Source organism: Proteus sp. G4380 (assembly GCF_963885725.1).
GTDB lineage: Bacteria > Pseudomonadota > Gammaproteobacteria > Enterobacterales > Enterobacteriaceae > Proteus > Proteus mirabilis.
The window spans coordinates 1-57,671 of sequence record NZ_CAWPAV010000089.1 but is presented as its reverse complement, the minus strand read 5'-3'; the positions used below and the strand labels follow the sequence as shown (position 1 = coordinate 57,671).

Sequence of the window (57,671 nt, the reverse complement as noted above, 5' to 3'; positions counted from 1 at the left end):
CATAAATTCAGTGATATATATCACACGATAGAGATATCTCTCTTTAAAATGCTGCCATTTTTATTGTCAAAATCATTTTGCTCGGTAGAAAATCACTTTATCTATCGCTTATTCTGTCAACAGTGCAATCGGTTGTATTGCCTCAAAATCTATTTTTGTTATGTTGGTGAAACAGGATTTCGTTTTTATTCATGTAACACAAATAGGGCAGGGTAAATGGTCAAGGTATCTTTGGAAAAAGAAAAGATAAAGTTCCTACTATTGGAAGGTGTACACCAAAGTGCGGTAGAGAATTTAAGAGCAGCAGGTTATACCAACATCGAATATCATAAAGGTGCATTATCGGGAGAAGAATTAAAACAAGCTATCCGTGATGCACGCTTTGTGGGGATCCGTTCCCGCACTCACTTAACAGAAGAAATTTTTGCAGCCGCTGAAAAATTAGTTGCTGTAGGCTGCTTCTGCATTGGTACTAACCAAGTTGACTTAGATGCGGCTGCCCGTCGTGGGATCCCTGTTTTTAATGCACCTTTTTCAAACACTCGTTCCGTGGCTGAAATGGTGTTAGGGGAATTACTGTTATTACTGCGTCGTATTCCAGAAGCTAATGCTAAAGCCCATCGTGGTATTTGGGATAAACAAGCTAAAGGCTGTTTTGAAGCGCGAGGTAAAAAACTGGGGATTATTGGCTATGGTCATATAGGCACCCAGTTAGGGATATTGGCGGAAAGTGTTGGTTTAGATGTCTATTTTTATGATATTGAAAACAAACTTCCTTTGGGAAATGCAACCCAAGTTCGCCACTTATCCGAACTGCTGAATATGTGTGACATTGTTAGCTTACACGTGCCAGAAACGCCATCAACAAAAAATATGATTGGTCACGAAGAGCTATTACGAATGAAGCCAGGCGCTATTCTTATTAATGCCTCTCGTGGAACTGTGGTTGATATTCCGGCATTAGCACAAGCGCTAGAGAGTAAACATTTATCAGGTGCAGCGGTGGACGTTTTCCCAACGGAGCCGGGGGCAAATAACGATCCGAACGATCCTTTTGTATCAGAATTAATTAAATTTGATAATGTGATCTTAACGCCACATATTGGTGGTTCAACCCAAGAAGCCCAAGAAAATATTGGTTATGAAGTTGCTGGTAAGTTAGCTAAATATTCTGATAATGGTTCTACATTATCTGCGGTTAATTTCCCTGAAGTATCATTGCCTAGTCATGGTGATGATGTAAACCGTTTACTGCATATTCATGAAAACCGTCCGGGTATTATGAATAGTATCAATAACGTATTTACAGAAGAAAATATTAACGTTGCTGCACAATATCTACGTACAGCTGGTAATGTGGGTTATGTAGTGATTGACGTTACTACACAAACGAAAGCACAAGCTGAGTTAGTATTGCAGAAACTAAAAGGACTACCGGGTACCATTCGTGCTCGTATGTTGTACTAATATCGCTATTTTTATATTAAGTATAAAGGCTCAATAATTAGAGCCTTTATTTTTATGGTTCATTAGTTATCACGGTTTATTGCTGTGTCTGTTGTTGCCACAATTGCTGATAAAGTGTTTTCTTATTTAATAAATCGCTATGTGTACCTTCTTCTAATATACGACCTTTATCAATAACATAAATATAATCTGAAATAGAAATAGCATTAAGTCGGTGAGCAATACAAATTACCGTTCTATTTTTACAAATAGCCGGAAGATTGGCTAAAATTTCCGCTTCTGAGGCATAATCTAACGCCGATGTTGCCTCATCTAAAATAAGAATTCGTGGATCAGGTAAAAGTGCTCTTGCTAGCGCAATACGCTGACGCTGTCCTCCTGACAAATTACTACCTCTTTCACCTACTTGTGTATTAAATCCCTCAGGGAGTTGAGTAATAAAATGAAAAGCGCCGGCTAATTTACTCGCTTCAATAATATCTTCTTCACTACAATCGGGTTTTGATAACCGAATATTTTCCATAATAGTGCCACTAAATAAAAAATTATCTTGTAAAACAACACTAATTGATTGGCGTAAAGTAAGGGGATTGGCAATGGCGAGATCCATACCATCAATATAAATCTGGCCTTGTTGAGGAGTATAAAAACGTTGAATTAAACGTGTGATAGTACTTTTTCCTGAACCAGAGGGGCCTGTAATACCAATAAATTTGCCCGCGGGGATCGAAAAAGAGAGTTGCTCAATCACATCTGGAGTATTGGCTGTATAACGAAAGCGTACATGAGAAAATACTATACTTCCTGCAATATTAGGTACAGTAGCAAGTCCTTGATGTTGATGCTCTGTGGGAGTATTAACGATCTCGCCAATACGACGTATAGAGATGCCTGTTTGTTGAACATCTTGCCAAAGTTGGGCTAAACGTAAAATAGGTTGTGTAATATGGGTGGCAAACATATTAAAAGCCACTAATTCTCCCACACTTAATTGCGCTTTCATAATCAGATTAACACCATGCCACAAGATAATTGCCATAGTAATTTTATGAATAGCCCCAATTAATTGCTGAGCAAATAACGCTTTTTGGGCCGCTGAAAAACGCTTAAGGATATAATTAGTGAGTTTATATTGCCACTTTTCAATAAATTGATGTTCTGTTGCTGTTATTTTTATGGTTTCTATACCATTAATAGCCTCTGTTAATAAGCTCGTATTATCAGCATTTGCTTGATACTCTTGTTCAACCCAATAACGGATCATGGGGCCAAGTATCAGCCAAAATAAAAAGTAAACGACTAATGCTGCTATGGTTATCCAAGTTAATAATACGGAATAAGCAAACATTACTGAAAGAAATACGATAATAAAAATAAAATCCAGTACCATCATCAACGCAGAGCCAGTAATAAACTGGCGAATATGAGCAAGCTCTTGAATACGAGCAATAATTTGGCCAGATTGACGTTGATTAAAAAACTGACTGGGTAGCCGAATGAGGTGTTGATAAATTTTCCCTGAGAATTCGGCACCTAGGGTACAAGAAACAAAAGCATAAAGTTTATCTCGTAATAAAAGATAGATAGGCTCTATAATAGCAAGCAGCACGAGGAGTACCCCTAAAACTTGCAAATTAGAGAGGCTTCTCCCTGTTAATACTTTATCAATAATTTTTTCAAAAATAATTGGATTAACTAAAGCAAATAATTGAATAAAACAAGATAAAATAAAAATTAAATATAATGATTTTTTTTGTTTTAATAGTGATGGAATGCACCACATTAAGCTAAACTTGCTCTGTTTAGGGGTAAATATCTTATTAATAATTAGCAGTGTGGTATAAGTAATTTTTTTATCAATATGATAATGACTCTCTGTGTTAGTGCTTGGGTCAATAATAATTAATTTATCACTTGTTCTATTTTTTATAATATACCAATAACCATTAATTTCGATAAGTGTATCAATAATTATTTTATCTTTATACTCACTTTCACTATTAAAAAATGAAAATTCGCATTTTAAATTGAGTTGTTGAGCGGCTTCTATGATATTTAATTCAGAGAGATTGTCGTCATTACCTAAAAAATGAATAAGCTGCTCTTTTTTTAATGTTCCTTTATTCTTTTTTGAAAAATAAATAAGCCCATCAATAATTGAAGGATGAAGAGATGGCGTATTTTCAGTTATATAGTTCATAGATATCTCGCTATTATTTTTCTCTTAATGCTTCATGTTGATAAACTTCTATTGGACTGAGTAAATAATCAATCACTCGACGTTTTTCAATTTTTATATCGGCAACTAAAGACATACCTGTAGCCAGTTTATATTGTGCTTCATCTTCACCCATCACTTGCTTATCAAGTTCAATCAGGACAGGATAAACTAAGCCTAATTGTTCATGTTGTATGGAATCTTTTGCTATATTGACAATGGTACCTTCAATGGTGCCATAACGGGTATAAGGAAAAGCATCAATTTTAATCACCGCTTTTTGACCCGGATAGATAAAACCAATATCTTTATTGAGAATATTCACCTCAGCAACATTATGCTGAGTATCGGGCACTATCACCATCACCGCTTGTGAAGGTTGCAATACGGCTCCTAGGGTATGAACAGCGAGTTGTTGTACTGTACCTGTAACAGGAGAACGAACAATTTTTAATTGTTGACGTTTCTGAACATGATAAAGATTTTGTTGATAAATAAAAACTTCGCTTTCATATTGTTTAAATTTGTCATGCCACTCTAGGTGTTTTTGTTTTTCTAATCTATCGCGATTTTTTATATATTGTTGCTCTTGACTGGATAAAATAACCAGTTCTGATGATTTTCTTTTAATGATTTGATTAATTTCTAATAACTCCTTTTTATTTTCTAAAAACTCCATGGTACTAATGATTTTTTTATCATAGAGTTTTTTCTTTATATTAAAACGTTTTTCAATATTGTTTTTTAATTCATTTAATGAATTGATTTCTTGGTGAGTAAGAAGCTTGTTTTTATTGTTGGTTTCTATTTCAGAGTTAATGTGATTAATACTAGCATCAAATTCATCCTTTTCTTTTTGATAACTTAATAGAATCGCTTCTTTTTTTTCTTTATTTAGTAAATTAAAATCATCAATTGCATCAGGTCGGGTGTTTTGACCTAATGCTTGATAACGAATTTTTAGTAATAATAGATTTTCTATCTTATTTTTTAGATTATTAATCTCCTCATCAACACCTAAAATATCAAGTGTTAATAACGCTTCTCCTTTGGTAACTTGTTGGCCATTTTTTACATGAATGGCGCTTAAGCGACTATGTTCATAAATTTGAATTTGTTGCGAATAACCTGAAACCACTAATTTTCCTATAGCTGAAGAAAGCACATCTAATTTACCTATATATGCCCAGAGTAAAAATATAATCACACTTAATGAAATTATTATTGCAATAATACGACTATAAGGTGTCGGCGGTTTCTCAAGTACGGCGATATGATTAGGGTAAAAATCATAGTTTTTAGGCTCTTTTTTAGTTTTAAAGTAGTGAGCAATCATTTGTTTTATTTTTGATTTCATCATTGTTATCCTTGTTGATGTTGCCAAAGTTTCTTATAAGCGCCATCTTTTCTAATCAATTCATTATGTTTGCCTTCTTCAATTATCTGGCCTTTTTCTAATACAATAATGCGGTCACAGTTTTTTATTGTGGAAAGGCGATGAGCAATCATAATGACGGTCTTATCTTGGGTAATAAGGGGAAGATTTTTTTCGATGATGGCTTGAGACTCACCATCCAATGCGCTGGTAGCTTCATCAAAAATTAAAATTTTAGGAGATGAGAGTAAGGCTCTAGCAATTGCAATACGTTGGCATTGTCCCCCAGATAAAGATCTGCCATTTTCAGCAATGAGTGTGTCGTACCCTAAAGGAAGTTTTAAAATAAACTCATGAGCACCTGCTAATTTAGCTACATGAATAACCTCATCTAATGAGGCTGATGGCTGCGTTAAACGGATATTGTCGAGCACGGTTAAATGAAATAAAAAATTCTCTTGTAAGACAAAACCTATTTGTTGACGTAATACTGCGGGGGGAATTTCACAAACCGGAATGCCATCAAGCTTAACTTGACCTAATTGTGGGATATAAAGCCCTGCGATGATGCGCGCTAATGTACTTTTCCCTGATCCAGACGTCCCGACGATACCAATAGTTTCATATTTATTTATTCTAAATGAAATTTGCCTTACAACAGGGGGGGCATCATGTTGATAACTAAAACTGACATTCTCAAAACTCACTTCACCTTGTAAGGTCATTTTCTTATTGGCTTTTTCTTGCTCTATTGGGAGATTAAGAATGTCTTGTAAATTATAAATAGCCGTTTTGGCTCGGATATACTTTCCCCAAACTTCTATAGCAGAACTTAAAGGTTGTAGACAGTGGTTTAATAGCATATTAAAAGCAATGAGTTGACCTATTGTCATTGCAAGTGAAATGACTTCAAAAGCACCTAGACATAAAAGTATCGCTGTCGTTATTTTTTGTAAAAATGAAACAATGTATTGCGATAAGTTATCAATATTTTGTAATTTTAAATTTTCATTAGTCAGTTGATGGATTTGCGTATGCCACTGTTGTGTAAAACGTGGTTCTAATGAAAGGCTTTTTATTGTTTCTATACCTCCTAGGGTTTCTGTTAAAAAAGCACTATTTGTTGCTGAATATTGATAAAGCTGTTGTACGGTTTTTTCTATTTTAGGGGCAATTAATTTAGCTAAGATAAAATAGAGTGGGATGGTGGCAAGAAAGATTAATGTTAACTTTAATGACAAATAAGCCATAACAAATAGGAAAATAAAGATAAATGAGAAATCAACCAATAACATTAATAAGGTTTTTGTTATAAACTCTCGAATGATATCAAGCTCTTTTACTCGTGTAACAATAATACCTGTTTGGCGAGATTTAAAATAACTGATAGGAAGTTTGAATAAATGGTTAGTTAATTTCAAACTTAGCAACATATCAATTTTATTTGCTGTATGATGATAAATATACTCTCTTATCCCCTTTAATACAGATTCTGAAACGGCGACAAAAATAAGACCTATTATTAACACATCAAGCGTGGATAGGGCTTGATGGATAATTACCTTATCCTTAATTATTTGCGTAATAATCGGGGAGGCAAGTGCTAGCAGTTGAAGAATTAACGAGTAAAATAATACACTTTGAAATAATATACGATATTTCATAAAGGTTGGGACAAACCAAGTGATATCAAAAAAATGCTTTTCTGCAAAGTCCAGATAGTAATAGTGATTTATACTGTTATTTATTAATCTCTCTTTATTCCATGTCTCCATATTGTCAGTTTGTAGATTATAAATTAGAAATTCATTATTGTTATATTTTAAAAGAATAAATATATTTTTAGAACGATCTAAAAAAATCATAGGGTAGTGTAATTGTTTTTTAAAAATATAATGAATGTTTTTTTTCTTTAGTTTAAAAGCATGTTTTTTTTCTAATGATGCGATAGTATCATCGTATTTATTAATGTTTGGTTTTGTATTATCTAATTGTTTTCCCGAAAGATTAAGAATGATAGTAATGCTTTTTATAAATTTCGTACTTTCTCTATTTTTCATATTAAATACAATGTGGTTAAAAATAGAGATTTAACCTTATAAAATAAGATAATAATATAAAAAAACAAAGATAGCGTTAAAAGCTCGTCTTAATTTCTCTGTATCAGTTGTTCATTAAAACGCCATACTTTATCAGGTGTAATAATTTCAGGTAACGGTATATCCCAATCTGCGCTCGGTAACGAATGAACTTGTTGGCATGTATGAGCAAGTCCCATAGGATAAAATGACTGCCGTTGCCAATTTTCTAATGTTCTATCATAAAAACCTCCGCCCATACCGAGTCGTTGACCGCTTTCATCGAAGGCAACCAGTGGCGTAAAGATAATATCAATATCAGATATTGGAATAATGTTATTCACATTGAGTGGAGGTTCAAAAATATTAAAACGATTTTTCACTAACTGCGTGGTGGGAGCGTAACGTAAAAAAAGTAAATGATGGCGACGAAAAGGGTGTAATACGGGCAGACAAACCTGTTTATTTAAATCCCATAAATGAGTGATTAGGGGAGTAGTATCAATCTCGCCGTCAAAAGAGAGAAATAAGGCAATTGTTTTAGCTTGCTTGACTTTGGGATGATGGAGTACCCGTGCAGAGAGTTTATGTGCAGCATCTTGCTGCTGTGCCACAGTAAGTTGACGGCGTTTTTGGCGGATAGCTTTACGTATCTGATCTCTTTGCTGGAAAACAGGGGGTTGTGTCATGATTAATCCATCAGCAAGGAATTAGTATGAATAAAAATATATCACTTCTATGAATTTATTACACTTTAGAGGTAAAAAAGAGAAAAGCTAAGAAAGCTAGGGGAAAAAGAAATAAAAAAAGCTCTAAACATTAAATACTTAATCAGTACTCAGTGTTTAGAACTTGAATTGGGGTCTCCAAGATGCCGTTGTAGGCTGTAACCCTTGAACCCGTGGTTCAAGGTGAACATAGTGCTATCACCATTAGGCTGCCTGAACGAATCAGGTATGCTCACAAGTAATAGATCACCACATTCTATTTTTTTTGAAATATCGGCTCAGGGGACTTACCCACTGACGAACATCTCAGAGAAATTAGGTGGGTGCTGTTAAGCACCTTATCTATGAACTATTGTATTATTTTAATTGTAGAAAGCAACCTATTATCTGTTAATTTCGTGGTGTGCGCATGCTTTCTGAACAAATCTACTTTGATGTTGAAAAAGTGCGATCATGGTGCTTGCCTTGATCGTGTAAAGCTTGTTCAATAGATTGTTGTAGCATTTTTATTTTCTCTTCCATATTGTAGGCATAGTCTCTCGTTTTTAACTTTTCTTCTGCCAACTCATGACTCATATTTAATGCCACGATAAAAATTAAGTGCTCAGTATTGGAAACACCACTGCGTTCTTTGAGATCTTGTAATCGTTGTTCAAGTTCAGCAGCAGAAGCCAGTAAAGCATCTTTTTGTTCTGGTGGGCAATTGACACGTAATGAGCGCCCAAAAATTTGAAGATCAACGGGTTGTGCGGACATGATTCCTTCCTGACATAAAATCTGTGCTACGTGTTTAGTAGTGTATACGGTTATAAGGCAGTATTAAACGCTATTACTGCAAAAATTCCAATGTTTAACATAGCTTAACTGGTACAGTGCGTTCTATTGATGGTAGCATATCTTGAACTATTCCCCTAAATGCGACGTTTATTCTTATGTCAATACAAAACACATTACCAGATTACTCAGCAATTGATTCATTATTACAACAACATGCCGTGCCTTTAACTGCCGCAGAGATGCATGGCTTAATTACTGGGTTTATTTGTGGAGCAGTACATGACAATAGTTGGAAAACTTTGTTACATGAACTGACTAATGAGGGCTTAGCGTTCCCTAAATCGTTATCAGAACCCCTTGAATCACTTTATCACGTCACTCATGAGCAACTTGATGACAGCGTATTTAATTTTTCTATGCTGTTACCTGACGATACAGAATCTGTTTTTCCTCGAGCTGATGCCCTTGCAGGGTGGGTTAATCATTTTCTATTAGGATTAGGTGTTGCACAATCTAAGTTATCTGAGCATAAAGAGTTGACGGAAGTTATCACTGATTTGCGTAATATTGGTGCATTAGGCTATGAAGAAGATGAAAATCAACAAGAGCTTGAAGATGCACTCGAAGAAGTTACAGAATATGTCAAAGTCTCTGTTCAGCTGTGCTATATCACTTTTGTCGCCTCAAAAGAGACAACAACAGAAAATGATAAACAAGATGAACAACGGACATTACATTAATAATTGCCTTATTAATTAGATAACCAAAAGATCAATAAAGGATAGGAGTGGGTATGAATAAGCAAGAATTTTTATCCCGTCGTCAGGCATTATTAGCTCAGATGAAACCAGCAAGTGCAGCTATCTTTTTTGCTGCGCCAGAAGCACAACGCAATGCTGATAGTGAATATCCCTATCGCCAACATAGTGACTTCTTGTATCTCACCGGATTTAGTGAGCCAGAAGCTATCCTTGTGTTGATTAAAAGTGATGAAACACATAATCATAGCGTACTGTTTAATCGGGTTAGAGATTTAACCGCGGAAATCTGGTTTGGTCGTCGTCTTGGGCAAGAAGCTGCCCCTGAAAAATTAGGTGTTGATAAAGCGCTACCTTACGAAGATGTAGGTGAGCAACTTTATCAATTACTCAATGGATTGGATATTGTTTATCATGCCCAAGGTGAATATGCGTTTGCCGATGAAATCGTCTTTAATGCTCTGGATACCTTAAGAAAAGGCTCTCGCCGTAATTTAAAAGCGCCACAAACGCTTATTGATTGGCGCCCAATAGTGCACGAACTGCGGTTATTTAAATCTGATGCTGAAATTGAATTACTGCGCAAAGCCGGAAAAATTTCTGCGTTAGCCCATACTCGTGCAATGCAAAAATGTCAGCCAGGTATGTATGAGTATCAATTACAAGGGGAAATTGAACATGAGTTTATCTCTCATGGTGCGCGTTTCCCTTCCTATAACAGTATTGTCGGTAGTGGTGAGAACGGTTGTATCTTACATTATACTGAAAATGAAACTAAAATGCGTGATGGGGATTTAGTCCTTATTGATGCAGGCTGTGAATATGAAGGTTATGCGGGTGATATTACGCGAACTTTCCCTGTTAATGGTAAATTTAGCCGTCAACAACGTGAAATTTACGAGATTGTTTTAAAATCACTCAATGTATCCCTCGAATTGTATAAACCGGGTACAAGCATCAAAGAAGTCACTAAACATGTCGTGTATATCATGGTGGAAGGCTTAGTTAAGCTCGGCATTATGCACGGTGATATCGAACACCTCATTGAGACAAAAGCCTATCAGCGCTTCTTTATGCATAGCTTAAGTCACTGGTTAGGTCTTGATGTTCATGATGTTGGACACTATGGCACCGATCGTGATCGTATCTTAGAGCCGGGTATGGTATTGACTATTGAACCAGGACTTTACATTGCGCCAGATGCGGATGTACCACAAGAGTATCGTGGTATTGGTATTCGCATTGAAGATGACATTGTTATTACTGAAACAGGTAATGAAAATTTAACGGCTATGGTTGTTAAAGATCCTGATGAAATTGAAGCTCTGATGGCAGGAAAAATTTAAGGCTAAAATCAGCATGAATGTGATTATTGTGGGTGGTGGAATGGCGGGTGCAACGTTAGCACTAGCACTTTCTGCATTAAATAAGGGTAATATTTCCATTTCGCTTATTGAAGCGCGAGAGCCAGATAATGGGCATCCCGGATTCGATGCTAGAGCGATCGCTTTAGCGCATGGCACAGCAAAGCGATTAGCACAAATCGGATTATGGTCGGTCTTAAAACCCTTTGTGACACCTATTAATCACGTTCATGTTTCTGATAGAGGCCATTGCGGTTTTGTGAACATAAATGCACAGGACTACGATATTGACGCACTCGGTTATGTTATTGAATTACATGATGCGGGGCGTCAACTGTTTGCACAGTTGAAAAAACAACCCAATATTACGCTATATTGTCCCGCTAAAGTGGAGCATGTTCAGCGCCATCTCGATAACGTTGAAGTGACACTTGATGATGGTACGCAACTTAGCGGTGATTTACTGGTTGCCGCAGATGGTACACATTCACCCATTGGTCATCAATGTCATATTCAATGGCAGAAAACGCCTTATCATCAAGTTGCGGTGATCGCCAATGTAAAAACAGAGATTGATCCCAAAGGTTGTGCATTTGAGCGATTTACACAATTTGGTCCATTAGCAATGTTACCCATGAGCGAAGGGCGTAGTTCATTGGTGTGGTGCCATCCTATTGAAAAATTAGAGCAAGTTTCACAATGGGATGATCAAACAACCATTGCACAGTTACAACGGGATTTTGGCTGGCGTTTGGGTAAGATTGAACAAGTAGGGCAGCGTCATTGCTATCCATTAGTTTTGCAAAAAGCACAGCAAATGATCAGCCATCGTTTAGCATTGATAGGTAATGCATCTCAAACCTTGCACCCTATTGCAGGGCAAGGTTTTAATCTTGGTTTACGCGATGTAATGACATTAGCCAATACATTAACCTCGGCCATACAATCAGGTCTTGATATCGGCAGTTATCGCGTATTATCACAATATCAACAGCTTCGCGAACAGGATAGAGAAAGTACTATCACGATCACTGATGGCTTAGTGAAAGTGTTTGCGAATCGTTGTATGCCGTTAATTATCTCCCGTAATCTAGGCTTAATGACGATGGAATTAGTGCCTGCACTTCGTAACAAATTAGCACACCAAACATTAGGTTGGACAAACTGAGCATAATTGCTTTTTAGGATACTTTTATTATGAAATCATTTGATGTTGTTATTGCTGGTGGTGGAATGGTCGGGCTTGCATTAGCCTGCGGATTACATGGCTGTGGATTACGTATAGCGATAATAGAAAATCACCCAGTAACCACGCATTTCCATCCGCAAGATGATTTTGCATTACGGGTATCTGCGATTAATACTGCCAGTGAGTTATTACTCAAGAAATTGGGGGTATGGGAAAACTTAACGGCATTACGTACAGCCCCTTATCAAGGTATGGAAGTATGGGATCAAGATAGTTTTGGACGTATTGCGTTTTCAGCGCAACAAGAAGGGTTATCTCATCTTGGCACTATTATTGAAAATCATCTTATTCGTGAAGTGCTGTGGCAAAAGGTCACCAGTCATAGTGATATTACCTGTTATTCCCCTGCTCAAATTGAACGCATTGTGTGGGGAGAAAATGAAGCCTTTATCAGTTTAAATGACGGCGAAATGTTAACCGCTAGGCTGGTTGTTGGCGCCGATGGTGCGAATTCTTGGTTGCGTAAAAATGCTGATATTCCACTGACTTTTTGGGATTATGAACATCACGCTTTAGTCGCAACCATACGCACAGAACAACCCCATGATAATGTGGCGCGCCAAGTGTTTCATGGTGAGGGGATTTTAGCCTTTTTACCTCTTGCAGATCCTCATACTTGTTCTATTGTGTGGTCGCTACCTAGCTCATTGGCTGAAGATTATAAGAGTGCAGATAAAACGCGATTTGAACGTACGCTAGGTGTTACTTTTGATATGTGCTTAGGCCAGTGTGAATTAGTCAGTGAACGTATGACAATTCCATTAACGGGGCGCTATGCACGTCAATTTGCCGCTCCACGGTTAGCGCTATTAGGTGATGCCGCGCATACCATCCACCCTTTAGCTGGACAAGGGGTTAATCTTGGCTTTATGGATGTTGCTGAATTAATTGGTGAAATCCGTCGTTTAAAAGCAGAAGGTAAAGATTTTGGTGAGTATCTCTATTTAAGACGTTTTGAGCGCCGCCGTAAACATGCCGCTGCGGTCATGTTAGCGACTATGCAAGGGTTCCGCGAATTATTTGAAGGTAATAACCCTATTAAAAAGTGGGTGCGTGATATCGGTCTTTCGTTAGCAGATAGTTTACCAGGAGTAAAACCAAAGTTACTTGAACAGGCGATGGGACTTTCTGATTTACCAGAATGGCTAAAGCATAAAAATTCTGTTTCAGCTGAAAAAATCTAATTCAACAGCCATTTCACATTACTTTTCTTTATAACAGACTGGAAAAATAACACTAAAAATAGCTATTTTTTCAGTCTATTCTTTGTATTGCTCCCCTTTTTTTAGTCATTATTCACTAAAAATGAGGGCTGATACGCATAATTACAATCATTCATTCTGCATACTTATTTCTCTACATTATGATTGGTAGAGGTAATACCCTATTTTAACTTATGGTTTATTTTTTCTCTTAGTGATAAGTTCAAAGTAAAGGTATCGTTTGCGTTGTACGTTAATTGCTCACATTTGTTAAAATAATGTTTAAAAATAAACTTAAGCTTGTAATTAACACGCTGATTTTTAATCAAGTTTAATTTTATATTTAACAAATTGCGTTCTCTGGATCATCTAAACTAAAAATAGAAAGAGGGAAGAATGGCAAAACAGACTCCGTTATATGATGAGCACGTCGCCTGTGGTGCTCGTATGGTTGATTTTCATGGTTGGATGATGCCACTGCATTATGGCTCTCAAATTGATGAACACCATAATGTGCGTCAAGATGCAGGTATGTTTGATGTATCTCACATGACGATTGTTGATTTACATGGCCCGCAAGTTAAAGACTTTCTACGTTATCTATTAGCGAATGATGTCGCTAAACTCACCGAAAAAGGCAAAGCACTTTATACTGGTATGCTAAATGCGTCTGGTGGTGTGATTGACGATCTGATTGTTTACTACTTTGATGAGACTTTCTATCGTCTGGTGGTTAACTCCGCAACCCGCGAAAAAGATTTAGCGTGGATCACTGAGCATGCCAAAGATTATGTCGTCGATATTCAAGTACGTGATGATTTAGCATTAATTGCAGTACAAGGCCCTCACGCACAAGAAAAAGTACAGCGTTTATTAAGTGAATCGCATCGCCAAATAGTGGCAGCGATGAAGCCTTTCTATGGCGTACAACTTGATGATCTCTTCGTCGCGACGACAGGTTATACCGGTGAAGCAGGTTATGAAATCGCCATGCCAAAAGAGCAAGCTGTTGATTATTGGCAAAAGTTATTAGCAGTGGGGGTTAAGCCCGCGGGGTTAGGTGCTCGAGACACTTTACGTTTAGAAGCGGGTATGGATCTTTATGGTCAAGAGATGGATGAAACTATTAATCCTCTTGAGGCTAATATGGGATGGACGATTGCCTGGTTACCCGAAGATCGTCAATTTATTGGTAGAGAAGCATTAGAAAAATTACGCGCAACAGGCACAGATAAACTGGTTGGTCTGGTGATGCGAGAAAAAGGGGTGTTACGTGCAGGTAGTGCCGTGCACTTTACCGATGATTTAGGTGAATTAAGAGAAGGCGTTATTACTAGTGGCACATTTTCACCGACATTGGGCTTTAGTATTGCATTAGCCAGAGTACCCGCAGGTATTAAAGATAGCGCAATTGTTTTATTGCGTAATCGTGAAATACCGGTAGAGGTGGTAAAACCTGGTTTTGTTCGTTCAGGTAAAGCATTGGTATAAAGCATTATTATTTTAAATGGAGAGTACGGTCAATGAGTCAAATACCTAGTGAATTAAAATATGCGCAATCTCATGAGTGGATCCGTTCTGAAGGCAATGGCGAATACACTATCGGCATCACTGAACATGCTCAAGAGTTGTTAGGTGATATGGTGTTTGTTGATCTTCCTGATGTAGGCAGTGAAGTTGATCTTGGGGATGATTGTGCTGTGGCTGAATCAGTAAAAGCTGCATCAGATATTTATGCCCCATTATCTGGCGAAATTATTGCAGTAAATGAGGAGTTGGATGGTTCACCAGAGCTGGTTAATAGTGATCCTTATGGGGATGGATGGTTATTTCGCATAAAAGCAAAAGATGAAAGCGAATTAAACGATCTCCTTGATGCGGCTGGCTACCAAGAGTTAGTTGAAAACGAAGAGTAAAAATAAACGCCTCGTCATTAAAAAGTCGGGGCGTTTTTATTTATCAGCCTATTTTCAAATCAGTAAAAACAGCTTATCCATTTATTGTGAATTCAGGAATTACCCGCAATGACACAAACTTTAACTCAATTAGAATATCGTGATGAATTTATTCGTCGCCATATTGGCTCATCGCCAGAACAGATTAAAGAGATGCTTGATGTTGTTGGCATCTCCTCATTAAATGAATTAACACAAAAGATTGTTCCCGATAATATCCAATTAGCAACGCCGCCTAATGTCGGAGGGGGGGCTACTGAACAAGAAGCATTAGCAGAACTAAAAGCGATAGCCCGTAAAAATAAACGTTTTACCTCTTATATCGGTATGGGATATGCGCCTTCTGTATTGCCTCCTGTTATTTTACGTAATTTGCTAGAAAATCCAGGTTGGTATACCGCTTATACTCCTTATCAGCCAGAAGTTTCTCAAGGGCGTCTTGAATCATTACTTAACTTTCAACAAGTAACCATTGATTATACCGGCATGGATTTAGCCTCTGCTTCGCTATTAGATGAAGCTACTGCTGCCGCTGAAGCTATGGCAATGGCAAAACGTGTTAGTAAACTAAAAAATGCGGAGCGTTTTTTTGTCGCTGATGATATTCATCCCCAAACACTAGATGTAGTAAAAACCCGAGCTAACACCTTTGGTTTTGAAGTGATTGTCGATAAAGCTGAAAAAGTGTTAGAGCTAGAAGGTGTCTTTGGTGTGCTATTACAGCAAGTCGGCACAACCGGTGAAATTCATGATTATAGTCAGCTCATTAGTGAACTAAAAACGCGAAAAATTATTACCAGTGTAGCGGCTGATCTAATGGCACTGGTGTTATTAACGGCTCCAGGGCAACAAGGAGCGGATATTGTATTAGGCTCAGCCCAACGCTTTGGGGTGCCAATGGGATATGGTGGTCCACATGCTGCTTTCTTTGCCTGTCGAGATGAATATAAACGAGCCATGCCAGGACGTATTATCGGTGTCTCGCGTGATGCTGCAGGTAACAGAGCGTTACGTATGGCAATGCAAACTCGTGAACAGCATATTCGCCGTGAAAAAGCTAACTCGAATATTTGTACTTCACAGGTATTACTGGCCAATATTGCTGCCATGTATGCGGTATATCATGGGCCTGAAGGTCTAAAAAATATTGCTCAGCGTATTCATCGCTTAACGGATATTTTAGCCGCGGGTTTAATTCAAAATGGCATGACATTACGCCATCAGACATGGTTTGATACTTTAACCGTTGAAACAGCGGATAAAGCGGGTGTATTACAACGTGCTAAAGATGCTGAAATTAACTTACGAACCGATATTGTTGGCGCAGTAGGTGTCACTTTAAGTGAAGTGACGACTCGCGAAGATGTTGTCAGATTGATTGAGATTATCAGTGGTAAAGCTTTCTCTGATGACATTGATACATTAGATGCATTGGTAGCTTCTTCATCGACCTCAATTCCAACGGCAATGTTGCGTAAAGATGCGGTGTTAACCCATGAAAACTTCCATCTTTATCACAGTGAAACTGAAATGATGCGCTATATGCATCGTTTAGAAAATAAAGATTTAGCGCTTAACCAAGCAATGATCCCGTTAGGCTCATGTACTATGAAGCTTAATGCTGCGGCTGAAATGCTGCCGATCACATGGCCTGAATTTACCGAAATGCACCCATTCTGCCCACCTTATCAAGCGCAAGGCTACCAGATAATGATTGAGCAGCTATCTAATTGGTTGGCTGCCATAACGGGTTATGATGCGATGTGTATGCAACCTAACTCAGGGGCGCAAGGGGAGTATGCTGGATTGTTAGCTATTCGTCGTTACCATCAAAGCCGAGGAGAAGGAAATCGCCATATCTGTTTAATTCCAAGCTCAGCCCATGGTACAAACCCTGCATCAGCCCATATGGCGGGTATGACGGTGGTTGTCGTGGGGTGTGATGAAAATGGTAATATCGACATTGCAGACTTAAAAGCGAAAGCAGAGAAGCACCAAGCTGAGCTTTCTTGTGTGATGGTGACTTATCCTTCAACTCACGGTGTTTATGAAGAGGGTATACGTGAAGTTTGTGAGATCATTCATCAATATGGCGGACAGGTTTATCTTGATGGCGCCAATATGAATGCGCAAGTGGGGATCACGACCCCAGGCTTTATCGGCTCTGATGTATCACACTTAAACTTACATAAAACTTTCTGTATCCCCCATGGCGGTGGTGGCCCAGGTATGGGACCTATTGGCGTAAAAGCACATTTAGCGCCATTTGTACCTGGACATAGTGTCGTGGAAATGGACGGTGTTACGACCCAAGGTGCCGTGTCAGCAGCACAATTTGGTAGTGCCTCAATATTACCTATTAGCTGGATGTACATCCGTATGATGGGCTCAGAAGGGCTTAAACAAGCGAGCCAAGTAGCGATTTTAAATGCTAACTATATTGCTCAACGCTTAAAAGATGACTATGACATCCTCTATTCTGGGGCGGAAGGTTATGTTGCCCATGAATGTATTATTGATATTCGTCCACTCAAAGCTAACTATGGTATCAGTGAAATGGATGTGGCGAAGCGTCTAATTGATTACGGCTTCCATGCGCCAACCATGTCATTCCCTGTTGCGGGGACATTAATGATTGAGCCAACAGAATCTGAAAGCAAAGTTGAAATTGACCGCTTTATTGATGCGTTACTCTCGATTCGTGCTGAAATTGCACAAGTCGATGACGGGGTATGGCCGATTGATGATAATCCGCTAGTGAATGCACCACATACACAGTATGAATTAGTGCAAGAATGGTCACATAGCTATAGCCGTGAATGTGCGGTATTCCCAAGTGAAGCAACGAAACGCAATAAATATTGGCCGGCAGTAAAACGCCTTGATGATGTTTATGGTGATCGTCATTTGCATTGTTCTTGTGCGCCAATAAGTGATTATGAGTAAAGGTTAATTTAGCGCTATTACTAAATAAAATACCGAGGGTAAATTCAAAATCTACCTTCGGTATTTTTTTGGTCAGTATCAAATGAACAGCAAAAAATTATTTTAACCAGCCTTTTTTCTGAGCCTCTAGTAATTGAGGATAGAGGTATTGCCAAAATTCTGGCCACTGTTTTTCGATAAATAGATTTCGTGCAATCACTTGTTCTAAACGGATATTATTTTCAACCCAGCTTTGCCCTTCGTTATGTAGATTCATTAACATTGGCATTGCGCGATCTAAAATATTGGCAAATTGTGACTCAGGGGTTTGTGCTGCATCATATTCAAGCCAGAGATTAAGAAAATATTCACTTTGTGGTGCAGGTAACAACGAAAAAATACGTCTGGCTGCTTTTTGCTCTTGCTCTTTAATCGCTTCACGAGCGGCAACATCATAAACCATCACATCACCAGCATCGATTTCGACAATATCATGCACTAAAGCCAGCTGGATCGCTCTACCTATATCAATATCACCGGCATAAGGTTGAAAACTCATTGCTGCAACAGCAAAGTGCCAACTATGCTCAGCGGTATTTTCAGCACGGCTATTGTCTAATACATTATTTTTGCGGTAAACGCGTTTGAGTTTATCGAGTTCAATAATAAAATTGATGGTATCTGAAAAGGGGCCAAAAGCCCCATTAGTTTGTTGTGTCATAAAAATCCGTTCATATGGAAGTGCTATCACTCATCTTCTAAAGAGTAAGGCAAAGGTTTAATCGTTAAGCGGCTGGTGGTATCACCTTGGACACGAAATACGCTGTCAGCATCCATATCATTATTCATCACCACTTCGGCGATAATCGTGTTATCGGCCATACGAACCGCACTTAATACCGTGCCTGTTTTGCGCCATTTATCTTCACCTAATTGCCACTCAACGCTACCGCCAATGTCGGGCAATTGTGCTGCGCCACCTGATAACAGATACATAGCACGTTTATTTGCGCCTCTGAATTTGGCACGAGACACCATTTCTTGACCTGTATAGCAACCTTTTTTAAAGCAAATACTTAATGGTAATGCTTGTAAGTTAGTCGCTTGTGGTAAGAATTGTTCGATATTAGGGGTATCAATAATGGGATAACCCGCCTCGATATCAAGGGCTAACCACTGGTCACTATCACTGGTTTCTGCGGGCAATGTCGTGGCTAGTTTTTTGGCAGTCTCTTCATCTGTAACAATTAAAAAGCGCTCTGTAGGTAACGGGAGTTGCAGTAAGTAGCTATTTTGGTGATTAACCACTTCATTGGCTTTACGGGGGATCTCAGGGAAGAATTCCGCTAAGGCTTGTGCCGCGCCTTGCCCCGCAAGTCCTAATAACACCGCATCTGTATTTTCAGTAAAAGTCACTTTTGAAAATACGGCGTATTTTTTAAGCTCAGTAAGTTGTTTTTCAGCAACATTTTTCCGCAATATATAAGCAAATCCTGCTTGTTGATGGAAAATGCGCAATGTACTCCACATTTTCCCTTTAGCTTCACAATGAGCGGCTAAAGTGTGCTCTGTAGTCGGTAATGCGGCAATATCCGCTGTTAGTTGGCCTTGTAAGTATTTTTCACTATCAGCCCCTGTTGCAGTTATCAATGACCAATCATCTAAAGAGATCAAGGTGAGTGGTAAATTGATTGCGGCATGAGGGCGTTTTGTCTGAGTAGAATTTTGAGTCATGACATCACCCGCTATGTAGTTAATCCGATACACTGTTTATGGTAAAAGAGTCACAAGACAATGCAAGTCATTATTATTTTCAGCGCACAGAAAGAATTTTGTGCATAACAATTTATTGATGCTTCAAAGCGTTGCTATTGGACGAAAGCGACAAATTGTGATCATTTTGATGTTAAAAAGAGTGCGATAAGACTATCATCAAGGCAGGAAGAAATAGTGGTATTTCTTGAAGTGAACATATTAAAGAGCAGAATATGACTATCGATATAGAAAATAAAGCACGAATAAATTGGGCATGTCGCCGTGGAATGCGTGAACTAGATATTTCTATCATGCCTTTTTTCGAAAACGAGTACGACACACTCTCTGATGACGACAAAAGGCTCTTTGTTCGTTTACTTGAATGTGCTGATCCTGATTTATTTAATTGGTTGATGAACCACGGCCGCCCTGATGATGAAGATCTTTATTACATGGTAAAGTTAATTCAAGAGCGTAATAGAATTCGTATGGCTGAAATTGTTAATAAGTATTAGTACTAATAAAAATAGAATATAAAACCAAGTGCATTAAATAAAGCCTGAAGTACTAAGTATCACGCCCTTATTCATTAAATGAATAAGGGCGTTTTAGTAAGTAAAAAACGAAGAATAGAAAATTTTAATGAGGTAATATTAAATCTTAGTGACAATAATTTTGCGTAGCATTTCAAAGAAAAAATAGAGGATCGTCATTTTATTTTTTATATTCTCCTTTTTTTACAAAAATCAGTTATGCTATTAAAAAACGACGACGATATCTTGTTGTAATAATAAGATATTAAAGCAGGAGCTAATATCACTCGTGACTTTATGGAAATCACATTTAACAGTTTCTTGGTTTACACAGTTATTTTCAACTAGTGTTTACGTTATTTTTGAAATAGCATTGCTGTTATATCCTTGGCCACCTGGCTTTATTTATATCTGGGTTCCTTTGTTACTTTTACTTATATTAGGTTGGTATTTTAGCCAAAAAAATATCAATAAAAGGAAAGGGGATTTAGTGCTGCTTAATGGCAATCGTATTCAATGGAAATATCATGAATGGCAGATTGCAAAACAACCGTGGATCAGCCGATTTGGTGCAAAAATAACGTTAGATTCTATCTTAAATAATAAGCAAATCACGCTATGGGTTGCTTTTGATAGTATGCCGGAAAATGAGTGGCGAAATTTTTCACAACTGCTGATGCAATACCCAGATATTTAATTCTGGGTATGTATATAAACCGTTAGAATGCTTACTGATTGACTAAGGTTAAAAGTGTTACCTTGCGGTAGATAACCTGAAGCAATAGATTGATTGCGATTTACAAGTTTTCTTCTATTTCTCGTAAAATTTGCATACACCACTGTGATAAACGTTCATCACTTTCTTCAAATTGATTCACCTCATCTAATGCGAGCCCGACAAAATGTTTACCATCATCAGTAAGTGGTTTAGGACTGGTAAATTCATACCCTTCAATAGGCCAAAAACCGATAAATTTAACACCACTTGGCAGTAAATGGTGGTAGAGCATACCTAATGCATCTAAAAACCATTCACCATAATCAATTTGATCCCCCATTCCATACATAGCAACGAGTTTATCTTTGAGATCTAATGTTGGTAGCGTTTCCCAAATTGCGAGCCAATCTTCTTGGATCTCACCAAAGTCCCAGGTTGGAATACCTAAAATAAGAATGTCATACTCTTGCATCAGAGTAATATCGCACTCTTGAACATTATGAAGATCAATAAACTCTTCACCGAGAATGTCACGAATTTTCTCTGCCGCCATTTCGGTATAACAGGTGCTGGAACCGTAAAATAGACCAATTTTCATAAAGATTTTTAGGATATTTTTGCTAATAAAGGTCACTATTGTACCAGAAAACTTTTTCTATGAGGCATAATGTACAAGTAACAACGTAAAGAAGAGAGAGTAAACCCGTGACCCAGACCAAGTTATCGACACAAACGACAACAGATAATAACCAAGAAGATAATGACGTTATCATAGAACAATTTCTCGATAGTATTTGGCTAGAGCAAGGGTTATCTGCGAATACACTCAGCGCTTATCGTTTAGATTTGCAGGCGTTAAGCCAGTGGCTGGTCACACAAAAACTCAATTGGTTATCGGTGACGACGTTAGATTTACACGCTTTTCTTGCCACTCGTTTGGATGAGGGCTATAAAGCAACCAGTGCGGCACGACTGTTAAGTACCTTACGTCGGTTTTTCCAATATCTTTATCGTGAGAAATTACGCCAAGATGATCCCAGCGCTTTGCTTTCTACACCTAAATTACCCAAACGTTTACCCAAAGACTTAAGTGAACAGCAAGTAGAAAATTTACTTAGTGCTCCTTGTATTGATGAGCCAATAGAATTACGCGACAAAGCGATGCTTGAGGTTCTTTATGCCTGTGGATTACGGGTTTCTGAGCTAGTAGGATTGTCTTTATCTGATATTAGCTTACGGCAAGGGGTGTTACGTGTGATAGGTAAGGGCGATAAAGAACGATTAGTTCCTTTAGGTGAAGAAGCTATTTACTGGTTAGAACAATATCTGCAATATGGTAGACCAGCCCTTATGCAAGGGAAAACCGATGATATTGTGTTTCCAAGCTTAAGAGGCCAAAAAATGACGCGACAAACATTTTGGCATCGTATAAAACATTACGCGGTGATCGCCGGAATTGATTCAGAGAAATTATCACCCCATGTGTTACGCCACGCCTTTGCAACACATCTATTAAATCATGGAGCAGACTTGCGTGTTGTACAGATGTTATTGGGGCACAGTGACCTCTCTACAACACAGATTTATACCCATGTTGCTACAGAGCGCTTAAAAGTGCTTCATCAGCAACATCACCCAAGGGGATAACCGCCGAATGGCTGGTGTTAAATAGGAATTCAAATGAAAAAGAAATTACTCTGGTTACCCATTTTATTCAGTATGGTGTCAATGCCAGTGTTTGCAGATAACGCTGCTATTAAAGCGCAACTGGCAAAAATGCAGATAAAAGCAGAGAGCATTCAACCGACACCGATAGTGGGTTTAAATGCAGTGCTTTCTGATAAAGGCATTTTTTATATTACTGATGATGGGAAATACCTTACAGCAGGGCCGATTTATAATATTAATGGTGAGGAGCCTGTTAGTATCGCTAATCAAGTGATCATGAAAAAAATTGATTCACTGAAAAATGAAATGATTGTTTATAAGGCTGCTAATGAAAAATATGTGATCACGGTTTTTACCGATATTAGTTGCCCTTATTGCCAAAAATTGCATCAAGAAGTACCAGAGCTAAATAAACAAGGTGTCACGGTACGTTATTTGGCTTTTCCTCGTAACGGGGTGAAAAATAATGTGGTCAGTCAACAGATGAATGCCGTATGGTGTAGCGGTTTTCCTAAAAAATCACTCGATAGTGCGTTTAAAGGTGACAAAATTATTGCGATTGATGACTGTAAAAAAATTAATATCAATGAGCACTTTAAACTTGGCACTATGATGGGCATTCAAGGTACGCCTGCGATTGTATTACCTGATGCGAGTATTTATGGCGGATATATATCGGCGACTAATCTACTTGAATTATTAAATAAAAAAGAGAAGTGATAGCGTTTTATGGTTACTATTGAACCGACATTACGTCGGCGTGTGGCGAAAGCAACAGCATTGCCAGAAAGCCTCGATCCCTTATTACGGCAAATTTATGCCAATCGAGGTATTACCTCTGAAACTCAGCTCGAGCGCTCGTTAAAGGGCTTATTGCATTATCAAGATTTAAACGGTATTGATGTTGCTATCTCTTTATTAGTTGAGGCATTAAAGCTGCAATCGCGGATCGTTATTGTAGGGGATTTTGATGCCGACGGGGCAACCAGTACAGCTCTTGCTATTAAAGCGTTACGGCAAATGGGATTTCAGCAAGTAAGTTACCATATTCCTAATCGTTTTGATGATGGTTATGGACTTAGCCCTCAAGTGGTTCATGATGTGGCGAAGAAAGGCGTAGATCTGATTATTACGGTTGATAATGGGATCTCCTCTTTTGAAGGTGTTGATGTTGCTCATGAATATGGTATCCGTGTATTGGTTACTGATCACCATTTGCCGGGGCACTCCCTTCCTCAAGCTGATGCAATTATCAATCCTAATTTAGCGGATTGTGCCTTTTTGTCGAAATCATTAGCGGGTGTCGGTGTCACTTTCTATTTAATGACCGCATTAAGAGCTGAATTAGAAAAACAAGGTTGGTTTACAGCACAGGGATTAGCTCGCCCCAATATGGCCGATTACCTTGATTTAGTCGCATTAGGCACGGTTGCTGATGTGGTTCCTCTTGATGAAAATAATCGTATTTTTGTTTATGAGGGATTACGCCGTATTCGTGCAGGACGTTGCTGTGCAGGGATCAAAGCCTTGACGGAAGTTTCACGTAAAACGTTGTCACAATTAGTCAGCAGTGACTTAGGTTTTGCATTAGGGCCAAGACTTAATGCGGCAGGGCGTCTTGATGATATGTCTGTTGGCGTTGCTTTACTGTTAACTAATGATATTGGTGTCGCCCGTGAAATTGCCAATGAACTGGATGGATTAAATCAGACTCGTCGTGAAATAGAAGCGGGAATGCAAGAAGAAGCATCGACAATTTTTCGCCAATTTATCACCACACAAGATGACTTACCGAATGGATTAGCTATTTATCATCCTCAGTGGCATCAAGGTGTGGTTGGCATTCTCGCTTCACGAATTAAAGAAAAACTACATCGCCCAGTGATTGCTTTTGCCCCAAGCGGTGATGGTTTACTAAAAGGCTCCGGACGCTCTATTCATGGTGTACACTTGCGAGATGCATTAGAACGTTTGAATACGTTAAATCCGGGATTAATGGTGAAGTTTGGTGGCCATGCGATGGCGGCAGGACTATCTCTGGAAGAAGATAAATTTCCACTTTTTCAGCGTCACTTTTCGGCACTTATGGCGGAATTAGTTTCTGCTGAACAATTACAAGGCGTGATTTTAACAGACGGCGAGTTAAGCGACAGTCAGTTATCTTTACCTATTGCGGAAATGTTAAGAGAAGCAGGGCCTTGGGGACAAGCCTTTCCTGAGCCACTTTTCGATGGCAAATTCACCTTACTACAGCAACGTATTGTGGGAAGCAAACATTTAAAAATGATGCTTCAACCGATAAATAGCCATGTAATGATTGATGCTATTGCATTTAATGTTGATGTTAATATATGGCCGGATAACAGTATTAAAACGGTTGAGCTTGCTTACCGATTAGACGTCAATGAATTTAGAGGACAGCGCAATGCACAACTGCTGGTGGAGCATATTTGGCCTTGCTAATCGCGATAGATAAGTCATTTTATGGTTGTATTGGGCAGCGCGCTGTTATGAGCACAATAATCCGATAGACAATTGTATATAAATGCTATAAACCCGCGCTGAGATCCGTTACAATATGCGGTTCAAAATTTATTCCAATTGTTTTTAAAAACAACGTTAAGACGAAAAAGTATGTTTGAAATCAATCCAGTAAAACACCAAATTGAAGAAGTCGCTGAGCGGACTCAAGTCCTCAGGGGGTATCTTTGACTATGATGCCAAGAAAGAGCGTTTAGAAGAAGTCAACGCAGAATTAGAGCAACCTGATGTGTGGAATGAGCCTGAAAAGGCGCAGGCGTTAGGAAAAGAACGCTCATCTCTTGAAGCTATTGTAGAAACAATCGACCAACTCGAACAAGGACTAGAAGATGTTTCTGGTTTACTTGACCTTGCTGTTGAAGCCGATGATGAAGAAACATTTAACGAAGCAGTTGCTGAGTTAGAAGGATTAAACAAAAAGCTTGAGCAATTAGAGTTCCGTCGTATGTTCTCTGGTGAATATGACAGTGCTGATTGCTATCTTGATTTACAAGCAGGCTCTGGCGGTACAGAAGCACAAGATTGGGCAAGTATGCTAATGCGTATGTACTTACGTTGGGCTGAATCTAGAGGCTTTAAAACAGAAATTATTGAAGAGTCTGACGGTGATGTTGCAGGTTTAAAATCAGCAACAATCAAAATCATAGGAGAATATGCCTATGGTTGGCTACGTACAGAAACCGGGGTTCACCGTTTAGTGCGTAAAAGTCCATTTGACTCCGGCGGACGTCGCCATACTTCATTTAGCTCTGCTTTTGTTTACCCTGAAGTTGATGACAATATTGATATTGAAATCAACCCAGCCGATCTGCGTATCGACGTTTACCGCGCATCAGGCGCTGGTGGTCAGCACGTTAATAAAACAGAATCTGCGGTACGTATTACCCACGTTCCTACAGGGCTTGTCACACAATGCCAAAATGATCGCTCTCAACATAAGAACAAAGATCAGGCAATGAAACAGATGAAAGCGAAGTTGTATGAACTGGAAATGCAAAAGAAAAATGCAGATAAGCAAGTGATGGAAGATAATAAGTCAGATATTGGCTGGGGTAGCCAAATCCGCTCTTATGTTCTAGATGATTCACGAATTAAAGATTTACGCACTGGTGTGGAAACGCGTAATACACAAGCAGTGTTAGATGGTGATCTCGATAAATTTATTGAAGCTAGCTTAAAAGCGGGCCTGTGAGGAAAAACATGTCGCAACAGCAACAAGGTGCGGAGCAGGCACCTGATTTAAATAACGAACTGCAAACTCGCCGCGAAAAATTATCAGCTTTACGTGATAATGGTAACGCATTCCCAAATGATTTCCGCAGAGATGCCATGTCTGACGAATTACATCAAAAATATGATGCAATGAGTGCAGAAGAGTTAGATGCTGCTAATGTGGAAGTTGCTATTGCAGGTCGTATGATGACTCGCCGTATTATGGGGAAAGCATCTTTCGCTACATTGCAAGACATGGGCGGCCGTATCCAGCTTTATGTCTCTCGTGATGATCTGCCTGAAGGCGTTTATAACGAGCAGTTTAAAAAATGGGATCTCGGTGATATTTTAGGTGGCCGTGGCCGTGTATTTAAAACCAAAACAGGCGAACTGAGTATTCATTGTACTGAGTTACGTTTACTGACTAAAGCACTACGTCCGTTACCTGATAAATTCCACGGTCTAGCTGACCAAGAGACACGTTATCGTCAGCGTTATTTAGACCTGATCTCTAATGAAAATTCACGTAATACTTTTAAGATCCGCTCGAAAATCATGTCTGCTATTCGCCAATTTATGGTGAATAAAGGCTTTATGGAAGTAGAAACACCGATGATGCAAACTATCCCAGGTGGAGCAAGTGCACGTCCGTTTATCACTCACCATAACGCGCTAGATATTGATATGTATCTACGTATTGCACCTGAATTATATTTAAAACGTTTAGTTGTTGGTGGGTTTGATCGCGTTTTTGAAATCAATCGTAACTTCCGTAATGAAGGTGTATCACCACGTCATAACCCTGAGTTCACAATGATGGAACTCTATATGGCTTATGCTGATTATCGTGATCTTATCGAATTGACTGAAGAGTTATTCCGTACATTAACTCAAGATGTATTAGGTTCGACTATCGTTAAATATGGTGATGAAGAGTTTGATTTCGGTAAACCGTTTGAAAAACTGACCATGAAAGAAGCTATTTGCAAATATCGTCCAGAAACCAATATGGCTGATCTAGATGATATGGATAAAGCCGTTGCTATTGCTCAATCTATTGGTATTAAGATTGAAAAGAGTTGGGGGTTAGGCCGTGTTCAATGTGAAATTTTTGAAGAAGTAGCTGAAAGTCATTTGATCCAGCCAACTTTTATCATTGAATATCCAGCAGAAGTTTCACCACTGGCTCGCCGTAATGATGATAATCCATTTATTACCGATCGCTTTGAGTTCTTTATTGGTGGTCGTGAAATCGGTAATGGTTTCTCTGAGCTTAATGATGCGCAAGATCAAGCGGAGCGTTTTGAAGAGCAAGTGCGTCAAAAAGAAGCGGGTGACGATGAAGCCATGTTCTTTGATCATGACTATATCACTGCATTAGAGCATGGGTTACCACCTACAGCAGGTTTAGGTATTGGTATTGACCGTATGGTAATGCTATTTACCAATAGCCATACTATTCGTGATGTTATTTTATTCCCAGCGATGCGTCCGGGAAAATAATTGTTGAGTCACGATAAATACGCTATATGAAAAAAGCCATCGTAAGATGGCTTTTTTATTGCTTAATTTTCAGTAAGTAACTTAAAAATAATAAGTTAATTATGAGCTTAAAAGCGCTAAAAAATGATGAAAAGCGACCAAGTGTGGTCGCTCTGTGGACAATTTTATCTATAAACTGAGACCTCCTTTTAATGGATTGTTTACAATCGCATCTTGTAAGAAATCGGGTGCAAAATGAGCATAGGTCATCGTTTGTTTTAAACTGGCATGCCCTAGAATTCTTTGTAATGTGATGATGCTACCGCCGTTGATCATGAAATGCGTAGCGAAAGTATGACGCAACACATGTGTAGCTTGTCCGTCGGGCAAAGAAGGTTTTACACTTTTTAGTATTTTTCTAAATACTTGATATGAAACGGAGGAAAATAGGAGGTCTTTTTTTCCTTTGCATATTTGATCGCAGAGTTCTTTCGATATAGGGACAATGCGCGCTTTTTTTGTTTTAGTGTAAGTAAAACGTACTTTGTTTTCAATGATATGCTCTCGTTTCAGTTTCATTGCTTCGCCCCATCTAGCCCCCGTACTTAAACAAAATACGGCAATGTTATAATAATCACCTTCCAGATTAGCGAGTAGTTTTCGGGTTTCATCAAGGGTTAAGTAAGACATCTCACTCGCATTTATTTTTAATTTCTTGGCCTCAATAAAGGGATTTTCAGCCTCATATAATCCCATTTTAATTAATTGAGAGAATATACCTCGTATAGCATACAGTTCTCGATTAATAGTGGAGGGTTTTATCCCCTTAGCAAAACGCTCATTTTGATAAAATGAGATACTTTTTGATGTAACTTGAGATACATTGCTACTATGCATACCCTTACAGACACGCATTGCATTGTTGTAGTTAGATTTTCCGTTCTCGCTATGTTTACCGAACATGTTCCACCATAGCTCAACGAGTTCATCTAATGGGCGAATGTCTTTTAATTTTGTCCCCCATTCTTTTTTGCTGTGATTGGCCATTACATAACGTTCAAAGGCAATGGCTTCATGTTTTTTATTAAACTTCCGTCTGATCCGTTTTCCATTACGTCCAGTCGGTCTAATGTCCACTTCATATCGACCATCTTCAAGTTTCTTAATTGTCATAAGAAAGCTCTCCAATGGTAGAAAGGCTTTGTGAATCAATAAATTCACAAAATGCTTGATGTATTGTTATCCAATTTTCTTGTCTGAGTGGGATGATTGCGTGTTGTCTTGCCCACTGTGTGCGAGTGCCGGTGCGATTTGCCCAGCATCAGGATTGATTTCATCAAACATAAACCAAGTCATATATTTTCTAAATCTTGGAATTGAAAATAGTTTTGTTGCTGCTTCTAAAGACATATTCATTTTCCCTGATTCATATCCATGATATGTATGGTAATTAATCCCTGTTAAATCAGACATTTCCTTTAGTTTTAATCTTTCTGATTCTCTTATTAGTTTTAGCTTTTCATTTTTCGAACTTGACATAATTTTGCGGATCCTCTAAATTTTATTTGATACGAAACACCCACGTATAGCTACAAGGCGTAAAAGAGCGCCAAAGGGCGCTCATTAATAAGAGGTTACCAGATGTCGAAAGAAATCGAAATTCATAATATTGGTTCAGAATTTGTCACTGAGACAAAATTTGCCGGCTATATCGGTAAAACACCCAAAGCTGTGTCTGATATGCGTAAGGATGGGAAATTGCCTTATGTAGAAGTTAAGCACCCAGATAATTCCCGTGGTGAGTATTACATCGATGTAACCGATTGGAATAAAGGCTTGCGTATGGCACGTAAAAGAATGCCTAAAGAATTACGTGACGGCTGGCTGATATGGTTAGGAATGGGTGAACCACAATAACAAGGATGATGAAGGTGATAGTAAAGCAAATTACAGAGCATAGTTTTATGTATCGCGGTTTCACCATTATTAAACTGCCAAGAAAAGCAGTAACACCGATAACTCGTTATCACGTTTGGTTAGATGATCAGTCATTCGGTAAGTTTGATGCAATGGCAGAAGCAACGCATTATATCGACTTATTAAAAGGTGATATTCAATGAACCAATTAATTAAGCAAAGAAATAAATACAAACTAAACAGTGAATCTTTTACTTATAAAAGTAAAAAATATTCAAAAGCGGATAAAGCAACACTGGTTTTATGTGCCATTGTTATTGTTTCGTTTCTTGTGAAAGTTTCTATATAGGTGTTGTTATGAATGCTGCGGAGCTTATTCAAGCAAGAGAGCAACTACAAGGCAATGATGATTTTTATCAGTCTAAAGTGGTAAAGCATTATCGCAATGATGGTCTTTCATTTGATGAGCGCGTCAGTGGTATGAATAAAACAGCCGAAGTTAGGGCTGATTTATTAAGTAAGTTAAATAAAAATAGTGATGATATTTTGATTGGTGAGTTTCTTGATTATTTAAGAAATGAAAATAATCGTATATATCAGATGATTTATTACCTTGCTGAGATAGAAAAAGAAAAGAACGGAATAGATTATTTATTATTAAAGAGGAAAGATAAAATAAAAATCATTAATGCACTTCATCAAATCAAAGTATTGAGCGCATTAATCCCGAATAAATTAGCAATGCCTATTTAATTACACCTAAAAAATAAATGACATTTATTTGTCAGGACTTTTTATATCTGATTATCAGAGGTCTGATTATGTCTAAAGAAAGTGATGTAACCGATTTAATTAATGCCGTTCGAGAAGATGAAAGAAAATCTCGGGCGGTTCTTTTTTCTGCTCGTTTGCGCAAATTAGCATCAAAAGCACTAAGTGAACGAATGGAGCCTTCACAAGTATTTCAATTATTAGAAGGTGAAGCCGAGTCTATCGAACATCAAGCACAGGAATGGAATTATGTCTAAAGAAATGGATTTAGCCTGCGAACAATCACAGTTATTGCAAGATATTCAAATAAAAGCAGTAACAGGGCGTTACGTAGGTGTATCAGCGTTTGAATGTGAAGATTGCGGTCGTGAAATACCCGAAAAGCGCCGTATTGCGGTAATGGGATGCACCCGCTGTGCAGATTGCCAGACAGTGTATGAGCTGAAATCTAAGCATTATCGGAGTGTGTGAAATGGCGAATAAAACCATTCTGAAATGGGCGGGATCAAAAGTCCGTATCATGGATAAATTAATTCCACATTTGCCAAAAGCAAAGCGCTTAGTTGAACCGTTTGCGGGTTCTTGTGCTGTAATGATGAACACAGAATATAACGAATATTTAATTGCAGATGCCAATCAGGATTTAATTAGTTTATATCGTAATGTCGTAGAACATACTGAAATAATGGCGCGTAAAGAGTTTTATGCATGGGAAGAAACTAATCATAGAAATGATTACATTGCTATTAGGAAGTTATTTAATTCAATTAAGGTATTAGATAAAAGCGAGTGTGATAAATATATACAATCTGCTCGGTTTTTATATTTAAATCGTCATTGCTTTAATGGATTATGTCGATATAACAATTCGGGTGAATTTAATGTGCCATTCGGAACATATGCCCGTGTTTATTTTCCAGAGGAGGAAATCAGACAATTTGCTGAGAAAGCCACTAATGCCATTATCGCCTGTTTAGAATGGCAAGATACTTTGTCACTCGTTGATTTCGGTGATGGTGTTTATTGTGATCCTCCATATATGGGAGATGAAGGTAGTTTTACTAAATATCATCACACGGATTTTACTCACGCTCAGCAAATTGAGTTAGCTCAAGCATTAAAGGCATTAAATCAATCACAAGGTAACCCGATTACTGTCTCTAATTCCATTCACGCCAAAGAGCTGTATGCTGATCTCGGTTTTATTATTCACGAGATTGATGCACCTCGTTCTATTTCTGCAAATGGAAATCGCCAATCAGCAAAAGAAATTATCGCCGTTTTGCCGGAGGTGTGCTGATGGAACAGGGCTATGTCGATATTCAAGATCCAAAAAATGGGGTGCATATTACCGGCACTCGTTTTGCTATCGTTTATTGGAAAAAACAATTTGGATTAATCGAAGTCACTGTTATTGATGGTCGTGTGCGCCGTGAAGTGATTGCGTGGTATGACTCTGCGGTAAATGTGACTGCTGGCGTTGTTGGTGCGCATGTGAGTCGTGTTATTTGCGCAGAAATTAAGTCTATCTCTGAATTGATAGAGATAATGACTCACGTTGCTAAACTGTGCGAAACAGCCATTGAAATTATTGATCCGAAGCATTTAGGCGGTGTGCGGTAATGGCTAGCCGTCTAATTGATTTTTCTCAGCCTCCTGTTTCCTATCCTGCTGATATGCAATGGACATATTGGTGGAATGGGAAACAGCATGAGCCGGTTGTTTATGAAAGACCGCTTACCCGTGAGCAATTGGCTCAGGGGCAAGCGATTTTATTCGATATTGAAAAACTGCCTCGCTTTCTTAAATCTCGCCTATTTAAGTACATCGAACATCTTAAAAAAGAGAAAACGCCGAAAGAAGTTCATAACTGGCTGGTCTTTAAGTTCCATAAAAGCGTTTATCAGCGTTTGCAAGCCGTTAATGCGCGCTATGGTTTAGCGAAAGATAAACGTCAATTTTTGTTAGATAGAGATTTTGATCAAGCCATGTTCTTTAATCGCTTGCCCGATGCGCATGACAAAATATTGCGTCATATGGCGAAGTCATTTGCGAACGCGTGTGACAACTTATTCGATGAATTGGCTGATCAGGCAATTGCTGAAAATAACGGTGATCGTGAGGTGTTACTTAACCTAAAAGTGATTAACCCTATTTATCATCAATTAGGAGAGTTAATTACCTATTTGCATGTAACACCGTTGTTTTGGGGAAAAGCTCAAAAAGGAAAACTAACACCAGAAAATGCGTTGTCCGGATTAAACCGGTTAACAGATGAAAATTGGTGGCTGAAAAAGTTAAAAGCTCATCGCCAACGTTGGCGTGAGTCTTTGCATATTGCTTTTGGTGATGTGAATTCAGATAAGACACCTTACGCCAGTAAAAATGCGGTTCGTGAAGTCAGATCGCAACGTTTAGCGAATATGAATTATCTTGAAATGATGGATATTCAAGACGTTGAATCGGGTGATCGCTTCGATTTAATGGAAAAAGTATTAGCGAGTATCGCTAACCCTAAAATTCGCCGTATGGAATTAATGGCACAAGCCGCAGGTATTCAAAAAGTTGCAGAAGAACGGGGCGATATTGGTTTATTTATCACGTTAACCACCCCTTCAAAATACCATCCCACCAAGCAAATTAATGTTTCTAAAGATGAGAAAAAGAAAAAAGTTCTCATTAACGAGAAATGGAATAACAGTGCATACACCCCGAAAGATGGTCAACGTTATTTAGTGAAGGTGTGGGCGAAAATTCGCACTGCTTTTAAAGATAAAGGCATTAACTATTACGGGATCAGAGTTGTTGAACCTCATCATGACGCTACACCTCATTGGCATATGATGATGTTTCTGGATAAATCTCAACGTGCATCAGCGATTGAGACAATGCGTAAGTATGCCCTTGAAGAAGACGGCGAAGAACGGGGCGCAAAGAAACACCGTTTTGAAGCAAAGCATTTAAATAAAGGTGGTGCTACGGGTTATCTCGCTAAATATATTTCAAAAAATATCGACGGTTATGCGTTAGAGGGTGAAGTTGATGACGAATCGGGAGAGTTATTAACCGAGGTTGCATCAGCCGTTACTGCGTGGGCGTCTACTTGGCGTATTCCTCAATTTCACATGTTTGGCTTGCCGTCTAAAGGCGTATGGCGTGAGTGTCGTCGTATTCGTGGTGTGAGTATCGCTGATAAGTTGGGTGATATAGCGGAAAAAGTAAGAGCGTCTGCCGATGCAGGAGATTTCGCCGCTTATATTGAGCATCAAGGAGGGCCTAACGTTAAGCGTAACCTACAAACGTTATTAGTTGCTCGTACTGTTGCCGATGAGCCGAATTCTTATGATGAAGAAGTGATGCGAATAATCGGATTATATTCACCGATAAAAAGTAGCGATTTAGTAAAAACGCGTGAGCGTCAGTATCGTTTAGTTCGTAAATCTAAGCAGGATATTGAAGCAATTGAGCATAAGCGTAAGTCAGAAACGGGTCGGGTTTTGACTTTAAAAAGCGCGATCAGCGCGCCTCGGAGTCCTGTCAATAACTGTGGATCGGGCAGTTCACCCGATATTAAAAACCCACACGATAGGGGCTTAAAATCGCCCGTATGGGGGATTTCTGAGCCTGAATATTTCGACCTGCATTCACAATATAGCGATTGGGAGAAATCATTTGGCGAGGTTTTAGAGCATAAAAAGAGTCAGCGAATAATTTCAACGGTGTCATTAAGTGAAAATCAGGAACGTTTGATACCTGAATTCAAAGCCTTTGCCGAAAAAATGGGATTGGATTTACCACCAGACACAATGTGGTCAATGGTGATGAATGGTATGCGCCTTAGTTATGGCGATGAAGTGATTTGGTTTGAGAATGGGAGAGTTCAAATTTCATCAGGAAAATTAATGTTAACGAAATGAAGCAAAAACTACCTATAGTTCAGAATTAATATTTTTAGCTTTTCTTAATTTAGTGTGTGTATGTATATTAATTTATAGTTTATCGTTAAGTTAAAAATCTTAGAAAATTAGCCTACTTTAGCATTGGTTTAATATAGTTCAGCACTGGATTTTTATCTATTGATTAGAAATGTTAGATAAAAATTTATTTCTGAAATGTGATAGAGGTACTTATCTTTTTCTTAAATTATAGTAATAATTAAAAAAATTTATGAGTTTCATCTATTGGAGTTTTGAGAATGGCAGATGTTAGTTTAATAAAAAGTGCATTATTCAATATATCAATTGAAGACAGTTCAGTAACAGAACGACCACTTGAACAAAATAATGACTTCGTTACTTATTGCAGTAAAGTATTACAGGAATTAGTTAAAACGAAAAGAAATAAAGGATATAAATTTAGAGATATTAATGAGTTAGTTCCTAATCATGTTGTTTCACTTATCGTAAATCAGGACGAGTGGGAACTAAAAACAAAAAGTATTGCAGAAAAGTTATTAGATGTTGAAATCAAGGCGCAGGCTAATATTGAAAAATTAAACACACAAATAAAAAAAGGAGCTCTTTTAATTTTATTATTATTAATTGATAATAATAAACGATTTGCAATTCTTAAAATTGAGCATAATGGTTTTTTAGATGAGAAAGATGTTACCTTAAAACAAGGGCTACCTGAAAAAGCTCGATTACAAAAAACATGCTTAGTGTGTATTAATGATAGTAATAAAATTGAGCATCTTCTCATTTCAGACAGTGGTGCTGGAATAAGTAAATATTGGTGGAATGATTTTTTAGCTACAGTAGAGTTATCAAATTCAGAAACAAATACTAAAAATGCATTTATGTCAATTGATAAGTTTTTAAAAGATGAAATTAAAGGGATATCACCAACGGATTATTGGCTTATTCGTAATGATACTATTACTTACTTTAGAAACAATGAAACATTTGCTTTTGATGACTTTGTTGAAAAAATTAATCAACATAACTTTGAGAATGAAAATTTAAGAGAAAAAAAGGAACAATTTATTGCAAAGCTAAGTAAATTGCCTGAAGATGAACGTAAGGGATTTGATACACAATTTGAGTTAGATGAAAAAGTTCTTAAAGCGAGAATGAAAAAGACCATTGTTCTTGATGAAAATTTTGAATTGAAAATAAATGGTGAAATATCTGATTTCTCTAATAAAATAAAGGCAGATATTGACTCATTAGGTAAATATATTAAAATATACTCAGATATAGGTTATAAAGAATTTGGTGGAATTGAAAATGAATGATCTTAGCTTGCTTGATCGATTATCAAGTTTTTTATTACAAACGGAACTCGTTTCTGTTTGTGATGATTTTAATAAATGTCAAGCTAAGTATAAGATTAAAAACACCGTCATGAATCATGATGGTGTTACTCTATTTCAAGCCATTAAAGCTAAGTGTCAAGATTTTAGTCTTAGCTTTGATATCAAGTTTAGTTTTAATAGCTTTGACCCTATATTAATAACAAGGCAAACAACAGACTCTATATTGCAAGATAAAATTGATAGTATAAAAGATAATTTTGATTTTTTGGATTGTAAAGATAATAATGAATTAAATAATTTAACAGGTCTTGAAGTAATTATCTATAAAAACGAGGCTATTGATAAATTAAATTCAACCCATATATTTGATATTAAATCATTTTTTTCAAGTTTCAAAAGTGGTCATGAGTTAAATTTCTTATTTAAATTAAAAGAGTTTAATATAAATAAAAAAATAAAATTCTTTTTATGGAATAAGGAAACAGAATTCAATACTTCTTATATATATTTTGTTTCAGCTTATAGTAATGTTAATGATATTGGTGAAAATAAAAATAGAGATTTAATAATTAATAAAAGAAATAAATCTTGTCATTTTGCTTTTGACTCTGAGTTAAAATTTGTTCCTGATGATTTTAAGTTATTATTACCTACTGAAAATGAAGATATAAACACATTATTTGACAATCTTGTTGTTACTTTATCTTTGGTTTACCTCTGTGATTACAGTGATTTTAAATTTGAAAGTAATGAATTAGTATTTAAATTAAAAGGTTATCGCTTAATTAATGATGTGATTTTAGTTGATGAAATTAAAAATAATTCAACAAGTATTCTTTATGATATTTATTTATGGGTTTATACTGATGGTAACTTTATTGATAAAATTGGATTGGCTAGAAATATTATATCTCTTTATATAAGAGAAAACGATATTACTAAACTTTCATCAGGTGTGTTAAAGTCTATTGAATCTGGTTATGATATTTATTTAAAAGAAAATGTAAAACAGTATATTGAAATAAAAAATAAAATTTCTGAATTTTTGCTATTACAATCAGATAAAGCTTCTGAAATAACTAAGAATATGTTTTCCTCATTAAAATCAAGTCTATGGAGTATTGTTACATTTTTTATCAGTATATTCCTAATTCGAATTCTATCATCAAAATCGTATTCTGGTATCGTAACTTTCGAAGTAATGGTGATTACTTTATTTTTTGTTGTTTTTTCATTTGTTTATTTATTTCTCTCATTAAAAGAAGTAGAAGAAGAAAAATTAAGATTACTAAATAAATATAATACTATTCATGATAGATATAAAGATTTACTGAATGAAGATGATCTCAATAATATTATTAATATAGAAGAACTACAAAAAAATGATGAAGAATATATTGATGAACGAAAACGTTCATATAGAAAGACATGGATTTTATTTAACCTATGTATTGCTCTTGTAGTTATACTGCTATTTTGTTACACAAACTCTGATAATGTACTTACCTACATTATGTGAGATGTGAGTTTTGTAAAATGTAAAAATAACTTTTTATCTTTTACATTTTGCACTCTTTTGTGATCTTATGAATAAATTCGCAAGATTAAAACAGGATTAGAATTGCTCGAAGGCACCAGATATCATGGGCTTTCTTGGCACTCATGCAGGTGCATAAAAAGAGGTCGATTTAGTGCGCGGGCGTGGCGGGGTCACGATTGCGTTTTGAGGGGGTTAAAAACATTATTCCTCGCAAATTTCCGGCGCGTAGAGCGATTAAAACAAGAAAAAGTTACCTAGGTATCAAATAAATTACGTGCGCTTAAAATGGATTGTAGGCGCATTTAATACGGGTTTGAGAGGGTGAAAATTAGGCGGATTCGCCTTATCAAGGGGTAAAGGGTATAATAGAATCGGGTCACTATTATTATTAGTCAGACCGATACTTATACCTTACAGGTAAAAAAAATACCGCCAGTGTCGGCGGTATTGTTCTTTGTGTGGTGAAGTTATTCATCATCTAATGTGTACTTATCAAACTTAATCACTTCTTCACCTAGCCAATCATTAATCTGTAATATCTTGCTTTGCAGTGGTGCCAACTCATTACGAAAGAAAACCTTTGCCGCTTTTTCTACGTCACCAAAGCCACCGGTATTCTGTGGAATGATCCCCATCATTTGAGGCGGTACGCGGTGTGCGGCTAACATATCGTCACGGCTGACATTCTTGATATTGAGAAATTCATCTTTCGCCGCAATCTCACTTAATGGAATAACTTGCACGCCGTCTTTCTTGCCGTTCGGTGCGTGGATAAACAGGTTGCGGAAATTGCCGGGGCCTTTTGAGTTTTGCATTGCGTTACGAATTTTATCAATATCACTTTGGTTTTGTGAGGCGTCACTGACGTATAAAATAAATCCGGCATGGCTTCCGTTGCGATAATATTTAACACGAAACAAGGTTGCTGCTTCATTCAGTAGCACTGACATCGTGGAGGCCAGATATTCTGGTAACCCGTATAGTTCTTGATTTAAGTCGGGTTCGTATAACTGAAATACACTACCGGGCTTAAATTCATACGGCTTTGAGTCATAGCCATAGCACACAAACCAATAGCTATCATCAGCAACACCACGGCGGGTATATTTGGCGAGAACGGGGGTGAGTTTTAATAAGTTACCCACCATATTGTTACGCCGTTCAAGGTAGGCATTGCCAAAGGTTAAGAAGTCGAGCGCAAACCGGCTAAAGTCTAACTTAGAGAGAAAACGGTTAGGCTGAAATGTGCTGACTAAAATATTACGTTTGACATAAATTGCACTGCTATGATGTGTCGCCGCACGAAACAGTTTTGATAACCCATCAAAGCTAACCGGTGGCTCATACCAATTATCAATTTGCGCACATTCCAGATAATCAAAAATTTCTCGTTTATCTAACACCGGAACGGGATCACCAAAGGTAAAGGCTTCCATGCTGTTATTAGCGGTTGCCGTTTGTTGTGCTTTAAAATTCTTTTTATTTTTACGGCTCATCAATAAATCTCCACAATGTTATTACTGTTCTCGGTGGTGCCAGTTAAGGGTTCGTTGAAGAGGGCGTGCATTGTTGCCCATGCAAGGTCAGCATGTCCGCTTTCTTCACTGCGTGAGGCTTCATAAGTGGGGCGGTTACCGCTTCCGGTGGTAGTACGGCGAATGGAAGTAAAAGATTGAATGATATCAACGCACTGCGCATCGAACTCTAAACGTCCGTGACTAATCACGTCATAAGCTTTAATGACTAAAGCATTTTTGACATTCGGGTTATAAATAAACTCACGCGCAGCAGGAAAGAACTGAATGACATTCTGATAAACCCCATGCCCTAAGCCGGTGGTATCAATCCCCATATATTCGACATAGAAACGTTCGGTGATTTTTTTTATGGCGTCAGCTTGTGCGCGAAAATCCATACCACGCCATTGATGACGTTCTAATATTCGGAATTTCCCCCCTGGTACTTTCGGCGGAGCGATAACCACACAACCAGCACTATCACCATTTTCACCGCCTTTGCTGGGGTCGTAACCTACCCAAACCGGATCATAACCATAAGGGCGCAGGGCTAACGGTTGAATGTCGTCCCACACATCCCAACTGTCCACCATGCAGTTTTGCATCATGTTAAAGTTGAATAGGGATTCGATATCATCCATAAAGTGACACATTAACAGGTTGTTATATTCGTCCGGGCTATACTCTTTTTTGAGTTGCTCTAAATCGAATAAATCACAACCGCCTCGTAGTGCATCTTCAATATTGACGATTTGTCGCCATTGCCCATCTTCACATAAACGTCCATTGACTAAGGCTTCATGTGAGATATCAATATCAACTCTGTCTTCTTTTTTGCGCCCGCGGTTATACAGCTTGCCTGACCAAAAGGGGTACGCTTCATGGCTCATGGTTGACGGTGTTGAAAAGTAGGTTTGTCGCCAATGTTTTTGTATCGCCATACCCGAAGTCACTTTGCGTAACTCCTGAAATTTAGGTATCCAAAAAGTTTCATCCAGATACAAATTACCGTGATAACTTTGTGCTGTGCGGGCATTAGTGCCGAGGAAATAGAGCGTTGCACCATTACTTAACATCAATGGGTCGCCTTTTAATTCAACATCAACCTCCAATGCCATTTTGATAATATATTCACGGAACATATAGGCTTGCGCTTTACTTGCTGACAGGAAAACCTGATTACGTCCGGTGGTCAGGGCATCAATAAAGGCTTCACGGGCAAAGTAGAATGTTGCGCCGATTTGACGGGATTTTAAAATATTACGAATGCGGTGATGACCGGCGCGATACCACACCTTTTGATATTCAAACAACGTATTGCGAAAGATATCTTCTAGTTTTTCAATTTGTTCTTCTGAAAAGAAGTTTTTCTCTGGCTGACGGCGTTCGCCTTTATTGCGGTTAGCAATCTTAGGGTTTAGGTCCGTTTCATTGCCACCGTTTTGATATTTTCTGATCCGCGCCATGCGTTCAAGTTGACGCCCTAACAAGTCGATTTCTTTAAAATCTTTGCCTTCTTTGCTCTCTTTTAAAATTAGATTGCAATAACGCGCCTCAACGGTTAACTCTGCGCGTTCGGTAGGGCTGATTTCATCCCAATTATCGCGACGTTTCCAACTGTGAATAGTGGACGCCTTTTCGCCTAGCGATTCCGCTATGCGAGCAATGCGGTAACCGGCAAAATACAGGTGCATTGCTTTTTTTCGGTTATCAAATGTTTCTGTAATAGTCATTGCACAATCACGATTTCTTGCTTAAGTTACGGCTAGTCTATTGACCGCTGATCACCTATTCGCTTTATTCCCGTTGTGCCATATCTCAGACAAACCCTATCCATTGTTTAACGCCCCTTTTAACCGACAACATACAGACCAACGAATAAATGGATGCAGTCTGGAGTAGTGCATGTCGAAGAAATCAAAACCGGTTCGTCTTTGTGTTGAAGGGGCGACAACGGACGGGCGTCGAGTTGATCGCGAATGGTTAACCCAAATCGCGAAAAACTTTGATCCCACGGTTTATGGTGCGCGAGTCAATATCGATCACTATAACTATTCATGGGCACCACGCTTTGGTGATGTGGAGTCGGTGTATACCGAGGAAATTAAAGAAGGGGCACTGGCGGGTAAGTTGGCACTGTATGGTGTGATCAATCCGACGCCTGATTTAATTGAACTCAATAAAAAACGTCAAAAAGTTTATACCTCTGTTGAAATTGACCCGAGTTTTTCAGATACCGGCGAAGCGTATTTAGTCGGGCTGGCGGTCACCGATAACCCCGCGAGTTTAGGCACTGAAATGCTGCAATTTAGTGCTAATGCACAAAGTAGCCCGCTTTCAGAGCGCAAACAAAGCAAAGATAACGTTTTTACTGCTGCAGAAGAAAATCACTTTGAATTTATTGATGAAAACCCGCAGAGCGAGAAGCCAGGGCTTTTTAGCATTATTAAAGAGATGTTTTCTAAAAAACAACACAGTGATGATGCGCGATTTACCGATGTGCATCAGGCGGTGGAGCTGTGCGCCCAAGAAGTACAAACCCTTTCTGCAGAAATTACCGCATTAAAAAACGCCGACCAAAGCGAAGCGGTAAAAGCACTTACGCAACAACTCACGGAATTAAAAAACCAATTTGAAAATACAGACGCCTCGTTCTCACATCGTCCGCCGGCCACGGGTGGCGAAAATAATAGCGAAGTGCTGACGGATTGCTAAGGTAGTGAACAGACCATGAAAAAAGAAACTCGTTTTAAATTTAATGCGTACCTCACGCAACTCGGTAAAATTTACGGTGTTAGCGCGCAAGCGTTTAGTGATACAAAGGTTCAAATTGAACCGTCTGCCGCGCAAACGCTGGAAACCAATATTCAGCAGTCAGCAGAATTTTTAACACACGTTAATATCGTGCCCGTTGATGAGCAAGTGGGTGAGGCCATCGGTTTAGGTATCGGCTCAACTATCGCAGGCACTACCGATACAACAGCAAAAGAGCGCGAAACAAGTGATCCAATTAAGCTGACCAAAAATAGCTATCATTGCCAGAAAACCAATTACGACACCCACCTTGATTACGCCAAAATTGATATGTGGGCGAAGTTCACCGACTTTCAAACCCGTATCCGCGATACGATTATCCGCCGTCAGGCATTAGACCGCATTATGATTGGTTTTAATGGTACACATCGCGCCGATAATTCTGATCGGAAAAAATACCCCTTACTGCAAGATGTGAATTCAGGCTGGTTACAAAAAGTACGCGAGCGTGCGCCAGAGCATGTGATGGGCAGTGAAACGAAAGACGGCGCAACCACAGCGCAGCCTATTCTGGTCGGTAAAGGACAAGCTTATCAAAATCTTGACGCATTAGTGCAAGATACGGTCGATACTGCGATTGATCCTGAATATCAGGACGATACCGGTCTTGTTGTGATTTGTGGACGTAAATTATTAGCAGATAAATATTTTCCACTGGTTAATAAAGACCAAGATAACAGTGAAAAACTGGCGGCAGATACCATTATTAGTCAGAAACGTATTGGTGGTTTGCCGGCTGTACGTGCGCCGTTCTTCCCTGACAATGCATTTTTTATCACTCGCCTTGATAACTTGTCGATTTATTTCCTTGCGGATTCTCGTCGTCGTCAAGTGTTAGATAACCCAAAACGCGATCGCATCGAAAACTACGAGTCCGTCAATGAAGATTTTGTGGTTGAAGATTTTCGCGGTGTGGCACTGGTCGAAAATATTGTTTTTGAAGATGTAAAAGAGAAATTGCCAGAAACAAAAAAAGAGGGGGTAGCTTCTGAAAATGAAGTCGTCAAAGACGACAAAGCAGTAACTGAAGAAACACCAACTGAAAATAAAAAGGCGAAATAATGGCATTATCTCCGTGGGAAAAACACCGCATGAGCCTTAGCGCGCAACAGTCCAGCCAATTGGGTGGGCATGTTAGCCGTAATACACAGGGCTATCACATGATGCTGTTACGTCTTGCGACAGATAAAAAAGAGCTAAAACATTTTCAGTCACGCGAACGCAAAGAAGCTTATAAGCGCAAGATATTAGCCAATTATCAGCCGTGGGTTGATGGGGCATTGTCCGGTGGTAGCGGTGTGCAAGATGATGTCTTAATGACGATTTTGCTGTGGAAAATTGATGCGGGGGATTATGAGGGGGCGTTAGATATTGCCGTTTACGCATTAGCTAACCGTTTAGTGATCCCCGGTGTTAACCGCACCACGGGCACCGTGATTGCCGAAGAAATCGCCGATTCTGCCATGCGAGCGTATGCCGTGAAATCACCGGTTTCATTGGCAACATTAGAGCGTACACGTGCTTTGACCGATGATGAAGATATGCCTGATGAAGTAAGGGCAAAACTCTACAAAATCTTAGGGTTAGTGCTACGCGATAATAATCGCCCACAAGAAAGCTACTGCGTATTAAGTCGAGCCTTAGAGTTAAACATGAATATCGGTGTGAAAACCGAATTAAAACAACTCGATAAAGTGCTTAAAGCCCAGCGTGACGCTGAAAAAGCATAGTGACACCACGTCAGGGCGGCACGGAAAAAGCAATTTGCTTCTTTCGTCCACCGCCCACCTATTTTAAGGTTTTCTTATGGATTATGTTTCTGCTAACCCTGTGCCACAAAAAGACGAATCCATTAAAAATAATGGCTTTTTCCCTGATATTCAAACTCGTGATTTTCAATTGCAAACTCGCGTCGATGGCACTGTGACACCGGAACGGCTGAAAAGCACGTTATTGAACGCCATGATTGAAGTAAATCGTGAATTGTATCAGTGGCGTATTGGTCAAGCTGCGAAAACATTAAAAGAGGTGCCTGCCGAACAGATTAACGGTGAAAGTGAACTGATGATTTTATATCAGCGTGCCGTGTTCTGTTTTGCAAAAGCCAGCTTAATCGAGCGTTATCGCGATATTGATACTACCGCACAAGGTAATAAAAAAGCCGACACCATGACGCCGGCTATTGATGAAGTGTGGCGTGATGGCAAGTGGGCGTTACAACGTATCAAAGGGGAAACCCATAACACGGTGGAGCTTATCTAATGCGGATTTATACCCAGCAAGGGGATACCGTAGATGATATTTGTTGGCGTTACTTTGGTCAGTCATCCGGCATGATTGAACAAGTATTAGAAGCCAATCCGGGGCTGGTTGAATTAGGGGCAATATTACCCACCGGCACCGCGATTGAGTTACCGGATACGCCTCAACAACACAGCACCACAGCGATTTTACAACTTTGGGATTAACCCCTTTAAGGGGGAAGGTATGAAGAAGATGCCCTATAAAGATCCAAATAATATGAATTGGTTTACTGCCTTATTAATTGCCGGTATGGCGGTTTTTGGTGGTATTGCCAGTTATGCCAATAAAATAGTGAAAGGGGAACCGTTCCGCTTTGCCATCTTATTTGCACAAATTGTTGTCTCTATGTTTTCAGGGGCATTGATTTTATTCGGTGCAAGTTATTACCAGTGGCAACCTGAAATTGCCGGCGCTATTGCCGGTATGGCGGGCTGGTCTGGTGCTGCATTGGTCAGTGCGTTAGAAAAAAGATTCTTAAGGAAGGTCTCTGGTGAATAAATTTATCTTTAGCCAGCGCAGTAAAAATAATCTTAGTGGCGTTAATCCGCTATTAGTGAAAATTGCTTATCGTGCGTTAGACATTTCTACGGCGGACTTTGCAGTGATTGAAGGTGTTCGCACACTTAAAAAGCAAAAAGAAAATGTGAAAAAAGGCATTTCAAAAACATTAGACAGCCGTCATTTAACAGGCGATGCCATTGATATTTTGCCTTCTGCGATTAAACCAGGGATGGAATGGCACCCGCATTTTTTTGAGCCGGTTTTAATGGCATTTAAGCAAGCGGCAGATGAAGAAGGGGTAACATTACGTTTTGGTAAAAACTGGAAAAGTGATCCCAGTTTACCCGTTGAAACCCGCTTTCCTGATTATCCTCATATTGAGATCCCACGATGAAAAGGAACGTACTGCTTATTATTGTGGCGGGTGTGATGGGCTTGCTACTGATATTTAAGTTTGATGCTTTGCTCACTGAGAATAGCCAGCTTAAGGGTGATAATCTCGCCCTTAAGAAAAGTGTTATCAGTCATCAAGACGCCATTGAACATTATCAGGAAGAACTTGCCCGCTTATCAGAATTGGATAAACAACACACAAAGGCGTTAACCGATGCAAAAAATGATATTAGCCGGCTTAATGATGAGTTGCGCAATAATACTAAACGGGTGTACATCAAAGCCGATTGCCCCAACCCCGATAATCACACCACCGCCACCGCCGGCATGGGTAATGCAACCTCCGCACGACTTACCGAAACAGCTCAACAAGATTATTTACGTCTCCTCGAAATGATGGCGGAGAATAAGGCGCAAACGGAATATTTGATTGATTATACAAATCAATTATTACAATACATCAATAAGTTAAACCATGAAAAAGCCTGCAAACCTACGTGACATCTTAATTAAAAAGGTGGCCTATTTAGGGGATAACCCCGATAGGCTCTACACCTTTATTGACGGCGGGGCGATTGTGGCAAGCGGTGCCCGTAGTCAATCTTATGAGTATCAATACAATCTCAATATTATTATTGATGATTATCCCGGTGACCAAGATGTGTTAATGGCGGTGATCATTGGTTGGATTGAACAACATCAGCCTGATATTTTCCTGAATCCCGATAAACGCCAAAGTCATTTTACCTTTGACGCCTTTATTGATAGCAATCAGACCGCCAGTATTAGCATTGATTTAAAGTTGACTGAGCGTGTCCTCGTTAATGTGCAAGCGGATAAATTGGTTGTTGGTGCCATTGAAGAGCCGGCTGATCCGTTTGAAAGTTGGGAGAGTGTGGCTCATGAACGCTGATGATTTCAGCCCGTTAACCCAAGCATTAGCCGCTATGTTGGCAAAAGCGTCACCCAATGAACGTAAAAAATTAGCCCGTGAAATTGCCCGTGATTTACGCAAAAGCAATTTACAACGTATCCGTGCGCAAAAAAATCCCGATGGAACGGCATTCACCAAACGTAAAGCATCAACGGTTACCGTGTTGCGAGGAATGAAATTTGTCTGGAAAGGGCAACCACGTAGTTTAAAAAACTGGCGATTACGCAAAACAAAAAAAGGTGAGGTGATCACCGGTTACGATTTGGAAAAGAAAGCCGAACGTAGTTTTTATAAGCGCGATATTCTGCGTTTTATTGAAGTAAAAAAAGACAAAATTAGCACCGCAAAGCCCAATAAACAGACTCGCATGTTTAAGCGTTTAGCCACTGCCCGTTATTTGCGAATGTCAGCAAATGATAAAGGTGTCACCCTCTCTTTTGCCCCTCAAGTTGCAGGCATTGCTGCGGTGCATCATTACGGTTTAAAAGAGCGTGTGCGGGGCAAGTCATTAGAAATCCAATACCCTGAACGAAAGCTATTAGGCTTTTCACCGACAGATATTAAACATATCGAAAATCAATTACTGGAATTCCTTTCTCGTTAATTGTCCTGTCGTTGAAACAATTCCAATCCCGTGAGTTTTTTTATTTCCCGTTGCACATTGCGGGTATGAATATCGCAGAGCTTATCCGAAAAATACAAAACTTGATCCGTACTGGCGTTGTGATTGATGTCAGTGCGGAAAAAGGGTGTCGAGTTAAAACGGGCGACAATGAAACCGACTGGCGCCCGTGGCTTACTGCACGTGCTGGTAACTCGCGCTCATGGTGGGCGCCCAATGTTGGCGAACAAGTGTTATTGCTATCAATCGGTGGCGATTTAACTACCTCGTTTGTGTTGCCGGCGATATTTAGTGATGATTTTTCAGAGCCGTCAACCTCATTAACCGCGCATCGTCATGAGTATAAAGACGGGGCAGTAATTGAATATGAGCCGGCAACAGGGGCGCTAATAGTCACGGGAATTAAAACCGCCGTGATTGAAGCCAGTGAGTCGGTCAAAGTCACGTCACCTGACATTACGTGTGTCGCGACAAGCAAAATCACCTTAGATACCCCTACCGTTATTTGTACCAACAACTTAACCACGGGATCACTGACGGTGCAAAAAGGCGGCACCATGACCGGTGATATTACCCATGTTGGTGGGAAAATGTCCTCTAATGGCGTGGTGGTTTCAACCCATACCCACGGTGGCGTGCGTACTGGTGATGGTAATACGGGGCAACCGCAATGAACTATCTCGGTATGAATGCACAAACCGGTGAACGTATTACCGATATTGAGCACGTTCGCCAATCGATCAAAGATATTTTTAACACCCCCATTGGTAGCCGATTGATGCGCCGTGAATATGGCAGTTTGCTTGCCGATTTAATTGATGGCCCAGTTAACGCCAAGATGCGATTGCAATTAATGTCAGCGTGTTACACCGCAGTTTATCGTTGGGAGCCACGTATTGTGATGACGGCCATTGATATTCATAGCCAACACGAACAGGTGATTGTCGATATCACCGGCTATTACGCCCATAACCAACAACCGATTAATTTCTCTCTACCGGTGACATAACATGCCAACGATTAATTTAAGCCAATTAACACCGCCCGATGTGATTGAGTCGTTAGATGCAGAACAATTATTACGCGAACGCAAAACGGCATTGATTGCCGCAATGCCAGTGCATTTGCGTGATGCGGTTGCTAATACGTTATCGTTAGAGTCGGAACCGCTGACCAAGTTGTTAGAAGAAAACGTCTATCGTGAGTTGTTATTGCGCCAGCGTATCAATGAGTCTGCCCGCGCGGTGATGGTGGCGTATGCAAAAGGGGCGGATTTAGATCAGTTAGCGGCGAATTATAATTTATCGCGTTTAGTGTTACGCCCTGCCAATAACAACACTATTCCGCCCACACCGGCGATTTTAGAGTCTGACGATGATTTGCGTTTACGCATTCCTGCCGCTTTTGAGGGGTTAAGTGTTGCGGGGCCGGTGGGCAGTTATGAATTTCATGCCCGTAGTGCCGATGGTCGGGTGTCCGATGTGTCCGCGATCAGCCCAGCGCCGGCAAATGTCACTATCTCGGTGTTATCTCGTGAGGGTGACGGCACCGCATCGGAAGAATTACTGCGCATTGTTGAGCGCGCGTTAAACGATGAAGATGTGCGACCGGTTGCCGACCGTATCAAAGTGCAATCTGCCAAGATTATCCCTTACCAAATTGATGCCACGTTATTTCTTTTCCCGGGGCCAGAGTCGGAGCCGATACGCAAAGAAGCGAGTCAACGTCTGACGCAATACATCACAGAGCAACACCGCTTAGGGCGTGATATTCGTCTGTCAGCGATTTATGCCGCATTGCATGTGGAAGGTGTGCAACGTGTGGAGTTAAAACAACCCACTAAAGATGTAGTGCTTGATAAAACACAAGCCTCGTATTGCACACAAAGCACCTTAACCATTGGTGGCTCGGATGAATAGTTTATTACCGTCAGGCAGTAGCCCATTAGAAAAAGCCGCCGCCATTGCCTGCCAATCCTTGCAAACCTTGTCGGTGCCTTTACGCCAATTATGGAATGCCAGCGCATGCCCTGTTGATTTACTGCCGTATCTGGCATGGGCTTGGTCAGTGGATCGATGGGATGAAAACTGGTCGGAGCCTGTTAAGCGTCAAGTAGTACGGGATTCGATGTTTATTCACCGACACAAGGGCACCATTGGTGCGCTTAAGCGTGTGGTTGAGCCGTTAGGTTACATCATCAAAGTCACGGAGTGGTGGCAAACCGATGATCCGCCGGGCACATTTCGCCTTGATGTGGGCGTGCAAGAAAACGGTATTAGCCAAGAAATTTATGATGAATTAGAGCGTTTGATTGCCGATGCACGCCCTGTTAGTCGGCATCTCTTGGGGTTATCTATCAACCTTGATTCGCAAGGTGAGTTTTATCTTTCTGCCGCGACATTTAGCGGTGATGAGTTAACGGTTTACCCCTATTTTGCAGAAGAAATTACCGTGTCTGGTGCGCCATTAACGGCGGTCGGAGTACACATTATTGATAAAGTTGAGGTCGCACATGAGCGCTAAATTTTTTGCCTTATTAACGGTAATTGGTGCCAATAAATTGGCAAAAGCCACCGCATTAGGCACTACCTTAAAAATTACCCAAATGGCTGTGGGTGACGGTGGCGGAACGTTGCCGACACCCGATACACAACAAACTAAACTCGTAGGCGAAAAACGCCGTGCGGGATTAAATACCTTATTTGTTGATCCAAAAAACGACAGCCAGATTATTGCTGAACAAGTGATCCCTGAAAATGAGGGCGGTTACTGGATACGTGAGATTGGTTTATTTGATGATGAAGGCAGTTTAATTGCCGTGGGTAATTGCCCTGAAACCTATAAGCCACAATTACAGGAGGGAAGCGGACGCACACAGACTATTCGCATGATATTAACCGTTAGTCATACCGAGTCAGTCGAGTTGAAGGTTGACCCCTCGGTGATATTGGCGACCCGTGAGTTTGTCAATGATGCGATTGAAAGTGCATCAAAACAGACATTAGCGGAAGTCGCTAAGCTTTATGCTACCAAAGCCGAATTAAGCACGGGATTAAGTAAGGTACAAAAATCAGCGGATGCCGCTAACACAAACGCCAATAGCCGCGTACCTAGTACCCGTAAAGTTAATAATAAACCACTGAGTACCGATATTACCTTAACGGCGAGTGATGTAGGCGCTGCAACACCGGCACAGGTGAATGAAGCCAAGACAGCCGCATCTAATGCACAGGCCACAGCAAACAGTGGTGTGAGCAAAGCAGATACCGCACAGAAAACCGCTAACGATGCAGTAAGCAAAGCCAATACAGCGCAAACCACCGCAAATAATGCGAATTCTAATGCTAACGGTCGAGTACCCAACACCCGTAAAGTAAATGGAAAACCACTGACTGCTGATATTACGTTAACGGCGGGTGATGTGGGGGCAGCAACGCCGGCACAAGTGAATGAAGCCAAGACCGCCGCATCTAATGCACAGGCCACAGCAAACAGTGGAGTGAGCAAAGCGGATGCCGCACAGAAAACCGCTAACGATGCAGTGAGTAAAGCTAACACTGCGCAAACTGCTGCAAATAATGCCAACACTAATGCTAATGGGCGAGTGCCTAACACGCGTAAAGTGAATGGCAAACCATTAAGTGCTGATATTAGTTTAACTGCCAGTGATGTGGGTGCTGCAACACCGGCACAAGTGAATGAGGCAAAGACTGCCGCAAACAATGCTAACAATAATGCCAATGGGCGGGTACCTAACACGCGTAAAGTAAATGGTAAGTCACTAAGTGCTGATATTCGTTTAACGGCGGGTGATGTTGGGGCATTAACACAAGCACAGGGAGATAATCGATATGATAGGAAAGGCACTGAGCGCCAATGGCGAAAGGTAGGGGATTTTAATGGTGAATCCGCGGTTGTTGAGATAACGTTAAGTGAAAATATTTTAGGTAAATATGTATTTATCCAGAGATACACGAATGAAGCATATGTAGGATTTTTAGTCCCTCCTATACCAAATATAAAATTTGCAGTATCAGTCCATGCTGCTGCCTTCTGGGAACTTCAAGTATCAAGTGATGGGAAAAAGCTGAAAATGACTGATAGTACTTATGGTAGTGCTAGAGGTGTCTATGTATTAGACTGATATTATTCACTTGTACAGCTCCTCAAACAATCCCGCTTTCGTGCAATTTAACCGCTAATTTTTCATGCTACACGGACACAGTTATAGGAGTCCGTGAGCATGGCACAAGATTATCATCACGGTGTGCGCGTTATTGAAATTAACGAAGGCACCCGCCCCATTCGCACTATCAGCACCGCTATTGTTGGCGTAGTTTGCACCGCTGATGATGCGGACGAAAAAGCCTTTCCTTTAAACAAGCCCGTCTTATTGACCGATGTATCACAGGGTATCGGTAAAGCAGGGAAAACCGGCACCTTAGCCAGTACCTTAAAAGCCATTGCAGATCAGGCTAAACCCATCACTATTGTAGTACGTGTTGCACAAGGTGAAGAAGAGGCAGAAACCACCACTAATATTATCGGTGGTACTACCGAAGAAGGGCTAAAAACAGGGTTACAAGCACTGTTAGCATCACAAGCCCAACACGGCATTAAACCTCGTATTATTGGTGTGCCCGGTCATGACACGTTAGCGGTTGCCAATGAGATTGCGGTGATTTGTCAAAAGCTCCGCGCCTTTGGTTATGTGTCTGCTTACGACTGTAAAAATATCAGCGAAGCAATCAAGTACCGTGACAACTTTGGTCAGCGTGAATTAATGGTCATTTTTCCTGATTTTACCTCATGGGATAGCACCACCAACAGCGAATCAACCGCTTACGCCACGGCGCGTGCGTTAGGTCTGCGTGCCAAGTTAGACAATGATATCGGTTGGCATAAAACCCTATCAAATATCACCGTTAACGGTGTCACGGGCATTTCTAAAGATATCTATTGGGATTTACAAGATCCCGCGACTGATGCCGGTTTACTGAATGAAAAAGGGGTGACGACACTTATCCGCCGTGATGGTTTTCGTTTTTGGGGTTCGCGTACCTGTTCGGATGATCCACTATTTGCCTTTGAATCTTATACCAGAACTGCGCAAGTCCTCGCTGACACCATGGCGGAAGGGCAGATGTGGGCAATTGATAAACCGTTAACGCCATCTTTAGCGCGGGATATCGTTGAAACCATCAATGCAAAATTACGTTCACTGGTCAGTCAGGGCTACTTGTTAGGCGGTGAGTGTTGGTATGACCCAACATCAAATAGCAAAGAAGCACTCAAAGACGGCAAACTCACACTGGATTATGACTATACACCAGTGCCACCAATGGAAAATCTGATGTTACGTCAGCGTATTACCGATAAATACCTGATGGATTTCGGCAACAAAATCAAGGGGTAAATCATGGCGTTACCACGCAAGTTAAAGAATTTTAATTTATTTATGAATGGCGCCAATTATGTGGGCATTGCAGAAGAACTCACATTACCCAAAATCACCCGCAAGTTAGAAGCCTATCGCGGGGGCGGTATGAATGGTTCGGTGCAAATTGATATGGGCCTTGATGACGGCGCGCTTGATAGTGAGTTTACCCTCGGTGGCGCTGATATCGACGTTTACCGCCAATGGGGTGCCTCAACCATTGATGCCGTACAACTGCGTTTTTGTGGTGCTTATCAGCGTGATGATACGGGGGAAGTGCTTGCTGTAGAGGTGGTTCTGCGTGGCCGTTATAGCGAAATCGATCCGGGTAACTGGAAATCGGGTGATAACACGCAAACTAAAGTCACCGTAAAACCCACTTACTACAAGTTAGTGATGGACGGTCAAGAAATCATTGAGATTGATATCGTCAATATGGTGGAAAAAGTGGACGGTAAAGACCTGTTACAAGCACAGCGTGACGCGCTGGGGCTTTAATTAAATGCGGAAAGAGAACATGAAAGAGCCAATCGAAGAACAGAACAAAGAGCAAGTTGAGTGGGTTGTTGTTAATGGCGATCAAGCCACGGTGACTCTAGAACAACCGATTATGCGCGGTGAAACCAAAATCGACAAAGTGACGGTGCTTAAACCTAATTCAGGGGCATTACGTGGTGTGCGTTTACAGCCGTTAATGGATATGGATGTTGATAGCATGATGCAAGTCTTACCACGCATCACTATGCCAACACTGACAAAGCAAGATGTGCTGTCTTTAGCCGCGGGCGACTTGGTAAATCTAAGTGTGCAGGTGGTTAATTTTTTATTACCGAAGTCGGTTATGCCCGATTCCCCAGCGAATTAACCACCGATGAACTGGCGGCAGATATTGCCGTCATTTTTCATTGGTCACCGGCAGACACCGGCAAAATGAGCCTTTCAGAATTATTGTCATGGCGCTATCAAGCGGCGAAACGGTGCGGACAACAGGATGAGTAATAACTTAAAATTACAAGTTGTACTGAGTGCGGTTGATAAATTAACCGCACCGTTTCGCAGTGCGCAAGAAAGTAATAAACGATTGGCGTCCGCTGTGCGTCAATCGCGTGACTCGCTAAAAAACCTCAATCAGCAAGCCTCACAAATTGACGGCTTTCGTAAGATTAAACAGCAGTTAACCTATACACAGCAGGCGTATCAATCCGCCACACAACGTGTTGCTACTCTCGCCAAAGAAATTGCCAATACTGAAAATCCGACAAAAAAACAGTTAGAGGCGTTTAAAAAAGCGCAACGGGAAGCGGGGCAACTCAAAACCAAGTATGAGCAATTACAGCAGTCGGCACAGCGACAGCGCTCAGCATTACAAGCTAATGGCATTTCAACAAACCAACTCGGTCAAGCGCAACGGCGACTGAATAGTGATATTGAACGCACTACGCAACAGCTCCGCCGGCAAGAAAATCAGTTAAGGCGCAGTGCTGAACAAGAGCGGCGCATGGCAGCGGCTAAATCGCAGTATCAAAAGACGCTCGATGTACGAAATAAAATGGCGGGCACTGGTGCCACCATGACGGCAACCGGTGCGGGTATGTTGTATTCCGCCAAACAAACCTTAATGCCGGGGTACGAGTTTAATGTCGGGATGTCAAAGGTGCAGGCATTAACGCGTCTCGATAAAAATTCTGATGAATTTAAGATGTTGCGTGAGCAAGCGCAGGAATTAGGCGCAACTACAGCCTTTACTGCCAACCAAGTGGCGCAAGGTCAGGCATTCTACGCCATGGCAGGTTTTAAGCCTGAGCAAATTAAAAATGCTATGCCCGGAACATTGGCAATGTCATTGGCAGGTGATATTGATTTAGGTACCACGGCAGATATCGGCTCCAATATTTTAACCGGCTTTAAGCTCGATTCTGACCAAATGGGGCGAGTGAGTGATGTGTTGGTCGGGGCCTTTACTCGTTCAAATACCAGTTTAACCATGCTTGGCGACACCATGAAATACGTTGCACCGGTGGCGTCAGGGTTAGGGGTTGATTTAGAAACCGCAGCCGCCGCAACGGGTAAATTGGGTGATGCGGGTATTCAAGGTTCAATGGCGGGTACTTCATTACGCGCTATCTTAGGGCGTCTTGCTGAACCGCCGAAAATGGCCGCCAAAGCATTAGAAGAACTTGGCATTAAAACCCGCGATGCAAAAGGGAACTTACGCGACTTTCCTGAGTTATTAGCTGAGTTGGATAAGAAAACCGCTAAGATGGGTAATGCACAACGGGCAGGCTTCTTTAAAGCGATTGCCGGTGAGGAGGCTTTTTCTGCATTATCTGTGCTTGCTGAACAAGCAGGAAAAGGAGAATTACAGAAGTTTGTAATGAATTAAAAAAAGCTAAAGGCGAAGCGCAAAACGTCGCGGGTACAATGACGGACAACCTTGATGGTGATATGAAAAATCTAACATCAGCGTGGGAAGCTTTAGGTATAAAAATATTTGATGGAATTGATAAACCATTACGTCAAATTTCTCAAAGTATTACAAAGGCAATATCAAAGGTTGAATCATGGGTAAAGGCTAACCCTGAACTGGCTAAAACGCTGACGATGATCGGTTTAGCGATAGCAGGCATTATTACCACGCTGGGTATTCTCTCGTTATCCATTGCGGCAATGTTAGGGCCATTAGCCGCCGCGAAATTAAGCTTGTCAATTTTAGGCATTAAAGGCGGTAGTGCGCTCACACTATTATTAAAACCGATAAAATTATTAGGTAGTGCATTTTTAGGGTTGGGTAAAGCCATGTTAGCTAACCCTATTTTATTGGTTATTGCCGCTATTGCGGCTGCTGTTTATCTGATTTATAAAAACTGGGACACCATTGGCCCCTACGTTTACAAGGTATGGGATACCGTTAAAAAATATACTGCTATCGCATGGCAAGCGCTAAAAGATACTATTAAGAGTGCATGGGAGGCCATCAAGTATATATTCTTTAATTGGACACCGCTTGGGCTCATTATTAAACATTGGGATTCGATAGTCAGCTACACCCAAACAACATGGACGATGATAAAAACTAAAATTTCAGATGTTTGGGAGGGAATTAAAACAACACTTAAAAACGGTTGGAATAATATTGTTAAGTCTGTACAAGAAACGTGGGAAACGATAAAAACCACGATATCAACAAAATGGAATGAAATTGTCGAAGACACCAAAGCATTACCGACTAAATTTTTGCAGTTTGGTAGTGACCTGATTGATGCCATTATTCAGGGGATCAAAAACAAATGGACGGACTTTAAAAATAGCATTGGGGAATTGGCAACCGCAACTAAAGAAGCACTCACCCCTGAGTTTATGAAAAGTAATGATCCGAAAGTGCAGTCTGCGTTAGATTCTTACAACAGCAACTTTGCCGGTATGTATGATTCCGGCGGTTATATCCCGCGTGGTAAATTTGGTATTGCGGGAGAAAATGGCCCTGAAATTGTCGAAGGCCCTGCGAATATCACCAGTCGTAAACACACTGCGATGTTAGCGGCTGCCGCATTATCGTTAGGCAGCGCCTTTTCGTTACAGGCACAAAATACCCCGTTGCACCCACACAGTTTGCCCGTTGAAAACTATCGTCCTGCTCCGGCTAATGTGAATATTCAACAACAGCGTTATCAAGGCGCGCCGGCACATTATGAAATTAATATTCATCCTCAACCAAACCAATCCGCGCAAGATATTGCCCAGCTTGTTATCGCGGAAATTGAGCGCCGTGAGCGTGAAAAACAAGCACGATTAAATAGCCGTTATCAAGACAGTGAGGTGTGGTAATGATGGCAGCACTTGGGGTATTTGTGTTTGAGTTACGCACCGTACCTTATCAATCCCTACAAAAACAACAAACGTGGCGACATGGTTTTACTCAACGTGTCGCACGCCGACCGGCACAACAATTTATTGGCCCTGATACCGATGTGATCACCTTATCGGGGGCGCTTTATCCCTCATTAACTGGCGGTAAAGTGTCGTTGCTGGCATTAGAGTTAATGGCGGATAGCGGTAAAGCATGGTCGTTTATTGATGGTACGGGTACCATTCATGGCATGTTTGTGATCACCGATTTACAACGTACCCATACCGAATTTTTCCAAGATGGTGCAGCCAGAAAAATTGATTTCTCGCTGACACTAAAACGGGTGGATGACTCCATCAGTCAGATGTTGGGAGATTTAAGCGACCAATTAGGCATGATGGCCAATGGTGCCGGTGAAGCGATGAAAGGAGTTTTATCATAATGTTGCCAGAAATGATCACCGGTAAAAGTAGCATGCCGGCTTTTGTGTTAATTGCTGGTGATGAAGATATCAGTGCCAAAATTCAAGGGCGATTAATTTCGCTTTCATTAACGGACAATCGGGGCTTTGAAGCTGACCGGCTTGATATTGAGTTAGATGATTCTGACGGCGCATTAATGATGCCTAAACGAGGTGAGGTATTGACCTTGCATCTTGGTTGGCAGGGTGAAAACCTTATTCATAAAGGCTCATTTACAGTTGATGAGATCGAGCATTCAGGTGTACCCGATAAAATGACATTGCGCGCTCGTAGTGCCGATTTTAGGGCAACACTGAATGTGCGCCGTGAAATGTCTTACCACCAAAAAACATTAGGCGATATCGTCAGAACCATTGCAGGGCGTAATAATGTCACGGCGGTGGTTGATCCTGGTCTTGATACGGTAAAGATTGAACATATCGATCAGACTAATGAGTCAGACGGTAGTTTTTTAACGCGCTTAGGACAATTAAACGGTGCCACCGCTTGTGTTAAAAACGGCAATTTGTTGTTTATGGTACAAGGGGGCAATACTACCGCCAGTGGTCAAGCATTACCGCTAGTACAAATCACCCGAAGTGCGGGAGATGGACACCGTTTCTCATTAGTGGATAGAGGGGCTTACACCGGTGTGACGGCCAATTATTTAAATACCCGTAAACCGCAAGAAAAAACACAGTCACAAATTCGCCGTAGAAAACCCACTACCAATAAACCGAAAAAAGAAGAGCAGAAACAAGGGGAGTACCTTGTCGGTGAAGAAGGTAATGTGATGGTGTTGTCTCATACTTATGCGAGTAAAACCAATGCTGAACGTGCCGCGAAAGCCGCGTGGGAAAAAATACAGCGAGGTGTTGCCTCTTTTAGTATTACCCTTGCGAAAGGGCGTGCAGATCTCTTTCCTGAATTACCTGTAAAGGTTAGCGGATTTAAGCCTGAGATTGATGAGGCCTATTGGACGTTGGTCACGGTGAGTCATTCATTGAACAATAGCGGATTTACCACCTCGTTAGAATTAGAAGTTAAAAGCAGTGAGATAGATATGGATAAGGAATAGTGCCTGTGTATAATTACAGGTAATTTCCACATCATAAAGAGGTAACCCGTTTATGATGATTTGTCCTGTTTGTGGTCATGCCGCCCATACCCGTAGTAGTCAACAAATATCTTCCGATACCAAAGAACGTTATAACCAGTGCCAGAATATCAATTGTGGTGCGACGTTCGTCAGCCATGAAACCGTAACGCGGTTTATTTCAAAGCCTCAGTTGATTGAACGAGTAGAGCCACATGTTGATAAGTGTTGCCAACAGGCATTAGCGATTTGATG

The 57,671-nt window shown here is 40.0% G+C and carries 60 protein-coding genes, 1 other RNA gene and 1 pseudogene; 49 read left to right on the top strand and 13 right to left on the bottom strand.

Translation table 11 applies throughout. The features are described from left to right. Positions 1-216 precede the first annotated feature (216 nt). Complete coding sequence (gene serA, locus AACU98_RS07725; RefSeq protein ID WP_004248535.1) at positions 217-1,467, top strand: phosphoglycerate dehydrogenase; 1,251 nt, start codon at positions 217-219, stop codon at positions 1,465-1,467. A gap of 76 nt (positions 1,468-1,543) precedes the next feature. On the opposite strand, the gene AACU98_RS07720 is transcribed toward serA, so the two are convergent. The 6 genes from AACU98_RS07720 to zapA all read right to left on the bottom strand — a co-directional run bounded on the left by AACU98_RS07720 (position 1,544) and on the right by zapA (position 8,622). Next, positions 1,544-3,667, bottom strand: coding sequence for a type I secretion system permease/ATPase (locus AACU98_RS07720; RefSeq protein WP_161735779.1), 2,124 nt, complete (start codon positions 3,665-3,667; stop codon positions 1,544-1,546). Positions 3,668-3,680: 13 nt separating this feature from the next. Beyond that, on the bottom strand, positions 3,681-5,042 hold the full coding sequence (locus tag AACU98_RS07715; protein ID WP_065424183.1) for an HlyD family type I secretion periplasmic adaptor subunit: 1,362 nt from the start codon (positions 5,040-5,042) through the stop codon (positions 3,681-3,683). A 5-nt stretch (positions 5,043-5,047) separates the two neighbouring features. Then, the gene (locus AACU98_RS07710) at positions 5,048-7,120 is read right to left on the bottom strand and encodes a peptidase domain-containing ABC transporter (RefSeq protein WP_161735777.1); all 2,073 of its coding nucleotides are present in this window, start codon (positions 7,118-7,120) and stop codon (positions 5,048-5,050) included. An 89-nt stretch (positions 7,121-7,209) separates the two neighbouring features. Next, positions 7,210-7,827, bottom strand: a complete 618-nt coding sequence (locus AACU98_RS07705) for a 5-formyltetrahydrofolate cyclo-ligase (protein ID WP_063215829.1) — start codon at positions 7,825-7,827, stop codon at positions 7,210-7,212. Between the two features lie 170 nt (positions 7,828-7,997). After that, positions 7,998-8,182: non-coding RNA, 6S RNA (gene ssrS / locus AACU98_RS07700), on the bottom strand. A 110-nt stretch (positions 8,183-8,292) separates the two neighbouring features. Further along, a complete protein-coding gene (zapA, locus tag AACU98_RS07695) occupies positions 8,293-8,622 on the bottom strand; it encodes a cell division protein ZapA (RefSeq protein ID WP_004244048.1) in 330 nt (109 codons plus the stop codon). Between the two features lie 176 nt (positions 8,623-8,798). On the opposite strand from zapA, the gene AACU98_RS07690 reads away from it, so the two are divergent. From AACU98_RS07690 to gcvP, 7 genes are all read left to right on the top strand, one after another. Then, positions 8,799-9,383 (top strand): YecA/YgfB family protein, encoded by a 585-nt coding sequence (locus AACU98_RS07690; RefSeq protein WP_074561488.1) that lies wholly within the window; start codon positions 8,799-8,801, stop codon positions 9,381-9,383. Between the two features lie 53 nt (positions 9,384-9,436). Further along, entirely contained in the window at positions 9,437-10,747 is a 1,311-nt protein-coding gene (gene pepP / locus AACU98_RS07685) for a Xaa-Pro aminopeptidase (protein ID WP_004244046.1), read from the top strand. 13 nt (positions 10,748-10,760) lie between these two features. After that, positions 10,761-11,933: a 2-octaprenyl-6-methoxyphenyl hydroxylase gene (gene ubiH, locus AACU98_RS07680; RefSeq protein WP_004244045.1), complete on the top strand. Its 1,173-nt coding sequence runs from the start codon at positions 10,761-10,763 to the stop codon at positions 11,931-11,933. A 29-nt stretch (positions 11,934-11,962) separates the two neighbouring features. Continuing rightward, positions 11,963-13,198, top strand: a complete 1,236-nt coding sequence (gene ubiI / locus AACU98_RS07675) for an FAD-dependent 2-octaprenylphenol hydroxylase (RefSeq protein ID WP_004248529.1) — start codon at positions 11,963-11,965, stop codon at positions 13,196-13,198. Between the two features lie 414 nt (positions 13,199-13,612). Beyond that, the gene (gene gcvT, locus AACU98_RS07670; RefSeq protein ID WP_004244043.1) at positions 13,613-14,707 is read left to right on the top strand and encodes a glycine cleavage system aminomethyltransferase GcvT; all 1,095 of its coding nucleotides are present in this window, start codon (positions 13,613-13,615) and stop codon (positions 14,705-14,707) included. 32 nt (positions 14,708-14,739) lie between these two features. Then, positions 14,740-15,132, top strand: a complete 393-nt coding sequence (gcvH, locus tag AACU98_RS07665) for a glycine cleavage system protein GcvH (RefSeq protein ID WP_004248528.1) — start codon at positions 14,740-14,742, stop codon at positions 15,130-15,132. 108 nt (positions 15,133-15,240) lie between these two features. Continuing rightward, complete coding sequence (gene gcvP / locus AACU98_RS07660) at positions 15,241-18,117, top strand: aminomethyl-transferring glycine dehydrogenase (RefSeq protein WP_004248527.1); 2,877 nt, start codon at positions 15,241-15,243, stop codon at positions 18,115-18,117. Positions 18,118-18,214: 97 nt separating this feature from the next. On the opposite strand, the gene AACU98_RS07655 is transcribed toward gcvP, so the two are convergent. Next, entirely contained in the window at positions 18,215-18,817 is a 603-nt protein-coding gene (locus tag AACU98_RS07655; protein ID WP_004248526.1) for an HD domain-containing protein, read from the bottom strand. Positions 18,818-18,843: 26 nt separating this feature from the next. Continuing rightward, on the bottom strand, positions 18,844-19,830 hold the full coding sequence (gene ygfZ / locus AACU98_RS07650) for a tRNA-modifying protein YgfZ (RefSeq protein WP_004248524.1): 987 nt from the start codon (positions 19,828-19,830) through the stop codon (positions 18,844-18,846). A gap of 260 nt (positions 19,831-20,090) precedes the next feature. On the opposite strand from ygfZ, the gene sdhE reads away from it, so the two are divergent. Both sdhE and AACU98_RS07640 read left to right on the top strand, forming a co-directional pair. Further along, entirely contained in the window at positions 20,091-20,366 is a 276-nt protein-coding gene (gene sdhE / locus AACU98_RS07645; protein WP_026090407.1) for an FAD assembly factor SdhE, read from the top strand. A 307-nt stretch (positions 20,367-20,673) separates the two neighbouring features. Then, complete coding sequence (locus tag AACU98_RS07640) at positions 20,674-21,081, top strand: protein YgfX (protein ID WP_004244035.1); 408 nt, start codon at positions 20,674-20,676, stop codon at positions 21,079-21,081. 100 nt (positions 21,082-21,181) lie between these two features. On the opposite strand, the gene fldB is transcribed toward AACU98_RS07640, so the two are convergent. Continuing rightward, positions 21,182-21,700 carry a flavodoxin FldB gene (gene fldB, locus AACU98_RS07635; RefSeq protein WP_004244033.1) on the bottom strand — a complete coding sequence of 173 codons (519 nt, stop codon included), beginning with the start codon at positions 21,698-21,700 and terminating at the stop codon, positions 21,182-21,184. A gap of 107 nt (positions 21,701-21,807) precedes the next feature. Here fldB and xerD point away from each other — a divergent pair, with 107 nt between their 5' ends. The 5 genes from xerD to lysS all read left to right on the top strand — a co-directional run bounded on the left by xerD (position 21,808) and on the right by lysS (position 28,026). Beyond that, on the top strand, positions 21,808-22,749 hold the full coding sequence (xerD, locus tag AACU98_RS07630; protein WP_004244032.1) for a site-specific tyrosine recombinase XerD: 942 nt from the start codon (positions 21,808-21,810) through the stop codon (positions 22,747-22,749). 33 nt (positions 22,750-22,782) lie between these two features. After that, the gene (gene dsbC, locus AACU98_RS07625; protein ID WP_004244030.1) at positions 22,783-23,490 is read left to right on the top strand and encodes a bifunctional protein-disulfide isomerase/oxidoreductase DsbC; all 708 of its coding nucleotides are present in this window, start codon (positions 22,783-22,785) and stop codon (positions 23,488-23,490) included. Between the two features lie 9 nt (positions 23,491-23,499). Further along, positions 23,500-25,233, top strand: a complete 1,734-nt coding sequence (recJ, locus tag AACU98_RS07620) for a single-stranded-DNA-specific exonuclease RecJ (RefSeq protein ID WP_004244029.1) — start codon at positions 23,500-23,502, stop codon at positions 25,231-25,233. Positions 25,234-25,404: 171 nt separating this feature from the next. After that, a protein-coding gene (gene prfB / locus AACU98_RS07615) for a peptide chain release factor 2 (RefSeq protein WP_096043105.1) occupies positions 25,405-26,503 on the top strand; the annotation gives its coding sequence in 2 pieces (ribosomal slippage) (positions 25,405-25,479 and positions 25,481-26,503; 1,098 coding nt in all). Positions 26,504-26,511: 8 nt separating this feature from the next. After that, complete coding sequence (gene lysS, locus AACU98_RS07610) at positions 26,512-28,026, top strand: lysine--tRNA ligase (RefSeq protein WP_004244024.1); 1,515 nt, start codon at positions 26,512-26,514, stop codon at positions 28,024-28,026. Positions 28,027-28,194: 168 nt separating this feature from the next. On the opposite strand, the gene AACU98_RS07605 is transcribed toward lysS, so the two are convergent. Next, positions 28,195-29,178, bottom strand: coding sequence for a phage integrase (locus tag AACU98_RS07605; RefSeq protein WP_161735775.1), 984 nt, complete (start codon positions 29,176-29,178; stop codon positions 28,195-28,197). Positions 29,179-29,244: 66 nt separating this feature from the next. Beyond that, entirely contained in the window at positions 29,245-29,544 is a 300-nt protein-coding gene (locus tag AACU98_RS07600) for a helix-turn-helix transcriptional regulator (protein WP_012368214.1), read from the bottom strand. 102 nt (positions 29,545-29,646) lie between these two features. Here AACU98_RS07600 and AACU98_RS07595 point away from each other — a divergent pair, with 102 nt between their 5' ends. The 11 genes from AACU98_RS07595 to AACU98_RS07545 all read left to right on the top strand — a co-directional run bounded on the left by AACU98_RS07595 (position 29,647) and on the right by AACU98_RS07545 (position 37,469). Further along, entirely contained in the window at positions 29,647-29,922 is a 276-nt protein-coding gene (locus AACU98_RS07595; protein ID WP_012368213.1) for a Cox family DNA-binding protein, read from the top strand. A gap of 5 nt (positions 29,923-29,927) precedes the next feature. Next, complete coding sequence (locus AACU98_RS07590) at positions 29,928-30,125, top strand: hypothetical protein (protein ID WP_049256969.1); 198 nt, start codon at positions 29,928-29,930, stop codon at positions 30,123-30,125. Then, the gene (locus AACU98_RS07585; protein WP_155290656.1) at positions 30,122-30,271 is read left to right on the top strand and encodes a hypothetical protein; all 150 of its coding nucleotides are present in this window, start codon (positions 30,122-30,124) and stop codon (positions 30,269-30,271) included. Before AACU98_RS07590 ends, AACU98_RS07585 begins: the two co-directional genes overlap by 4 nt. Before the next feature lie 8 nt (positions 30,272-30,279). Further along, the gene (locus AACU98_RS07580; protein WP_049220105.1) at positions 30,280-30,675 is read left to right on the top strand and encodes a DUF5347 family protein; all 396 of its coding nucleotides are present in this window, start codon (positions 30,280-30,282) and stop codon (positions 30,673-30,675) included. Positions 30,676-30,743: 68 nt separating this feature from the next. Then, positions 30,744-30,950 carry a DUF2732 family protein gene (locus AACU98_RS07575; protein ID WP_223878651.1) on the top strand — a complete coding sequence of 69 codons (207 nt, stop codon included), beginning with the start codon at positions 30,744-30,746 and terminating at the stop codon, positions 30,948-30,950. Then, a complete protein-coding gene (locus AACU98_RS07570; protein WP_109829201.1) occupies positions 30,943-31,164 on the top strand; it encodes a TraR/DksA family transcriptional regulator in 222 nt (73 codons plus the stop codon). The genes AACU98_RS07575 and AACU98_RS07570 overlap by 8 nt, the downstream gene beginning before the upstream one ends. 1 nt (position 31,165) lies before the next feature. Next, a complete protein-coding gene (locus AACU98_RS07565; RefSeq protein WP_129765337.1) occupies positions 31,166-31,993 on the top strand; it encodes a DNA adenine methylase in 828 nt (275 codons plus the stop codon). Next, the gene (locus AACU98_RS07560) at positions 31,993-32,316 is read left to right on the top strand and encodes a DUF5405 family protein (RefSeq protein WP_036907632.1); all 324 of its coding nucleotides are present in this window, start codon (positions 31,993-31,995) and stop codon (positions 32,314-32,316) included. Before AACU98_RS07565 ends, AACU98_RS07560 begins: the two co-directional genes overlap by 1 nt. Further along, positions 32,316-34,610 (top strand): replication endonuclease, encoded by a 2,295-nt coding sequence (locus AACU98_RS07555; RefSeq protein WP_161735773.1) that lies wholly within the window; start codon positions 32,316-32,318, stop codon positions 34,608-34,610. The genes AACU98_RS07560 and AACU98_RS07555 overlap by 1 nt, the downstream gene beginning before the upstream one ends. A 278-nt stretch (positions 34,611-34,888) precedes the next feature. Continuing rightward, positions 34,889-35,929: a nucleoid-associated protein gene (locus AACU98_RS07550; RefSeq protein ID WP_161735771.1), complete on the top strand. Its 1,041-nt coding sequence runs from the start codon at positions 34,889-34,891 to the stop codon at positions 35,927-35,929. Further along, the gene (locus AACU98_RS07545) at positions 35,922-37,469 is read left to right on the top strand and encodes a hypothetical protein (RefSeq protein WP_161735769.1); all 1,548 of its coding nucleotides are present in this window, start codon (positions 35,922-35,924) and stop codon (positions 37,467-37,469) included. The genes AACU98_RS07550 and AACU98_RS07545 overlap by 8 nt, the downstream gene beginning before the upstream one ends. A 488-nt stretch (positions 37,470-37,957) precedes the next feature. Here the strand turns inward: AACU98_RS07545 and AACU98_RS07540 are convergent, their stop codons facing one another. Together AACU98_RS07540 and AACU98_RS07535 are read right to left on the bottom strand one after the other, a co-directional pair. Continuing rightward, positions 37,958-38,986, bottom strand: a complete 1,029-nt coding sequence (locus AACU98_RS07540; protein ID WP_161735767.1) for a phage portal protein — start codon at positions 38,984-38,986, stop codon at positions 37,958-37,960. Further along, positions 38,986-40,740, bottom strand: a complete 1,755-nt coding sequence (locus AACU98_RS07535; protein WP_161735765.1) for a terminase ATPase subunit family protein — start codon at positions 40,738-40,740, stop codon at positions 38,986-38,988. The genes AACU98_RS07540 and AACU98_RS07535 overlap by 1 nt, the downstream gene beginning before the upstream one ends. A gap of 172 nt (positions 40,741-40,912) precedes the next feature. On the opposite strand from AACU98_RS07535, the gene AACU98_RS07530 reads away from it, so the two are divergent. The 23 genes and pseudogenes from AACU98_RS07530 to AACU98_RS07420 all read left to right on the top strand — a co-directional run bounded on the left by AACU98_RS07530 (position 40,913) and on the right by AACU98_RS07420 (position 57,669). Further along, complete coding sequence (locus AACU98_RS07530; RefSeq protein ID WP_049256947.1) at positions 40,913-41,722, top strand: GPO family capsid scaffolding protein; 810 nt, start codon at positions 40,913-40,915, stop codon at positions 41,720-41,722. 15 nt (positions 41,723-41,737) lie between these two features. Next, entirely contained in the window at positions 41,738-42,883 is a 1,146-nt protein-coding gene (locus AACU98_RS07525; RefSeq protein ID WP_161735763.1) for a phage major capsid protein, P2 family, read from the top strand. Next, entirely contained in the window at positions 42,883-43,551 is a 669-nt protein-coding gene (gpM, locus tag AACU98_RS07520) for a phage terminase small subunit (protein WP_012368197.1), read from the top strand. Before AACU98_RS07525 ends, gpM begins: the two co-directional genes overlap by 1 nt. 76 nt (positions 43,552-43,627) lie before the next feature. Then, a complete protein-coding gene (locus AACU98_RS07515; protein ID WP_161735761.1) occupies positions 43,628-44,083 on the top strand; it encodes a head completion/stabilization protein in 456 nt (151 codons plus the stop codon). Continuing rightward, entirely contained in the window at positions 44,083-44,289 is a 207-nt protein-coding gene (locus AACU98_RS07510; protein ID WP_049220084.1) for a tail protein X, read from the top strand. Before AACU98_RS07515 ends, AACU98_RS07510 begins: the two co-directional genes overlap by 1 nt. Before the next feature lie 19 nt (positions 44,290-44,308). Further along, positions 44,309-44,623 (top strand): phage holin family protein, encoded by a 315-nt coding sequence (locus tag AACU98_RS07505; RefSeq protein ID WP_012368194.1) that lies wholly within the window; start codon positions 44,309-44,311, stop codon positions 44,621-44,623. Beyond that, a complete protein-coding gene (locus AACU98_RS07500) occupies positions 44,616-45,020 on the top strand; it encodes a M15 family metallopeptidase (RefSeq protein WP_161735759.1) in 405 nt (134 codons plus the stop codon). The genes AACU98_RS07505 and AACU98_RS07500 overlap by 8 nt, the downstream gene beginning before the upstream one ends. After that, entirely contained in the window at positions 45,017-45,520 is a 504-nt protein-coding gene (locus tag AACU98_RS07495; protein ID WP_113976850.1) for a lysis protein, read from the top strand. The genes AACU98_RS07500 and AACU98_RS07495 overlap by 4 nt, the downstream gene beginning before the upstream one ends. Next, positions 45,495-45,932, top strand: a complete 438-nt coding sequence (locus tag AACU98_RS07490) for a phage tail protein (RefSeq protein WP_141179072.1) — start codon at positions 45,495-45,497, stop codon at positions 45,930-45,932. Before AACU98_RS07495 ends, AACU98_RS07490 begins: the two co-directional genes overlap by 26 nt. Continuing rightward, entirely contained in the window at positions 45,922-46,557 is a 636-nt protein-coding gene (locus tag AACU98_RS07485) for a phage virion morphogenesis protein (protein WP_088206915.1), read from the top strand. Before AACU98_RS07490 ends, AACU98_RS07485 begins: the two co-directional genes overlap by 11 nt. Before the next feature lie 65 nt (positions 46,558-46,622). Continuing rightward, entirely contained in the window at positions 46,623-47,249 is a 627-nt protein-coding gene (locus AACU98_RS07480) for a phage baseplate assembly protein V (RefSeq protein WP_064505884.1), read from the top strand. After that, the gene (locus tag AACU98_RS07475) at positions 47,246-47,584 is read left to right on the top strand and encodes a GPW/gp25 family protein (protein ID WP_049256918.1); all 339 of its coding nucleotides are present in this window, start codon (positions 47,246-47,248) and stop codon (positions 47,582-47,584) included. The genes AACU98_RS07480 and AACU98_RS07475 overlap by 4 nt, the downstream gene beginning before the upstream one ends. A 1-nt stretch (position 47,585) precedes the next feature. Beyond that, a complete protein-coding gene (locus AACU98_RS07470; RefSeq protein WP_099432933.1) occupies positions 47,586-48,494 on the top strand; it encodes a baseplate assembly protein in 909 nt (302 codons plus the stop codon). Then, complete coding sequence (locus AACU98_RS07465; RefSeq protein WP_161735758.1) at positions 48,487-49,098, top strand: phage tail protein I; 612 nt, start codon at positions 48,487-48,489, stop codon at positions 49,096-49,098. The genes AACU98_RS07470 and AACU98_RS07465 overlap by 8 nt, the downstream gene beginning before the upstream one ends. After that, positions 49,088-50,719, top strand: a complete 1,632-nt coding sequence (locus AACU98_RS07460; protein ID WP_161735756.1) for a phage tail-collar fiber domain-containing protein — start codon at positions 49,088-49,090, stop codon at positions 50,717-50,719. The genes AACU98_RS07465 and AACU98_RS07460 overlap by 11 nt, the downstream gene beginning before the upstream one ends. Positions 50,720-50,818: 99 nt before the next feature. Continuing rightward, on the top strand, positions 50,819-51,991 hold the full coding sequence (locus AACU98_RS07455) for a phage tail sheath protein (protein WP_087726431.1): 1,173 nt from the start codon (positions 50,819-50,821) through the stop codon (positions 51,989-51,991). 3 nt (positions 51,992-51,994) lie between these two features. Further along, positions 51,995-52,510, top strand: a complete 516-nt coding sequence (locus tag AACU98_RS07450) for a phage major tail tube protein (protein WP_161735754.1) — start codon at positions 51,995-51,997, stop codon at positions 52,508-52,510. A 19-nt stretch (positions 52,511-52,529) separates the two neighbouring features. After that, the gene (locus tag AACU98_RS07445) at positions 52,530-52,877 is read left to right on the top strand and encodes a phage tail assembly protein (protein WP_161735751.1); all 348 of its coding nucleotides are present in this window, start codon (positions 52,530-52,532) and stop codon (positions 52,875-52,877) included. Then, entirely contained in the window at positions 52,838-53,011 is a 174-nt protein-coding gene (locus AACU98_RS18435; RefSeq protein WP_075204427.1) for a GpE family phage tail protein, read from the top strand. The genes AACU98_RS07445 and AACU98_RS18435 overlap by 40 nt, the downstream gene beginning before the upstream one ends. Next, positions 53,004-55,837: pseudogene (locus AACU98_RS07435) on the top strand (phage tail tape measure protein). The gene AACU98_RS18435 and the pseudogene AACU98_RS07435 overlap by 8 nt, the downstream one beginning before the upstream one ends. Beyond that, positions 55,837-56,301: a phage tail protein gene (locus AACU98_RS07430; protein WP_036907694.1), complete on the top strand. Its 465-nt coding sequence runs from the start codon at positions 55,837-55,839 to the stop codon at positions 56,299-56,301. Before AACU98_RS07435 ends, AACU98_RS07430 begins: the two are co-directional and overlap by 1 nt. Further along, on the top strand, positions 56,301-57,398 hold the full coding sequence (locus AACU98_RS07425) for a phage late control D family protein (protein WP_161735749.1): 1,098 nt from the start codon (positions 56,301-56,303) through the stop codon (positions 57,396-57,398). The genes AACU98_RS07430 and AACU98_RS07425 overlap by 1 nt, the downstream gene beginning before the upstream one ends. A gap of 52 nt (positions 57,399-57,450) precedes the next feature. Beyond that, a complete protein-coding gene (locus AACU98_RS07420; protein WP_012368178.1) occupies positions 57,451-57,669 on the top strand; it encodes an ogr/Delta-like zinc finger family protein in 219 nt (72 codons plus the stop codon). Positions 57,670-57,671 lie beyond the last annotated feature (2 nt).

Excerpts from the sequence above, each read along its gene's own strand:
- serA (WP_004248535.1), top strand. The coding sequence starts at position 217 with ATGGTCAAGGTATCTTTGGAAAAAGAAAAGATAAAGTTCCTACTATTG.
- AACU98_RS07720 (WP_161735779.1), bottom strand. The coding sequence starts at position 3,667 with ATGAACTATATAACTGAAAATACGCCATCTCTTCATCCTTCAATTATT.
- AACU98_RS07715 (WP_065424183.1), bottom strand. The coding sequence starts at position 5,042 with ATGAAATCAAAAATAAAACAAATGATTGCTCACTACTTTAAAACTAAA.
- AACU98_RS07710 (WP_161735777.1), bottom strand. The coding sequence starts at position 7,120 with ATGAAAAATAGAGAAAGTACGAAATTTATAAAAAGCATTACTATCATT.
- AACU98_RS07705 (WP_063215829.1), bottom strand. The coding sequence starts at position 7,827 with ATGACACAACCCCCTGTTTTCCAGCAAAGAGATCAGATACGTAAAGCT.
- zapA (WP_004244048.1), bottom strand. The coding sequence starts at position 8,622 with ATGTCCGCACAACCCGTTGATCTTCAAATTTTTGGGCGCTCATTACGT.
- AACU98_RS07690 (WP_074561488.1), top strand. The coding sequence starts at position 8,799 with ATGTCAATACAAAACACATTACCAGATTACTCAGCAATTGATTCATTA.
- pepP (WP_004244046.1), top strand. The coding sequence starts at position 9,437 with ATGAATAAGCAAGAATTTTTATCCCGTCGTCAGGCATTATTAGCTCAG.
- ubiH (WP_004244045.1), top strand. The coding sequence starts at position 10,761 with ATGAATGTGATTATTGTGGGTGGTGGAATGGCGGGTGCAACGTTAGCA.
- ubiI (WP_004248529.1), top strand. The coding sequence starts at position 11,963 with ATGAAATCATTTGATGTTGTTATTGCTGGTGGTGGAATGGTCGGGCTT.
- gcvT (WP_004244043.1), top strand. The coding sequence starts at position 13,613 with ATGGCAAAACAGACTCCGTTATATGATGAGCACGTCGCCTGTGGTGCT.
- gcvH (WP_004248528.1), top strand. The coding sequence starts at position 14,740 with ATGAGTCAAATACCTAGTGAATTAAAATATGCGCAATCTCATGAGTGG.
- gcvP (WP_004248527.1), top strand. The coding sequence starts at position 15,241 with ATGACACAAACTTTAACTCAATTAGAATATCGTGATGAATTTATTCGT.
- AACU98_RS07655 (WP_004248526.1), bottom strand. The coding sequence starts at position 18,817 with ATGACACAACAAACTAATGGGGCTTTTGGCCCCTTTTCAGATACCATC.
- ygfZ (WP_004248524.1), bottom strand. The coding sequence starts at position 19,830 with ATGACTCAAAATTCTACTCAGACAAAACGCCCTCATGCCGCAATCAAT.
- fldB (WP_004244033.1), bottom strand. The coding sequence starts at position 21,700 with ATGAAAATTGGTCTATTTTACGGTTCCAGCACCTGTTATACCGAAATG.
- dsbC (WP_004244030.1), top strand. The coding sequence starts at position 22,783 with ATGAAAAAGAAATTACTCTGGTTACCCATTTTATTCAGTATGGTGTCA.
- recJ (WP_004244029.1), top strand. The coding sequence starts at position 23,500 with ATGGTTACTATTGAACCGACATTACGTCGGCGTGTGGCGAAAGCAACA.
- lysS (WP_004244024.1), top strand. The coding sequence starts at position 26,512 with ATGTCGCAACAGCAACAAGGTGCGGAGCAGGCACCTGATTTAAATAAC.
- AACU98_RS07605 (WP_161735775.1), bottom strand. The coding sequence starts at position 29,178 with ATGACAATTAAGAAACTTGAAGATGGTCGATATGAAGTGGACATTAGA.
- AACU98_RS07600 (WP_012368214.1), bottom strand. The coding sequence starts at position 29,544 with ATGTCAAGTTCGAAAAATGAAAAGCTAAAACTAATAAGAGAATCAGAA.
- AACU98_RS07595 (WP_012368213.1), top strand. The coding sequence starts at position 29,647 with ATGTCGAAAGAAATCGAAATTCATAATATTGGTTCAGAATTTGTCACT.
- AACU98_RS07590 (WP_049256969.1), top strand. The coding sequence starts at position 29,928 with ATGATGAAGGTGATAGTAAAGCAAATTACAGAGCATAGTTTTATGTAT.
- AACU98_RS07585 (WP_155290656.1), top strand. The coding sequence starts at position 30,122 with ATGAACCAATTAATTAAGCAAAGAAATAAATACAAACTAAACAGTGAA.
- AACU98_RS07580 (WP_049220105.1), top strand. The coding sequence starts at position 30,280 with ATGAATGCTGCGGAGCTTATTCAAGCAAGAGAGCAACTACAAGGCAAT.
- AACU98_RS07575 (WP_223878651.1), top strand. The coding sequence starts at position 30,744 with ATGTCTAAAGAAAGTGATGTAACCGATTTAATTAATGCCGTTCGAGAA.
- AACU98_RS07570 (WP_109829201.1), top strand. The coding sequence starts at position 30,943 with ATGTCTAAAGAAATGGATTTAGCCTGCGAACAATCACAGTTATTGCAA.
- AACU98_RS07565 (WP_129765337.1), top strand. The coding sequence starts at position 31,166 with ATGGCGAATAAAACCATTCTGAAATGGGCGGGATCAAAAGTCCGTATC.
- AACU98_RS07560 (WP_036907632.1), top strand. The coding sequence starts at position 31,993 with ATGGAACAGGGCTATGTCGATATTCAAGATCCAAAAAATGGGGTGCAT.
- AACU98_RS07555 (WP_161735773.1), top strand. The coding sequence starts at position 32,316 with ATGGCTAGCCGTCTAATTGATTTTTCTCAGCCTCCTGTTTCCTATCCT.
- AACU98_RS07550 (WP_161735771.1), top strand. The coding sequence starts at position 34,889 with ATGGCAGATGTTAGTTTAATAAAAAGTGCATTATTCAATATATCAATT.
- AACU98_RS07545 (WP_161735769.1), top strand. The coding sequence starts at position 35,922 with ATGAATGATCTTAGCTTGCTTGATCGATTATCAAGTTTTTTATTACAA.
- AACU98_RS07540 (WP_161735767.1), bottom strand. The coding sequence starts at position 38,986 with ATGAGCCGTAAAAATAAAAAGAATTTTAAAGCACAACAAACGGCAACC.
- AACU98_RS07535 (WP_161735765.1), bottom strand. The coding sequence starts at position 40,740 with ATGACTATTACAGAAACATTTGATAACCGAAAAAAAGCAATGCACCTG.
- AACU98_RS07530 (WP_049256947.1), top strand. The coding sequence starts at position 40,913 with ATGTCGAAGAAATCAAAACCGGTTCGTCTTTGTGTTGAAGGGGCGACA.
- AACU98_RS07525 (WP_161735763.1), top strand. The coding sequence starts at position 41,738 with ATGAAAAAAGAAACTCGTTTTAAATTTAATGCGTACCTCACGCAACTC.
- gpM (WP_012368197.1), top strand. The coding sequence starts at position 42,883 with ATGGCATTATCTCCGTGGGAAAAACACCGCATGAGCCTTAGCGCGCAA.
- AACU98_RS07515 (WP_161735761.1), top strand. The coding sequence starts at position 43,628 with ATGGATTATGTTTCTGCTAACCCTGTGCCACAAAAAGACGAATCCATT.
- AACU98_RS07510 (WP_049220084.1), top strand. The coding sequence starts at position 44,083 with ATGCGGATTTATACCCAGCAAGGGGATACCGTAGATGATATTTGTTGG.
- AACU98_RS07505 (WP_012368194.1), top strand. The coding sequence starts at position 44,309 with ATGAAGAAGATGCCCTATAAAGATCCAAATAATATGAATTGGTTTACT.
- AACU98_RS07495 (WP_113976850.1), top strand. The coding sequence starts at position 45,017 with ATGAAAAGGAACGTACTGCTTATTATTGTGGCGGGTGTGATGGGCTTG.
- AACU98_RS07490 (WP_141179072.1), top strand. The coding sequence starts at position 45,495 with ATGAAAAAGCCTGCAAACCTACGTGACATCTTAATTAAAAAGGTGGCC.
- AACU98_RS07485 (WP_088206915.1), top strand. The coding sequence starts at position 45,922 with ATGAACGCTGATGATTTCAGCCCGTTAACCCAAGCATTAGCCGCTATG.
- AACU98_RS07480 (WP_064505884.1), top strand. The coding sequence starts at position 46,623 with ATGAATATCGCAGAGCTTATCCGAAAAATACAAAACTTGATCCGTACT.
- AACU98_RS07475 (WP_049256918.1), top strand. The coding sequence starts at position 47,246 with ATGAACTATCTCGGTATGAATGCACAAACCGGTGAACGTATTACCGAT.
- AACU98_RS07470 (WP_099432933.1), top strand. The coding sequence starts at position 47,586 with ATGCCAACGATTAATTTAAGCCAATTAACACCGCCCGATGTGATTGAG.
- AACU98_RS07465 (WP_161735758.1), top strand. The coding sequence starts at position 48,487 with ATGAATAGTTTATTACCGTCAGGCAGTAGCCCATTAGAAAAAGCCGCC.
- AACU98_RS07460 (WP_161735756.1), top strand. The coding sequence starts at position 49,088 with ATGAGCGCTAAATTTTTTGCCTTATTAACGGTAATTGGTGCCAATAAA.
- AACU98_RS07455 (WP_087726431.1), top strand. The coding sequence starts at position 50,819 with ATGGCACAAGATTATCATCACGGTGTGCGCGTTATTGAAATTAACGAA.
- AACU98_RS07450 (WP_161735754.1), top strand. The coding sequence starts at position 51,995 with ATGGCGTTACCACGCAAGTTAAAGAATTTTAATTTATTTATGAATGGC.
- AACU98_RS07445 (WP_161735751.1), top strand. The coding sequence starts at position 52,530 with ATGAAAGAGCCAATCGAAGAACAGAACAAAGAGCAAGTTGAGTGGGTT.
- AACU98_RS07430 (WP_036907694.1), top strand. The coding sequence starts at position 55,837 with ATGATGGCAGCACTTGGGGTATTTGTGTTTGAGTTACGCACCGTACCT.
- AACU98_RS07425 (WP_161735749.1), top strand. The coding sequence starts at position 56,301 with ATGTTGCCAGAAATGATCACCGGTAAAAGTAGCATGCCGGCTTTTGTG.
- AACU98_RS07420 (WP_012368178.1), top strand. The coding sequence starts at position 57,451 with ATGATGATTTGTCCTGTTTGTGGTCATGCCGCCCATACCCGTAGTAGT.